The following is a 57,671-nucleotide window of genomic DNA, read 5'->3' on the forward strand; positions in this document are numbered from 1 at the left end:
AGGTGCTTATTTATATGAATTCGATTATGACAAGCACCATGACCAAGATTTTTTAATTAAGTGATCCGTTAGATGGATTTTAGTTGGTATTGATTTTCTTTTTATAATCTGTTATTCATTCTCCTATAGTTTTCACTTTATAAAATGTATGTGATTGTATTCATCTGTCATTTTCTTAGGAATTATATCATGTAGAAACGTGTACTGTCATTGTATATGTAGACCAGGTCCATGCATACCAGATGATAAATACCGTAGTCACAATCTCGATGGTTGCAAAAAACCAATAGTGATAACTAGCTCCCCCCATAAGTAATGTCCCAATCATAATCAAGGTTTTTATACTACCTGCAATAATATTGAGGAGCCTATTTACAATATATTTCAATATTCTTGAGAGGAGTACCATTGCCATAAAGATCTCCATGATGATACCTGCCATCAAAAGAGTAACCTGATTCATATGGATACCTGCTATTTCTCCAGTGAGTAATGCCTTTAGCATTGCCGCTGACATAAGGGACAAAACATCGCAATAGAGATAGTTTAAGGTTACAAATATCCAAAGCGTGGATAAAATGACTTTTCTATCAGGGATTACGGTTTCGGTTTTTTTCATAATATAAATAGCTTTAGTTGATATCGGATAATTTTTGTTGAAATGATATTTCTTTTCGTTGGATGAATAGATAAACTCCCAGAATGACGTACGAAATACTTTTTAGTCCGTACCAAACGGTAAATTGATAGTAAGCTCCTGATGGAACTCCACTGTCATCAGCGTAGATAAAAACATTCAAAAGGATACGAATAAGACCATAGCAGATTACCAAAACACTCCAGTATTTAACTGCTTTCTGAAGTTTTTTACCTGCTTTTAGATACCCATATAATAGAGGCAATAAGAGCAGCAGACCTATACCCAAAGGGTATATGACTCCTATAAAAATGTAGACTAACCCTTTTATTAAGAGTAATAGTATACTTAGTATTAATATAGATGTTGCTCTATTCAAATTTTTGATATCCTGAAAATGTATCATTGCAGTAAAGTTTTGAAAACGTTAAAAATGAAATATGAGGTATCCGATAGGTATTCAAAATTTACCGTATCATATGTATCTTTTGGGGTGTGGTAGTAAGGGGTAGAATCCCTCTTAACATACTCTTCAGAGATACCTAAAGCTTTGAATCCTTGATCAATGAATGATTTATGATCAGAAGAGCTCACTTTTGTACGATACACGGGGATTTTCAATTGTTGAGCAACACTATTGTATAATCTTTCTAACTCTGGTGCAGGTAATTCCAATTCTACACCTTTGTTGTTATCATTATCCCAGCCTACCATGTCAATGGTATGTACAGAGTGGATGTTTTTTTGAGTGGTTTTTAGCATTTTGGCATAAGCTCTGCTTCCTACTTCATTATCTTCTTCTTGATCAAAAAACACCAGCATGAAGTTAAATTTTCTGTTCTCCAGTTGTTTCAACTGTCTGGCAACCGATAAGCAAAGTGCTATACCTGTCGCATTATCAATAGCCCCTGGACTACCTCGTTCGGTATCATAATGAGAACCAAAGACAACATAGGTGTCACTTAGTATTGTTGCTGGTAAAACAGCAGCTACATTAATTCCTTGCATCGGTTCTAAGATTAGATCAAGAAAGGGGTTGCCATTGGTAGCCTTGTAATGATGGTTTTCTAATTTCCATCCTATTGCTGTTAGGGAATTGGATAAATATCCTGCGGTGATTTCTCGTTCTTCGGGAGATGCTCGCTGAGTTAGGAACATACCATTTGAGATTTCTGATTTTCCGCAGAGTTTTGCAATAACTTCCTTCTGGAAAGGAAGCATCTCCTCAAGAAATACGGGGTCTACCTGCGCTTCTAACTCAAATAAGGATAATAAGATAAAAGACGGTATAAGAAATAAGGTTGATTTCATTTTTTATTTGTTTTTTGAAGTTGGCTCATTAAACATAGCTGTTAAGTAGAATGCTTACTAAAATTTATGATCGTAGAGAGAAATCCTGGGATAGATAATTCATAGGTTAAGTTGAATAGCTATCGATCATTGATTTTGGAGTATCTGTCATTGTAAATGTCCTATCCATCATATCGATGTACATAACTTTTGTAAAAACAGTACCTTTAAGACATGCTTAGAATTTTTAGGAAATACACAACCTTTATAGCTGTTGCTTTATTGATTGCGGAGCTTTTCGGGATGTTACATTTCAAAAGAATGGAAGAATTGTCGGGATTAGAGATCCATGATAATTACTTTTATCTGTTCCAGTATCTATTTATTTTTACGTTCGGATATTTGGTGCTACGATGGCTCTTTAGGCTTTGGAAAGAGTACAGAAGCTTGAAAAATGACAAAAATGAGGCAGAATTGATGTTGTTAAAAAGCAGAGTAGATCCACATTTTTTCTTTAATACCCTCAATAATTTGTATGGCTTGGCGATAGAAAAGTCGGATAGAGCTCCAGAAGTCATTTTAAAACTTTCTGAAGTCATGCGGTACACCATTTATGAGGGAGAAAATGATTATGTTACCCTAAAGAATGAGATTGAATACCTGGAAACTTATCTGGAGATTCATAAGTTGAGGTACCAAAAAAAGGTAAGGATATCTTTTAAAATTCAGATTGATGACATAGAAATCAAAATAGCCCCATTAATGCTCATCATGCTATTAGAAAATGCTATAAAACATGGAGTAGAAAGCATGGTGGACAATGCATATATCGATATGGATCTTAAGGCTACAAAGAACACTGTGTTTTTCCAAATAATAAATAATTTTAAACCTGTAATACGTGGAGCAAAAGGGATTGGGTTGTCCAATCTGAAAAAACGACTTCAATTAATTTATCCAAAGAGACATGAATTACTCCTCAAAAAAGGAGAAGGTACTTATCAAGCAACACTGAAAATTCAAACTCTATGAAATATATCATTTTGGATGATGAACCCATTGCACATCGCATCATCGAGGGGTTTTCGGAAAAGTTGAAAACCCTGGAGAAGGTAGGGAATGCCTACAATGCCTTTGAAGCCATCCAAATGTTGCAAGAGCAAAAGGTTGATCTTTTGTTTTTGGATATGAATATGCCAGAGATTAATGGGTTTGAATTCCTGAAAACGCTACCAGAAACACCTCAAATCATAGTTACTTCTGCACATAAGGAATTTGCTTTAGAGGGGTACGAGTTTAATGTGGTAGACTATTTACTAAAACCTTTTTCTTTTGAAAGATTTATCAAGGCAGTCAACAAAGTAACGATGGTCAACAAGAACATATCACCCCTAGAGTATCATACTAAGCACCCATTTGTATATCTCAAATCAGGAGACAAGCAAATAAAAGTCTTTTTTAAGGATATATTGTTTATCGAAGCCTCAGGGAACTATTGTAAGGTGTTTTTGCAGGACGAAATGATTGTGATTTTGCAGAAGATCTCAACATTTGAAAAAGAATTACCCAAAGGATTTCTACGCATTCATAATTCGTTTATTATCGCCAAGGAAAAAGTAAAGGTAATAGAAGGCAATAGATTATATATTGAACATCATAAGATTCCAATCGGAACTACCTACAAGAGCAGGATAGGGGAGCTTTATAAATAAGCTAGTGGGTTTAAAATTAGAAGGCAAAGTATTGTCAGTTCAAAGAATGTGCTTCGATATATGCTTTGGGGCTCATGCCCACTTTCTTTTTAAACACTCGGGTAAAATATTGTGGATATTCAAAACCTAATTGATACGCCGTTTCAGATATAGATAAGTTGGGATTTAGCAACAGACTTTTTGCTTCTTCTACCAAAAATAAATTGATTTGATCAATCGCTGTTTTACCAGTTTCAGCCTTAATCGTATCACTCATATATCGATGACTTACGTTTAACTGTGCAGCCATCCAATCTACTGTTGGAATGCCTTCTTCTGCCAGTAGATTTTGTTCAAAATAAGCATTTAATATCTCCTTGAATTTTGTGATCAAAATCTTATTATTATCCGTTCTATCAAGAAATTGTCTTTTGTAAAATCGATCCGCATATTTTAATAAGGTATCCAGCTGTGAGATGATAATTTCTTTGCTAAATTCATCTTGATTATTGTGATATTCAATGGTAATGTTCTTAAAAATATCTTTTACAATCTGCTCTTCTTTTGGAGACAAATGAAGTGCTTCATTCACATGATAATTAAAGAAATTGTATTTTTTGATCTTTTGATATATATCCAAACTTTGAATGTAATCTTTATGAAACGCAATGTGATAACTCTCTGAGCTAAACACTAGATCCTTAAAACTTAATCTTTGATTGGGAGCCGTGAATAGAAGTGTGCCATTGCTACAATCATATTTTGTACGCCCATAGGTAATTTCACCCGAAATAATTTTTTTGAAGCCTATCGCATAAAAATCACAACAGAGTTCTATGGGTTCCTCAAACGAATGGGTATCACAGTTTTCTTCTTCCTCTTCTTCCTCTTCTTCCAGTTCAGTATGCAATACACTTAATAAAGGATTTTGTGGATCAGGTAATTCAAAGTGCTTATGATACTCGGTGATACTTTTGAAATTAAAACTCGGCATTGTTAATACATTATGGATTATTAAAATTACAACTTATTTTTGATAGCGATTCCACCATTTATTTTGAGAAGTACCTTCATCATCAATACCTGTTGATTCCCCTATTTCGGGAGTGACTAGTGTAAGACCTAATTCATCCGCTTTTTTGCTCACACGTTCTATGGGATCTGTCCAAGAATGTTGCGCCAATTTAAAAGCACCCCAATGAATGGGCATTATTCTTTTTGCTTTTACGTCCTTACCGGCTTGTGCAGTCTCTTCTGGAAACATATGAATCTCGGACCATAGTTCATTGTACTGCCCACATTCGATCATCGCAAAATCAAAAGGACCATACTTATCGCCAATTTCTTTAAAGTGTGACGCATAACCACTGTCTCCGCTAAAGAATATGTTCTCCTCATTGGATTGAATGATCCACGAACACCATAGGGTATGATCTCGATCCGATAACCCTCTTCCCGAAAAATGTTGTGCAGGGGTGCTTATAAAAGTCAGGTCTTCAAATGTAGTTTCTTGCCACCAATCTAATTCAACTATCTTTTCTTTTGGGACTCCCCATTCTTGCAAATGAATTCCCACTCCTAATGGGGTGAAAAACATGCTTACCTTATCTTTTAGCTTCAGTATAGACTCATAATCCAAATGGTCATAATGATCATGAGAAATGACTACGGCATCTATTTTGGGAAGCTTTTCAATTTCAATAGGCAATTCTTTATTGAATCGTTTTCCTCCCAATAGGGGGTGAGGAGCGGGAACTTCACTTAGCATGGGGTCGATTATAACATTCTTGCCATTCATCTGCAATAAAAAAGCAGAATGCCCAAACCAGATAAATCTTGTTTTTGAATGATAATTGGCAATGTTTAGTGAATCCACTTTTTGAACTTCGATTGGAGAATTTGGTTTGGTATTGGGAATGTTCTTAAACATGCCTCCTATAGCTTTCAACATATTTCCCATGCTCATTTCAGAGGTTACGCCTCCAATGTTTATGAATTTCCCTTCGTTATGGTTTTCAGATTTGGCATATTCTATTAATTGCTCTTTTGATATCTTTCCTCCAAATTGGGGACTGAAATTTACAAATAGGATACCAGTAATAACAAGTGCTCCAATAATACCTCCAATAGCTAATAACATTCTTCCTATGATTTTACGTATTCTTTTCATTATTCAGTTAAAATAGAAAATGATCTCCTTAAATAGTTTTATGCTGATCATTTGATTGCAAAGTTATATCAGATATAGGGTTGGCGACTTACACATTTTGGTAGAAGACTTATACTTTTTGGTTAGAGCCAGAAAAATCTACTATAAACGTGGAGGTATACTTTGTAGAGCTTTAGTAAATGACCAAAATTTAATATTCTGGTTTTTTTTGTCGTAGATGAAGGACAGAGAGAGGTCAATAAGACGTGATTATATTTTCTATATTTGGAAAAATAGTGATCGAGAACCGTAGGTATACGTTATAAGATATTCTATGAAGTTAAAATTTTTCACTCTATTTCTGATTTTACGAATTTTGAATTTTAGAGAAGGTTTTATATTAAAGGAACCTATAATAGAACAACTTTCAAGACTATAACACACTACGCTTTTATACCCTGAAAGAGTTTGATGAGTTTGGAGATTTAGAGGAAATCAAGCGATATTACAATCATCGAGGTTATCGTTATTGTATTTCTCCAGACGTTCATAGAACTACAAAACATTTTTTGTTACTCAATGCTATGAAAGAGGATAATTTTGAGCGTTTTGAAATGTATGTCAATAGGTTTAAGAGGTTTCTTGATGATCCTATTTTGGAAATATGGGCGATTAGATTTGGAAATTATTTTGCTAAGAATAACAGGGGCGAAGATGCTTTAAAAAGGTATCAGGCAGGACTAAAAAAGTTCCCTGAATCAGCGGTTATTCATAATGCATTGGGAGAGTTTTATGCAAACAAAGGAGACAAACCAAAAGCAATACTATATTACAAAAAGGCGATTGGCTATGCAGAAACAAATAAGGATTCAAATTTAGAGGAATATAAAACTAACTTAGGAAAACTGTAAACGCGTTCAAATTTCATTCAAATAAAAAAATATAGAGTTATTGAATAGGTGAGATGAAAAACTGTTTTTAGTTAGGCATTCAAAATTCTCTATTAGTGTATTACATATTTTTTTAGCACTTTCTTAAATTTACCGTGGTGTAGTAAACGTTGAATCTATCAAATACCAATATATCATCTATAGACAAATCTATTGTTGTCTTACCGTTCAAAAACCTGAGTGGTGATACTTCTTATGAGTATTTCTCTGATGGTATTACCGAAGAAATCATTAATGCTCTTACAAAGATTGATGGACTTAAAGTTACTGCACGTACTTCGTCATTTACATTTAAGAACAAACCAACAGACATTCGGATTATAGGTAACGAACTTGGCGTAACCAATGCGGTAGAAGGAAGTATCCGGATTGCGAAAGAGCGAATACGGATTTCTGCACAACTTACACGAACAGATACCGGTTTTCTGCTATGGTCTGAAAAGTTTGATAGAGAACTTAATGATGTTTTTGAACTTCAGGATGAAATTAGTCTTCTGATAGCTGATAAAATTCGAGAGAATTTTGGACATATCGAGATTGATGAAACCCTATCCACTGTTCGTACACAAAACCTTACGGCGTATCAACTCTATTTGAAAGGAAGATATTTTCAGCTCACCTGGAATTTACCAAATATTGAAAAGGCTATTGGTTTTTATCAAAAGGCTGCAGATTTTGATGCTTCTTATGCAGACCCCGTAATAGCTATTGGCTGGTGTTACGCCATCAATGCAAGTTGGGGACATATGGATAGAGATGATGGGCTTAAAAAGGCAAATGAATTCCTGGATAGGGGTTTAGCAATGAACCCTGAATCTTATACTGGGTATTTTGCTAGAGCAACAATACATTTTTGGGGGAATTGGCAGTTTGAAAAAGGGTATCACGATCTCCAAAGTTGTTTTAAAATAAATTCACATTTCTCTGAAGGTATGGAAGCCCTTGCAGAATTGTATACGGCAGCGGGTTTTTTTTACAGGGCTTTGGAACAGACTGAACGGATTCTAAAAATTAACCCATTATCCCCAAATCATTATTATACCCAAGGTAATATACATTATTTGCAAGGAGACTACGAAACTGCATTGAATAGCTTCGAAAATTCGCTAAAGCTTGACAATAGTTTTGCATTAAGCCGACATTTAAAGGTAGCATGTCTGTTGTTTTTAAAGCAAAAAGGAATAATGCTTACGTATGCCAAATCCTTTCTGAATGATGATTTTGTGACTATGATTAATGCCATTTATGAAGCAGTTCATCATCAAAAGATTCCAGAATACGATGAAGCGCTAGTGTCAGAAAATTTGAACTTGATGGTGTATTGGGATTTTTATTATTTGGTACATTGTCAAAAAACGGATCTTGCACTCGAACACTTCGAGAAAATGGTAGATGAGCGTATTGGACAAATCATTAATTTTCAATTTGATCCATTCCTAGAGCCTATACGAGGAACTAAAGTTTTCAAAGAATTAAGAGATTCAGTGTTCAAAGGAATCGAAGCCACAACCTTCTCTGTTGAAACCTCAAAAACGGATAACATCCCATCCTTTACCCAAAAAGAATCTGATGAATTTAAAAATGAATTAGACCAAGTTTTAATTGGTAAAGAGGCTTTTCTTTGGCCAGAATTATCGCTTCGCTCTTTGGCAGAAGAATTGGCCATCCACCCCAATCGATTATCAAAATTAATTAATGATGGTCTTCAAACAAATTTCACTGAACTAGTGAACGGTAAGCGTCTCGAGTATTTCAAAAAAATAGCCTTGTTACCAGAGAATAACCATTTGACCTTGTTGGGATTGGCCTACGAAAGCGGTTTTAACTCCAAAACCGTTTTTAATACATACTTTAAAAAAGTAGAAGGTATGACGCCCAAGCAGTGGTTGAAGAATAATGCCTAGTTGGGATGCTCGTACATAGTTTTAAAATCTCTTTTCTAGCATCTCAGTTGTAATCACAAGTATTTAATGCTACTTATTCAATTTTTTCGAGAATCGTAGTCAAAAAGTTCTGATTTTCATTTTATAGGTTCTGAATTTCATTTCAGAACGATTGTCTTTCCTTTCAAAATCATCTTTGTACCATCAAAAAATTATCCATCTACTTCGCAATAGCGCGGAGTAAAAAACGAACATTTATGACAACAAGGATTAAAATTATTTTAGGAACAACATTAGTAATACTGCTATCAGCTATTTCGTCGTGCTCCAGCGATGATGATCGAAGTAGTACCCCACCTCTAGCAACAAGAATTCAAACTCAAGAAGACCTAACAGAGTACTTCGAAAAAATTATAGAAACTCAGGAAATAGCTGGTTTTGCAGTGAGTATCGTACAAGGAAACAATATTGATTACAAGGCTTCTTTTGGGTTTGAGAATGTTGAAACGCAACGTCACTTCAACAACCAAACGGTTATTAATATTGCTTCTTTAAGCAAATCCTTTGTTGGTGCGGCCACCGCAAAAGCTATTGAGCAAGGGCACTTTACCTTAGATACACCAATAAATGATATACTACCTACTCGCATTGTCAATCTTGCAAATCCTGATGCGGTGATTCGAGTACGACATTTGGTAACACATACTTCAGGCATTGTAGATGATCAAAGTACGTATATCAAAGCCAATTATTTTGTATTGCCCAATCAGGATATGAGTACTACAGGTGCTATGATATTAACGGATGCTCTAGAACTTGAAGTAATGAATCCTGTTCCACTTGATGAATATTTGGCAGAATATTTTTTAGAAGATGGAGCACTATATGGTGATTCTAACTTCATCGCCATAGAACCGGGAGAAGTATGGTCGTATTCAAATGTAGCAACGGCACTTATGGGCTTCGTCATTGAATCAGCCACCAAAGAAGATTTTGCAACCTATGTGGCAACATATATTTTATCGCCCTTGCAGATGAATAATACCACATTTAACGTGACAGAAGTAAACCAACAGCAATGGGCCACTCCTTATCTGGATAAAAATACACCTCTTCCATTTTACGGAAATCACGGCTATCCCGAAGGCAGCATACATACTACTAATGATGATTTGGCAAACTACCTTTTGGATATGACCAATGGGATTAAGGGGCAATCAAATACATTATTCGAAACAGCTTTTTATGAATTACTATTTACTCCACAACTTGATGCGGGTATCGTACCAGATGATTTTGCCGAAAACCACGGTCTGTATTGGTACAAAAAAGGAAATAACTGGGTTCATGGAGGTAATAGTTTGGGCGTGTCCAGTCATATGGAAATAAAAACAGATGGCAATTTAGGGTTCTTTGTTATTGCAAATATGGATGCCACTTTTTCGGATAACACTTATAAATGGGAAGCTGTATTGCAGCTTATAAAAGAAGGTGTTCAGGAATATATACAGCATAAATAATCGGGTAAAATAGAATTAGGATGTTACAAAAAGTAAATAATAAACGTGTGTTGGTTGCAGGGGCAACAGGTTATTTAGGAAGTCATATAGCACAAATCATGATGACACAGGGATTAGCTGCAAGGCTGCTTACCCGAAAGAAAGAAAAATTAGCACAATATCAGTCTCCAGAGATAGAAATTGTGGAAGCCACAGTTACAGAACCCAATACACTTTCTGGAAGTTGTGCAGGAATTGATACAGTGATTTCTACCATAGGTATCACTCGTCAAAAAGATGGATTCACGTATATGGATGTAGATTACCAAGCCAATCTAAATTTACTGCGAGAAGCTCAAAGATCAGGTGTGCGAAAATTCATTTATGTATCCGCTATTAATGGTGACCAACATCGAGACCTTAAGATATTTGAAGCTAAAGAAGCCTTTGTGGATGAATTGAAAAAATCGGAGCTGGAGTATACCGTGATTAGACCCAACGGATTTTTCTCTGATATGAAAGACTTTCTGCAAATGGCGGGGAAGGGACGCGTATTTCTCTTCGGAAAAGGAGAGCAATTGATGAATCCCATTCACGGAGCAGATTTGGCAGAAATCATCTTGACAATGATTGACGAATCTGTTAATGAATGTTCAGTAGGAGGACCAGATGTACTTACGCAAAATGAGATTGCAGAATTGGCATTTGATGCCCATGATAAAGTACCTAATATTTGGCATTTGCCAGATTGGATAAGGCGTTTCTCTCTTTGGTCGGTCCGAAAATTTACTACTGTAGAGACTTATGGCCCGATTGAATTCTTTTTAACCCTGATGGCCAATGACAACGTGGCAATGCGCTATGGAAAGCGTAAGCTAAGAGATTTCTATTTCGCAGAAGCAAAAAATAATTAAAATTTAAAGTCATGATACATAAAATGTTAAGTAACAAATGCCCAAACTGTGGTAAAGGACATATTTATAACGAAAAGAACATTTACTTCAATTTTAGTAAACCTAGAATGAACAAAGAGTGTGAGCATTGCGGATTTGCATTCGAAAAGGAACCTGGGTTTTTCTTTGGAGCGATGTACGTAAGTTACGCTTTGGGAATTGCAGAAGCAATTACAGTATTTGTGATCGGAACTTTCTTTTTTGAAAACACTTTTGATCTACGAATCCTACCATGGATAGCCATCACTACTTTGTTGTTATCCTCTTTTAATATGCGGATTGCCCGAATAATCTGGATTTACATATTGAAAGACGTTTAAAAACAAAAATAAGTTCGGGATTTCATTTCAGAACGACTGACGCCTTTATCATTCGCATCTTTGAACAATCAGTTATCAATTACCAGCAGATATAAAAACTTCTAAAAATGAAAGCAGTAGTATATTCTAAATATGGTTCACCAGAAGTCCTAGAATTGAAGGAGTTGGAAAAACCCATACCAAGATCTAATGAAATTTTGGTGAAGGTACACGCTACTTCGGTTACTGCTGGTGATGTAAAGTTACGAGCCTCTGATTTTCCAGCAATGGTATGGTTACCCGCACGTTTGATTTTTGGATTGTTCCGTCCAAGGAAGCGGATCCTGGGTCACGAATGGTCGGGAGTGATTGAACAAGTAGGAAGTAAAGTATTAAAGTTTAAAGTAGGAGATGAGGTTTTTGGTACCACATCAATGCTAAAAACAGGAGCCTATGCTGAATATATGTGTATCCCTGAGCGTTGGAACCATGGTGTAGTAGCCAAAAAACCAAGGAACCTCTCTCACAAGGAAGCTGCTGTATTACCAATCGGCAGTATGACCGCTCTGTATTTACTAGAAAAAGCGAATATTAAAAGAAACCAGAAGGTACTCATTTACGGAGCTTCTGGTAGTGTGGGGAGCTATGCGGTGCAAATTGCCATTCATTTTGGAGCACAGGTTACGGGAGTGTGTAGCACCCAGAATGTAGAGATGGTTGAACAATTAGGAGCTGAAGCTGTAATCGATTACAAAAAACAGGATTATGTGAACCTATCCGAATGCTTCGATATTGTATTTGATACCGTAGGTAAAACTTCAAAGTCTGATGCTAAAAGAGTATTAAACAATGGAGGGAAGTTTGTTTCGACAAAAATGCTCACCAAAGAAAGCCCAGAACTGCTTTTAAAGATACGTCAACTAGGGGAAACTGGACAATTGAAACCATATATAGAGAAAGAATACCGTTTAGAAACTCTTCATGAGGCGCATCAATATGTGGATTCGGGGAGAAAACGAGGAAACGTATCAGTCATCATTCAAGATTAAAATCATCAATCGGCTTCTTAAGAAATGAAGCATCAAAAATGAACAAACATGAAGAAAGTACTTATCATCAACGGACACCCTGATAAAGAAAGTTTTAACTGGGCTTTGGCCGAAAGCTATAAAAAAGGCGCAATCTCGGGAAGCGCCAGGGTAGAAACCATAAACCTTTCAGAACTTCAGTTTGATCCGAACTTGAAATACGGGTACAGAGTTCCATATGCATTGGAGCCTGATATGAAAATGGCCATCAAAAAAATAAAAGAAGCCGAACATCTGGTTTGGGTTTTTCCGATGTGGTGGTATGGGATTCCTGCTTTACTGAAAGGCTTTATCGATCGTACTTTTTTACCAGGGATAACTTTCAAATATCAAAAGGGAAAATTGTTTCCAGATAAATTATTGAAGGGGAAAACGGCACGAATTATTGTAACCGCAGATACCGTGAGTTGGTACAATAGTTTGGTAATGAAAAACCCAGCCATTAATCAGTTTAAAAAAGGAGTTCTGGAGTTCTGTGGCGTAAAGCCGGTAAAAGTTACATATCTCGCTGCTGTCAAAGACTCGACAGAAAAACAACGTAATCATTGGCTTACCAAAGTAAATCAACTAGGAGCAAGAGTACAATGAAAATGAAATAACATATATACAAAATCACTTTTGGAACAAATCAAATTTCTGCTCAAACAAATGTTTTGAGATAGGTATCAGGAAATTTGTATCAGTATAAATTAAAAATAGAATGAAATGAAAAATATTTTAGCCTTTTCTGGCAGTAACAGCCAGGATTCCATTAACGAAAAACTAATTCACTCAGTAATCAAAAGATATCCCAATCATGATATCCGATTTATCGATCTTAAAAAATTTGAAACCCCCATCTATTCACCTCAAATACAGGCTACGGGAATTCCAAAGTCAATACAAGAGTTGTATGCTATTTTTCAAGAAAGTGAGGGTTTTATTATAGCCTCGCCAGAGCACAATGGTTTGCCATCTGCATTTTTGAAAAACACTTTGGATTGGCTCTCAGTGATCACTCAACGTTTCTTTGGAGAAAAACCAGTCTTGTTGTTAAGTACTTCTCCTGGCGCGACAGGTGCGCGAACCCACTTATCAATATTGGCAAAGTTAATTCCATTATGGGGAGGAGTTCTAAGTGCTACCTATTCTCTAGGCAGTTTTAATGAGGCTTTTGATACGAATCAAAATGTCATCAAAGATGCAACAGAGTTACAACATCTGGGTAAAGCGTTTTCCGCTCTTGTAGCATCAAACCCTAAACCGAAGAAAACCAATGCAGAAGTAGTGCAGGCCTATTTCAATGCTTTTCAACAAGGAGATTTAGAAGCTGTACTCAATGTTTTTCATCCAGATTGCTATATCGTGAGTGTAAAAGAAGAGGAGCGGCCCACAGAACAACTGCATGGTATTTATCGCACCCGAAAGGAAGCAAAACAATTTTTGAACAACATTGTTGCTCTTTTTGAAACCAAGTCATTTGTAGTAGAAACTGTTGTTGAAGCAGCCGATAATTTGGTGGTTGCCAAAGGTACCTTCTCGCATTTGGTGAAAAGCTCAGGGAAACTATTCAATAGCAATTGGGTACAACTTTGTGTGATTGAAGATGAAATGATAAAAGAATATCGTTTCTACGAGGATTCTGCTGCTCTTATTGAAGCTTCAACTATTGAATATGCTTAATGATGATACCAACGGCTATACAACATCAATTTGAATTTTGGAAACATATCGGTCAAGTGGGAGGATATTTCCATCAATATGATGGGTTTTCCAGTCTTTCCCCCAAAGATGCCACTTGGCCCTCTAAAATATTCGATCTTAAAGAACACCATATTGAAGCATTAAAACAAAGGATCACAAATCATCATCTCTCCAAATTCGTAGCAGTAGAGGAAAATGAAGCACTTGAAATGCTCTTGCGATCAAAGGGATTTACTCAGACATCTTCTGTAGCGGCAATGACGAAGAAAATTGATGAGAAGATTCAGCGTAGTGTCTATCCGGAAATTGAAAAAGTAACAGACACTTTGAGTACACGAACATTTGCAAAAATTGCGTCCGCAGCATTTGGTTACCACATTTATGAGAGTACTATCGCGCCGCTAATTAGCAGTGCAAAAGTTCAGTTATTCTTAGGGAAACATGAAAATAAATATGTAAGTTGTGGAATCGTATTTGTAGATGCTAATGGTGATTCGGGACTACATATGATTGGAGCTAAAAAGGAATACCGAGGATTGGGATTAGGCAAGAAAATGACCCAACATTTACATTCTGTAGCATTAAGAAACGAAAGTGATTATATTCATCTGGTAGCTTCAAAATTAGGAGCACCTATTTATCAGAAGCTTGGTTTTCAGAACCAGGGATATTTAAAGTCATACACCATTCAATAGAACAATTATGAAGTACATTTGTTTAATCCTGTTCAGCGTTATGATTCCTGCTAATGCACAAAATATAAATCAACTTTTATCTAGTAAATTAGACTCCATATCAGAAAATCCTGTACATAGCATTTCTGTGTATATAAAAAATCAGGATGGCGTACTTATAGATCAAGTGGCTGGACTGCGTGCAAAAGAAGGAGAGAAAGCATTATCAACAGATCAGTTTAGAATTGCCAGTAGTACAAAGTTGTTTGTATCAACTATTGTTTTGCAATTACAGGAAGAAGGAAAGCTTAGTCTTACAGATAAGGTATACCCATACCTGAAAGATATCGAGTATCTGAAGTTGGATGAATTTCATTATTATGACAACTTAGCTTTTGCTAAAGAAATAAGTATTGAACAGCTACTGTCTCACAAAAGTGGATTAGCAGATATTTTTAATGACAAACAGGAGGCTTTTTTTGAGCGTGTGATGCAAAATCCAGAACGGCAATACCAACCTAAAGATATAGTCGATTTGTATTTTGAATTTGGGTTACATAAGGAAACTAAATATAAACCTGATGAGGGTTGGCATTATTCTGATATGAACTATGTACTGCTAGGTTTATTAATAGAAAAATTGGAACAAAAGTCATTATCGCAATCCATTCGAGATCGTATTTTAAGTCCGCTGGATTTAAAAGATACTTACTTTGAGTATTATGAAAAAACCGAAACTAATAAGGCCAGATTACATCAGTATATAGGTAACATTGATTTTGATATGGTAAATACCTCTTTTGATTGGTCTGGAGGGGGGGTGGTGAGTACGCACCAAGATTTGGCTACTTTTATTGAAGCCCTTTTTAACAAAAAACTTATTTCTGAAACATCATTACAGAAAATGATTGCCGTACAGCCTACCATAAAAGACCACCTTCCATACGGGTTAGGAGTTTATAAGTCTGTATACAATAATCATACTTTCTTTGGGCATTATGGATTTTATGGTACGTATATTGGATATTGTCCAAGAACCAAAACTGTGCTTTCGTATTGCATATCACAGGCAACGCCTTCGTTTAATACCTATGAATTTGTGAATGCTATCGTTGAAAGTGTAAAATGATCACTTAAAAATCATAACCATTTTTGTTTCTCCTGTGGGAGACGAGCCTAAACATAAAAGTCTGCATTTTTACAGACTTTTATGTTTTTAAGTGGCCACGGCAGGGTTTAAAACCTCTTTTCCAAAGCTCTATATTTTAAACGATTTTGGAATAACTAAATTTACATTTTTCGTAATAATCAAAGAATGATGAATCTAAATCTTACTTCAACGCTTATTCTTATTGGCCTATTTCAAAGTGCGACAATGATATTTTTAATATTTAGAAATAGAAATTGGAAGTTAATTCAAAATAAACTACTGATTTCTTTACTGCTGGTCATCGGTTTATCTTTGTTACCAACTTTCTTTGGAAAATCTGGGCTTATCTTCGATTATAGCTACTTGCAATTTATTCCTTTACGTTTGGTTATTTTCGTTTTTCCCATTCTCTATCTTTATTTAAAATCTCTTTTCAATTTTACCTTTAGATTTAATAGAAAAAACAGTCTCCATTTGATAATACCCATGTCTTTTTGGTTGTACTACATTTTCATTTGGATAGGTACTCTATCAATTCCAGTCGAAGGAAAAGGTAATTGGATATTGGGTATGGGATATTTTCAGGTCAATTTTGCTCATAATATCGTTTTACTTTTTATGGCATGCAGTTACTCATTTTTATCTTTTCAAGAATTACGTGAAAAGAAAATACTAAATAGTAAACAAAAGCAGGTTCAATGGATTAAATATTTGCTCATATTCCTTTTTGTTGGAGTCATGTTTGAACTAATCTCTGCACTTTTAGGTAAAATCTACGGATATTGGAAAAGTTCACCTTTAGATATTTGGCTAGGTTTTTCACTGACTATGTTTGTTAAGATATACAATGCGATTTTACTCTACATTATTTCCTTAATGGGCTATTTGGCCTATTCAACTTTTAAAAAGAATAGAAAGGTAGTCGACAAGGATTTCATAGAGCGTAAATTGCAGAATATTTTAAGGACGATGAGAACTGAAAAACCCTATTTGAATTCAGATTTTTCGTTAGCAACATTTGCAAGACAATTAGAAACGAATCCAAGTACATTATCAAATTTACTCAACAATCACTTGAACACGACGTTTAATGATTTTACAAATAAGTATAGAATAGAAGAAGTAAAAGATAGACTTAAAACCGGAGCCCTCCACAACCTAACCTTAGAGTCTATTGCTAAAGATTCGGGGTTTAAATCTAAAACTACCTTTTATAGAGCATTTTATAAATTCAATACTCAAACCCCAAAGGAATATATCGCTCAGCTAGAAAATGAGAAAAAAGTTTCATAATATGATTTGAAACTTTCTGGTATACTATTCTTTTTTTTGAGAGGAAAGGAATGTTCATTTTTGCAAAAAAATGAATTCCATGGACCGTTTAAGAATTTTCTCCTTCATACTGACACTCACACTGAGTATTCAAATCTTCGCCCAAACTAAAAATGAAACTATTATCATTGATGACTTTTACCTTGACTTGGCTATCCGGCAATACATTGATAAACCTACTGGAAATATTACACGATTAGACTTAGAGTCATTACGTCGTTTTGTAGCAGTAGGTAGAAACATCAAAAACTTAAGAGGGCTTGAATATGCCAAGAATCTTACATACTTGCGACTGGACAACAACGAGGTGCAAAATCTTGAACCCATAAGTAAACTAACGAAACTTGAAGTGCTCAGTGTAAGTGGTAACGAGATAATCGATGTCTCACCTATTGGCAATCTTATCAACATAAACTCACTGTATTTAGATAGAAATAAAATCTCAAATATAGATAGTCTTTCTACTTTGGTCAATGTTAAAAATTTTACTGGAGATTTTAACCAAATCACAGATATTACGGCCATTAATAATTGGAAGAAATTAACGCATTTTAATATGGCTTTTAATCAGCTTAATGATCTATCGCCTTTTAAAACCCTATCAAAACTAGAAGGGATTTGGATTCCCGATAACAGAATAAGCGATCTCGCGCCAATTGCGCATCTTATTGATCTTGAGGTGCTCATTCTTGAGAAAAATCCAGTTTTAGACATTGAACCCATTTTAAATCTTAAAAAGTTGGTACAGCTCAATTTAACGGAAACCAAAGTAAGTGACTTTGGTATACTATCTAAATTGCCTAATGTTGGTGTACTGGTATTACGAAAAAATAACTTAGATGATATTCAATTTCTAGAGAATATGCAAAGTGTTGAATGGTTGGATATTAGGGATAATCAGATAACAGATATTTCGGTTTTGAATAGTTTACCAAATATCAAAAAATTATTCTTATCCAATAACCAAGTAAAATCAATAGAGTCACTTTCAAATATGAAAAGATTAAGATGGGTGCACATGGAAAACAACAAGATAGAAAACCTGTGGGCAATAAATGACTTAGCTAAGCTTACCGATGTAATGGCTTATGGAAATGATTTAGAGACTAGTAAACAATTATCTAAAACCAACAAAAAAGTTATTGCAAAACTAAAAGAACAAGGCACAGTTTTCCATGTGGCTTCTATAAAAATTACTTCCATCTATCAGCTTGAACCAAGTAAAAAAATGTAAGAACAACAAGTACTTACTTCCCAAAATGAATCAAGTATCGAAAACTATATATTCGATACTGTTACCAGTTGAGTACATGTTTAGTCATATTATAAAACAATAAAATCAATGAAAAGTTTAAAGTTCCTTCTTTTAATCGTTACCATTTATAGTCAAGCTCAAAATAAGACTATTTATGAATTTGAGAAATTGATACCAAAATGGCAGAAGGAACATAAAGTTCCTGCCGTTGCTGTTGGGCTTATAGAAAACGGAAAGGTGATTTATGCCAAAGCCTTTGGTGAGCAGCGAATTGGGATTCCTGCCACTGATCAGACCATTTTTACCGTGGCATCCCTCACAAAACCCATATTTACTATGGTAGCACTCAATCTTATAGAAAAGGGGGAGTTATCGTTGGAAGAACCTCTGTATAATTATCACATCGATCCGGATTTAACAGTAAATGAAAACCTCAAAAAGTTAAATGCTAGATATGTGTTAAGCCATCAATCTGGTTTTGTGAACTGGAGAAATATGAGTCCTTCAAAAAAGCTTGAATTTAATTTTGAGCCAGGGAGTCAATACCTGTATTCTGGGGAAGGTTTTGAATTCTTAAGAAAAGCACTTACCAATAAAACAGGAAAATCTTTAACGCAGTGGGCTGAAGAGGTTCTTTTTACCCCCCTTGGTCTCGAGAGTATCGCTTTCACCTGGAATCCCAACTGGGATTTAAATAAGGTTGCCTATCCTTACAATGTTCACATGGAAGAATATGAATATGTGCCCAGAACTGAATTAAATGCTGCAGCGGGTTTACAAACCACCATAAAAGATTATGCAGAGGTATGTGCATATGTATTGAAAGGTGGCGGTCTTTCTAAGTCCTTATTTGATCAGATGATAACTCCTCAAGTAAAAGTTAAGGAGAATCTCTACTATGGATTAGGCTGGGAAGTCATTCCCTCATTGTCGAATAATGAGATTGTAATAATGCACCCAGGAAATGAAAATGGTATTTCAACTATTGTAATTCTCTTACCAAAATCTAAAAAAGGGATAGTGGTTTTTACCAATGGAGACAGAGGGTTTGAAGTTTATCAGAAGGTTATCGAAGCCTACCTCGTCGAAGGAGAAGAGATTTTTGAAATAAAGAATAAAAAATTGATTCCTAAACCAAAATATACAGTTCCTTCAAAGGAAATAGAAAACTACCTGGGAACATTTCAGATAAAGGAAAATGTCACTTTTGATATCGTAAAAAAAGAAGGACAATTGAATTTGGCCATTCCAGGACAACCACTTTTTAAATTAGTAGCACAGTCCAAGACGATGTTTCAAATAGATGAAGAACTAAAAGTTGAATTCTCTGCCTCAGAGAAAGAAGGATTTACTTCTGTATATATCTACCAATTTGGAGTTAGGATCTATAAGGGTGAAAGATTGAACCCATAGTAGTTTTTGAATTTTTAATCTTAAGAGATCTGTCACAGATATAATAAGTTGAATTTTATTTTGTGAACGCGATATAGTCTAACCCTTTACCATTGTGACTTACCTCCGCAGGATTCTAGCTTTTTAGAAAATACAGAAATTTCATATGTTTTAAAACTTCTTTATAAAAATTATTGACAGTCAGTTTGACAGTAAATCATTCCATTTAACTTTCATAGGCAAAAATAGAAACAACATTCCGATTTTAAATGCAGACTAGTTGTTTTATGAAATTGGTTTGTTAGATTTGTTTATAGCTAAATCATAAATGGTATTTTTGAGTGAATGACCAGAGATGCCGATGTAAATAATCATTTTTCAAACAGAATATATTTTAGCACAATCAATGTTACCATAAATGATTCTCATTGCTATCTACTTCTTTAAATGATATTGGAGAGTATCTTAGTTAGGTGCGCCTACAGGAAGTAATCTAAGTATAAAAGCCAGGGGTGGCGTAACCGTTCCAAATGCTTCCACTTTTGGTAGAGACTATTAAAATTAAAAATATAAATTGTTTCATTCTCATCAAAACATCAATCATGAAAACAAATCTTTTAAACTTTGTAGTTATTATCTTTCTACTGTCATGTAAAAACAACCAAAACAATTACGCCTGTACTCCCTGCGATTTATCATGTGATACACTTAGTTTTTCTAAACCGGGAACTTGCCCAAAATGTAGTATGCCTTTGATTTTGAAAAAAGATTTAGAGAAACAGAACGAACAGGTGGTAAATGAGATAAATATCCATGAAGGCTCAGGGACTTTTATGATTGAAGGAGGTAAAAATAAAACAGATAAGCCTATAAAAGTCTATTATCATAAACCTAGAAATTTCAATGCAAACTCCAAAATATTGATGGTCATTCCAGGTGCAGGAAGAAATGGAGATAGTTATAGAGATGCCTGGGTTGAAGAATCTGAAAAATATAATGTTCTGATTCTTTCTCCTATGTATGCTGAAGAAAATTATCCTTTCGAGGATTATCATTTATGTGGTGTAATGGCGAATCTTAACTTAAGAAATAGCATTACCTATATAAAGAATACTAATAAGGTCAAACTTGAGGAAGATAAGTTTGAGTTTACTATAAATACAAATAAAAACGCGTGGATATTCAATGATTTTGATAGAATTTTTGATTTCGCAGTAAAAACGCTTCATTCAAATCAAACCCAATACGATGCCTTTGGTCATTCTGCAGGCGGGCAGATTTTACATCGATTGGCCATTCTTGCTTCTGCTTCCAAAGTGGATAGAATTTTAGCATCAAACTCCGGCTTTTATACGCTTCCTGATTTTGATAAGGCGCTACCATTTGGACTGAAAGATACACCTATAGATAAAAAAGATCTAAGACAATCTTTCAAAAGAAAACTGGTCCTGTTTACTGGTGAGCTCGATAATGAAAATGAAACGGGTGGAACTCTTCTTCGCTCTAACTCGGCAGATTTACAAGGACTCCACAGGCTGGAACGAGCTGAGTACTTCTATAAAACCTCCAAGGCCATAGCCGAAGAATTACAATATGATTTCAATTGGAAGTTAAAAATCATACCCAACGTTGGACATAACCATAGGAAAATGGGAGATGCTGCAGCGATTTATTTATATGAGAAAAAATGAAAATATATAATTAATTGGACCTACACATTTATTCTTGACTGAGCATGTAAATCGAACCTGGTTTTTACCAATACCTTAATAAACCTAAACAAGATTTTTAATAGTATAGGATAAATTTGAGCTAGACCACTTTCAGAAATATTATTTTCTAAATTGATTAGGTAAAGGTGAATTTACTTTTGTACTTTTATACCTTATGAGAAAACTACCTCACTTTTTATTACATACTGCGGAGTCGGTATAGTAGACAATATTCGAATTAGTTCTAATAATTCATTATTGTCATTCATTTACCTATGCAACGGTGTTTCAACTGTATTGCATCTAGGATACATTCCATTTTATATTAAAACAAGAATACTAATTGGTTATCCATAACCAATGTCCATATTTTAAGTTGGAACTTTTCCTTGCATTTCAGTACCGAAGCAAAAAGCAATTCACGTATAATAATTTAGACTTAAAATAGTGAAATATTTAATATATAAGGGTGGGCGACACCCTGAAATCATCCAGCTATTTTCCGACACATTTCCTTTTGAAGAATATCAAAAAGAAGGGAGTTTAATTGGAAAGCTTGCCAAAGATTTATTGGACCGCACGAGTGAGTCTGACTTAAAGGTTTTTTTATGTACGCATAGAAAATCAATAATAGGTTGTGTTATGTTTTCAAAATTGAGATTTCAGGAAAGTAATGCAGATGTTTGGCTGTTATCTCCAATAGCTGTTAAAAAGAGCTGGAGAAACAAAAGAATTGGTTCTAACCTTTTGAATTATGCTCATAGTTTTTTGAGGAATTCTGGGGCACAAATTATAGTTGCGTACAGCGAAATAGGGTTTTATCCTAAAGTTGGATATATGAATTTATCTGTCGAAACTATCCAAATACCATTAAAAGTTACTTGCCCCAACTGCTGGGTTGCAATTTCATTAAAAGATAGCAAAATAATACCTATTACAGGTAAATCATATTGCGTAGAAGCAATTAATGATCCCCGTTATTGGTAAAAATAAAATGGTGGCTTGGTAAAATGATTATCGAGTCACCAATATAATTTACAAAAAGAATGAAATGAAAAATATAAACTTAGAAGATTTAGGCTTCGAAGAAAAATTAGAAAAATATAAAATAGCTAATCAACTAGATTCCTTTTTGACAGGACGAGTAATTCAGCAACATAGACAAAGGTACATTGTGCTCACAGAACAGGGGGAGATGGAATCAGAATTATTAGGAAATCTAAGATACACTGTTCAGAATAGTTTGGATTTTCCCGCTGTTGGTGATTGGGTGGCATTAATGGAGTATGATAATAACAAAGGGCTTATACGAGCAGTATATCCAAGGGCATCTTTATTGGTAAGACAAGCTGTTGGGAGGAAAAGCGAAAAGCAAATAATTGCATCAAATGTAAATTTTGGGCTCATTGTGCAATCGTTAAACAGAGATTTTAGTATTAACAGACTTGAACGTTACTTAACAATTTGTAATTCAAGTGCTATAAAGCCAATAATTATTCTAAGTAAAGTGGACTTGGTTGACAAGGAAGAGAAGAGTAGAGTAATTTCTTTGGTAAAAAAAAGAATTAAAAATACTCCACTACTACTAGTAAGTAATTGTACTGGTGAAGGATTAAGTGATGTGAAAGCAATTCTTGAAAAAGGGAAAACGTATTGTCTTTTAGGTTCTTCTGGGGTCGGGAAATCAACACTCATAAATAGCATTACAGGTCAGTCTCTGATGAAAACAGATAAGATAAGTGATGGTATTGATAGAGGTAAGCATGTAACTACACATCGAGAACTCATCGTATTGAAAACAGGTGGAGTTCTAATTGACAATCCGGGCATGCGAGAAGTGGGAATTACAGATAACGGTATGGGATTGGAAAATACATTTGAGAAAATCATGAGCTTATCAAAGCATTGTAAGTTTAAGGATTGCAATCATATAAATACCAAGGGATGCGCTGTGCTAAAAGCAATTGATTCTGGTGAGTTGGATGAACATGTTTATGAAAATTATATGAAGCTTGAAAGAGAGCGAGAACATTACACCTCCACTACTTTCGAGAAAAGAAGAAAAGATAAAGCATTTGGAAAAATGGTTAAAAATGTTGTAAATCAGAAGAGAAAGAACATGTATTAGTACATACAATTGGATGAAATAAGGCGGTCAAACTGACTGCCTTATTTTTTATGTGACCATTTCAATACTCATCCCGCCTAATCCTAATCCCTTAGATTTCGATTCTCTTCATTCTAGGCAAAAATTTCCCCAGGGAAATCTTGAGCTCCCAGCAAAATACAAGTCGATAGGAGATCTTAAATAATATGTGTTTGTGGGTTGTTATTTATTCCAGGATGTGCCCACCAGAATGATTGAGTATGGTTCCGGTCATATATCCCGCAAGGTCCGATGCGGCAAGAACAACGACTTCTGCGGTTTCTGTAGTTGATGGCAAACGTTTTAAAGCGGTTTTTTGCTGTTCAATATATCCTTGCATTTCATCTCTGCTCATACCCATATTGGCACCCATGGTTTCAAAGGTATAGTCTATGGTTGGAGAATCGGGCATAGCTTCAGAACGCACCCCTATAACACGTACTCCTTCTGCACCCCATTCACTCGCAAGGCTTTTTACCAGACCTTCGGTGGCTGCATGAGAAGCCGTAAGTGCGGCACTCCAGGGAGAACCAACCTTTGCCAGAGTGGAAGTAATGAAAATGATAACACCACTATTCTGTCTGGACATTAATGGGAATGCTGCTTTTGCTGTTACAAATTGATTCGCGGTTGTAGTTTTTAATGGAATTAAAAATTGTTCTAAAGATACATCCAACGCAGGTTTTCCATGGTTATATGCTGCAGGGTTGGATGCGCTGAGATTGACAACAATATCTACAGATACATTTTCACGATCGAACCAAGAAAAATAGCCGTTGACTTCTTCTTCATTTAAGGTGTCCACTCTTCTTATTTCTCCTAAATCAGAAGATTCAATACCATCCACATTAATGTCTGATAGATAAATATTCGCACCACTTTCCTTAAAAGCTTTGGCCACTTGTCTCCCTAAAGCTCCTTTGGCTCCAAATATGAGTGCGTTCTTATTTTCTAATAATTGATTTTTCATTTTCGTATTTTGTTTTAATTATACTTCATGGCTTCATATCCAAATATTTTTCGCAATAGTCCCAATTGACCAATGGCATAGGATTCTCTGTCGATTAAAAAAGAAATAGTGTTCAAGAGATTTGATGCTCCCAACAATGGTGCGTCAAAGGGTTGAGGGGCTAAAAGCTCTTCTTCTGTTAATGCAAAAAGTTGATCTCTCAAAAGAGGTGTTATTCTGTTCCAGTCTTTCTGGATAGGAGCCAAATCTGGATAGGTAATGTGTTTTTGAATCGGTCTTTGGTCTTTAAACAATTCATGAAAAACGTCCTGTTCTTTTAGCCCAATGCTATTTCCCAATCGATATCGTACTGAAACAAGGTTACCCGCAAGCCATGCAATATGGTTGGTGTTTTGATTGATCCTTTTCTGCGCATCATCCGGTTTGATGTCTACCAAACAATTGACATATAGCTTGCTATGAAAATCATATTGTTCCAGTAAACGTGTGATTGATAGGTCTGTAACCATACTTTTAATTCTTGATTATTATTGTATCTTTGACTGGTTGCAAAAAACAACTAGACAAATATATGTAAAACTAATTGTTTTTTACAACTAGTTTTATAATAAAATTAGTGTATATGAAAAAATCTAGGTCATATTGCCCTATGAATCAGGCATTAGAGGTGTTTGGGGATAAGTGGACGTTGCTGATTATCCGCGATATTATGTTCGATGGGAAGCGTTATTTCAGGGAAATGTTGAGTTCTGACGAAAAAATAGCAAGCAATATTTTAACGGATAGATTAAATAAATTAGAAGAGTTTGGAATCTTGATGAAGACCAAAGATGCTCATCACAAGCAAAAAAATGTATACAGTTTAACCGAAAGAGGAATAGATTTAATGCCTGTTATGATTGAAATCGCAAACTGGAGTACTAAACACAGGGAAGTTTCTGAAAAGGATAGAATTCATGTGGGAGAACTTGTGGCTGGGGGAAAAAAATTACAGGATAAAATGCAAGGAGAACTCAGAGAAGAATTAGCCTCTGTTTCTAAGAAATAACACTAAAGCTTACAGCATGAAATCATCCAATCTTTTTATATTATTACTCTTATTTGTTTGTAGTAGTTGTCTTCAGAAGACTGGTAAAGAGGATACTAACTCTTCAAGAACGGATTTGAATCCTTCTAAAATCGAATCCAACGAAAAACCTAAAACTTCTAATCCTTGGTTAGAAGCTGTGAGGAGTAAAAATCCTAATGAAATAAGAGCTATTTATGCAGACAAGTCTGTCAAGGTTATTTCAGCAGATAGCATTATTTTTGGTGCAACAAGTATTGCAGATTATTATATCAACCAGTCAGCAGAAATCAATGAAAGCGAGTCGTTGTTTCTTATCGAAGCTAATAAGCATGAAGGGATTGATTACGAAATAGTCAGTTACAAAACCAAAGATTCAGAGGAGTATGTACAGGTGGTTGTTTGGAAATCCATTGAAGGAAAAAAAGTAAGAGAATTTGAATATGATGCCAAAAGAGATATTTCCATTCCTGATGGCTATATAGACCAAATATCCAAAGCAAGAAACCTATGGATACAACTTTGTAACGAACACAATGCAGAGCATCTTGTAAGCAAACTATACACCTCTAACGCTATTTATTTTAACCATAAACCTTTGGTTATAGGTACTGAGGCTATTTCTAAGGAGTATCGATATATGAATAGTGATACATACAATCTGACTCTAGAACCCTTAAAGACGGAAATGGTAACGGACAACATTGCTTTCGAGATTGGACAATGCAAAGGCAGTTATGGAGGAAAATATGTTATTGTCTGGCAAAAAGAAGCAGAAGGTAACTGGAAAGTTTTTATTGATTCAAATTTTTGAAGCCCAAATTGGTTTTTGGAGAATTAGGTTCTTATTCTAACAAAAGATGAAAAAAACGAACAAGGTATTTATAGCAACAAGTCTGGATGGGTATATCGCAGATAAAGATGGAGGGATAGATTGGTTACATGCTATTCCAAATCCTGATAATATCGATATGAGGTATAATGAATTTACCTCCCAAATTGATGCACTTGTTATGGGAAGAACAACTTTTGAAACTGTATGTGGATTTGACATTGATTGGCCTTACAGCAAAAAAGTATTTGTGTTGAGCAATAGTTTAACCTAGATACCGAAGGAATACATCGGTAAAATTGAACTTGTAAAAGGAGATCTAAAAAAGGTTTTAGAAAGTATTCACAAAAAGGGGTTTCATCACCTTTACATCGATGGAGGCAAAACCATTCAAAGCTTTTTGAATGAAGATTTGATTGATGAAATGATAATAACCATAATTCCCAGAATACTGGGAGATGGAATTCCATTGTTTGATAATATTAAAAAGCAATTGGATTTCGAATGTGTAGATTCTAAAATATTTTTAGGAAAGGTGGTTCAAAATCGATTTGTTAGAAAAGTATAAAGTAATAGTAAACATTGGATTATAATTTGATGAGACACAAAGAAATTGCAGAGAATATCATCCGATTAAAAAATGAAGATTTAAAACTTCGGGATAAGCTTATTAAAAGTGGTAAACTTTGGAATGGGTATAACGAAGAAATGGCCAAATTGCATAACAAAAACGCAAAAGAATTGGATGATATAATCGATGACATTGGTTTTCCCACAATTGATAAAGTGGGCAAAGAAGCCAATGAAGCCGCTTGGTTGATTATTCAACATTCTATAGGACAGCCTAGTTTTATGAAGAAGTGTGTTAAACTTTTAAAGAAGGCAGTTGATGAAAATCAGGCCAATCCAATAAACCTGGCCTATCTAACAGACCGAGTTGCTGTTTTTGAAGACAGCCCTCAACTTTACGGTACTCAATTTGACTGGGATGAATATGGAGCATTAAGTCCAAACCCTTACGATGATGAAATCAAGGTCAATCAAAGAAGAAAGTCAATTGGGTTGAATACGCTTGAAGAGCAGACCCAAATTATGAGAAATCGAGCCAAAACCGAAAATGAGGAACCACCACAAGATTTTTATAAGAGAAAAAGAGAAATGGACGAATGGAGAAAATCGGTTGGCTGGATAAAATAAACTTTTCTACTAGTTAGAACTTCCCCTGATGTAAATATGGACAAAGTCCTCTCTCATATTCTTATGTGTACTTTGGTTTTTAGATAATTTTTGGCTTCTTCTGAAAAATCAATTGTAGTTTTTTTTGATACCGCAAAATTTTATGATTTTTTATCTAAAATGAGAAGGTAGCCTATATATGAATATTGCAAATATCCTATAAAACTGTAAAAAACTATTTTGTAAAGGGTAAGAGAGCTATAGGTATTGAAACTAAACAAGCTTTATTTCGAACATTCCATGTATAGCTTGTGTCCAACTTCATAAATCTATAGAGTATCATTAACTAACATATGTTCTTCAATGCTTATAGAAAATAAAGGAATAAATTATATGAAAATGTACAACAAAACTTTTGAAAAGCTGAGTTATTAGTTCAATTATGAATTTGAAATAATAAAACCTGTATGACCACGGTAAAAATAGGAGAACTTATTTCTTCCAAGATTTCGCAGCGTGCAAGTAGGCACTTGATTCAGAATATCCCAAAATATAGGCGACGTCCTTTGTTTTAAGATGCTTCTCGTTTACCAAATAGTTTGACAGGTCTTTCTTTATTGTGTTCACAATACCCCGAAAAGACATGCCTTCTTCAGTTAATTTTCGTTGCATCGTTCTTTTACTATAGGGAAATTGTTGTTGAACCTGCTCAAAATTTGGAATTTCAGGAGAACACATATGAAGTGTTACATTTCGTATTTGTGAAGAAAAGACCTTATCCTCCTGCTTACCTTCACCTAGCATGGCAATAAATTTTGGCAATAAAAGTTCGATTTCTTTGACTTTGTTTTTATTTATTTCTGTTTTGATTACTTCAATAGGAAGTACTATGTGATATTTGTCACCGATGGTGACTTCTGTTTTCAACAAATCTATATAAGGACAGGAGTCTTTAAAAGGCAGTTTGATAACTGGGACTAAATTATCGGGCAACATCAACTTTAGTTCCCTATAGACAATGCTTAATACCATATCCAAAAGGTGTCTTTTTATCTGGGAATCCGATACTGAACTATTTAGTTGTATAATAAAACTTTCAGAATTTTCCGCGATAGAGGCGGTTACCAAAGGAAATTTATTGTCTAGAAAATTTTGAAGGATGTATACACCTTGAACAACACTGGAGGTATTAAGGGATATTTCGAGAACAAGCCCTAGAGCTCCCATATTCAGGTAGCATCCAAAGTTTAAACCGCAATAATCGTTTTTAGAGGTAGCAATAACTTTGTTGAAAACGGCCATATACTCTTCTCCATCAACTACCTCTTCAGGGTTTTCTAAGTCAATGTTCGGATTTATTAGAACTTCTTTTAAGGAGTTGTTGTCTAAGCCTTGGTAGGTTGCATATTCTAATAAATTATATAGATAAGGTGCAAAAATTTCCATTGGTCAAAGATAAGGTAAATTGGCGCAAAGTATCAATAATAACTATTCAGATGTAGATAATTTTACAGCATAAAATAAATGTCAAATTATGAATTCATTACAAAAATACTTAATAGTAAATGCTATTTTCTCTATACTAAATGGAGGGTTCACTATAATTTTTAGAAGTAAAATTGAGGAAATATTCAATGTAAAACAAAGTAGTTTTTTCTTTATTCTTGGCCTCCTTCTATTATTCTTTGCTTTAACTATTATAATAGAGGTTAAAAAACTGAGGGCACTACCAATCTTATGGATTATTATTCAGGATATGCTTTGGGTTATCGGTAGTATTGTTTTGCTTATATGGAATCCCTTTGACATCTCTAGCACCGGGAACATTATTATTGGTATAGTTGCGCTTATAGTACTTCAGTTGGGATTAGGTCAAGCAAGGGGATTAGCAAGAATTGATGAAGGAAACAAAATAGGACAAAAGATATTTAGATTTTCTCGAGTTGTGGAAGGTGATAAATCTAAAGTATGGAAAATTATTTCTGATGTTGAAAATTATCATAAAGTAGCCCCTAATATTGATGATTCCAAAATAATTTCAGGAGAAAAAAAAGGAATGGTACGTTCATGTTTTCACGGTAAAGATAGTTGGAAAGAAACATGTACACTTTGGGAAGATGAGCAACAATACTCGTTTGTTGTTAACACTGAAGCACCCGATTATCCATATCCGTTAAGAGCCTTAAAAGGAACTTGGATGGTTGATGAAATTTCACAAGATAAAAATGAAATTACTATGGTTTTTGAGTTTGAATATAAAAAGCCTATTCAAAATATTTTCGTTCATCCTTTGATGAAGTATAAGTTTACTAAAGTATGTGAAGAGTTATTAGATAACTGGCAAAAAAAGATTGAAAATTAGTAATTACAGAATAGGATGACTATGACTATAGACAGAAACAAAAATAATATTAGACCTTACATATTAGCCGATACAAATTGGAGACATCTGCAAGATGCAAGTTTTGAAATAGCGGTATTACCCTGGGGAGCAACTGAAGCTCATAACTATCATTTGCCTTATTCAACAGACGTGATTGAAGGAACAGCAATAGCAGAGCAATCCGCTAACATTGCTTGGAACAAAGGTGCTAAGGTTATTGTATTACCAACTATACCTTTTGGTGTAAATACGGGGCAATCTGATATTTATCTAGATATGAATTTAAATCCAAGTACTCAGTTTGCGATGTTGAAAGATATCCTCACCGTTTTGAATAGACATAATATAAAAAGATTCTTGCTTTTGAATAGCCATGGAGGAAATAATTGGAAGTCAATACTAAGGGAACTAGGTCTTTTATTCCCAGAAATGTTCTTGTGTGTAGTTGATTGGGTAGATATAGTAGATAGATATGAATATTTTGATGAACCCGGAAATCATGCCGATGAAATGGAAACAAGTCTAATGCTTCATCTTGCCCCAAATTTGGTTCTTGAAAAAAAAGAATGGGGAGATGGAGTTGAAAAAAAGAACAAAATAGCAGCATTCAATGAAGGTTGGGTATGGACAGAGAGACCTTGGTCGCAAGTTAGTAAAGATACGGGGGTTGGAAACCCTATAAAGTCGACTAAAGAAAAAGGAAAACGATTTTTAACAGGTATATGTAATCAGCTAGGTCATTTAATAATAGAAATTTCAAAAGCGGATATTAAAAATCTGTATGAATGATCTTGTGAATAGTATTTAAAAATAGTAAAAAAGCTTCGAGTAACAAATACAATAAATTTCAAGATCGTGAACAGAAAATTATTTATTAAAACAGGTTTAGTTAGTGGAATAGGATTTGGTTTGCTTCCCAATTTGACTATAGCTTCCAATCAGGATCAATCTGAACAAAAACCTTTGAGTATTAAAATAGTTAAAGAGTTTGTTATTGCTGGACACTTTGATTTAGAAAAGATCAAAAATATGCTTGAGGATTATCCCAATCTAATTTACTGTAGTTATGATTGGGGAAACGGAGATTTTGAGAAGGCTATAGAAGGTGCTGGTCATAAAGGCAACAAAGAGGTAGTCAAATACTTAATTGCAAAAGGAGCTCGAGTAAACATCTTTGTTCTTACTATGCTAGGAAAGACCAGACTCGTGAAATCAATATTGGATGAATATCCCAATTTGATTTTCTCAAAAGGTCCACATGGATTGTCTCTGCTCCATCATGCTGAAATTGGAGGTGAAGAGTCAAAAGAACTTTTTGAATATTTACAAATGAGAGGGTTGACCGAGAAACAATTTAAACTAAGATAGCTTGAAAATAAAGGGGGTAATATTTGATTTTAATGGTACGCTGGTCTTTGATACCCATTTGCATAATCAAGCTTGGGACTTTTTTCTAACAAAACATTCCCAGAAGCTGAGTGAAACTGAAAAGAATAGAAAAATACATGGTAAGAACAATGTTGAAATTTTATCCGAACTGTTTCAAAATGAATTGACAGCAGATGAAGTTGCTGGGTTAAGCAAAGACAAGGAAAACATCTACCAATCTCTTTTTTTAAAAGAAAAATTAGGTCTTGCACCTGGTGCTGAGGATTTCATAAAATTTTTGCTTCTCAATGAAATTTCTGACACCATCGCAACAGCTTCCGACCTTTATAATCTAGAATTCTATTTCCACCATTTAAGATTAGAAAGGTATTTTGAGAAATCAAAGGTTGTCTTTAGTGAAGGCACAATCAAGAGTAAGCCGAACCCTGAAATATTTTTAAAAGCTATGGATATCTTAAAAATCAACAAAGATCAAACGTTAATTTTTGAAGATTCCATTGCAGGAATTGTAGCTGCCGAGAATTCGGAAGCGAAAAAAATTGTTGTCGTAAAATCAATAAGTAATGAATTGATCCAACAGAGACATGAAGTAATAGAGGATTTTACACAGGTAAATAGAAGTCTTTTTAGATAATACTATATCCAATTAGTCAAAGTACATTACATGATGGACAGGGTTTTTAAAACATTTTTAATAAAAATGAATGAGGATAGATCTTAATAGTATTATTGGTTAAGTAGTTTTATTAAACCAGCTTAATTTTTTTACAACAACGACACAATAAATTTATAGATACTAATTTTTTTAAAAAATGAAATGAAAAATCAAATCAAAACAATCCTACTTTTATTAGTATTCGCATTGTCAGGGTGCAATTCAGACGATGACAGCGTTCTTCCTATTATCAACCTAACAAATGAGTTCATTGTAAATAGTACAACTACTTATTTAACCCCGAATGGATATTTTGAAGAATATATTTCCGAAGGAGAAGTTGTTTGGTATGGTCTAAAGTTTATTGATGGCGAATATGTTTTTATAGACCCGCCTTGTCCAAGTGCTGAAAATTTGAATCATGGAGTTTCAATTTGGCTTCGTTTAGATCATGATGATAAACTGGAGTCTGGTACTTACAACTATACTGATAATGATTCAGATTTGGGTATTATTGGTAACTCAGAGGTGTTTTTCGATTTCCGATATATCGAAGCCAACTGCCTTGGTGTTCCTGACACTAAGTTAAACATTGTGGATGGAGAATTGAACGTTAAAAAAACTATTCAAGGCTATTCAATATCCTATAATCTTACTTCGGAAAACGGTACAGAAATCACCGGCACTTATTTTGGTGAGTTAATAGAACGTACTGTGTCTGAATGGTAATAAATATCGAACAAATTTTATTAACACAAATACTTAAATTAAAACACATTCATCATGAAAAAAACAATCTTCATTGCAATTCTATTAGGTTCTATTTTAACAGCCAAAGCCCAAGACACACAAGCAAGTGGTTCACAAAATGCTAGCGTAGAAAAATCAGTCTTTGGTATTCAAGCAGGATTTGCTGGACTATGGGTTCACAATGAACTAAAACTAACCAATCAACTGGCCTTACGAACTGAAATAGGTTTTGATGCCTATGAAAATGACGACTACTATCCAGATGCAGGCTTTTTATTTTCTACAGTATTAACACTAGAGCCTAGATGGTATTATAATCTTAATAAGAGAGCGAGCCAATCAAAATCGATTGATGGCAACAGTGGTAATTTCTTTGCATTAAAATCTAGTTTACGTCTTGAAGATTTACTAATTGAATTTGGAGATGATGAAGATGTAAATATGGTAAACAATCTTTCTATTGTTCCAACTTGGGGGATAAGAAGGAACTTGGGAAAGCATTTTAATTACGAAGCGGGAGCAGGAATTGGCTATATACACTTTTTTGCCAAAGATGCAGAATTTGAAAAAGACAAAGGTGAGTTAGCTATAAATCTCCATTTAAGAATCGGCTACAGGTTTTGATAATGAAAAAATATCTTCAAATACAGATTTCAAGGTATAGTTTTATCACTATAGTGGGATTTGGGTTGTTATTTTCTATAGTAACAAACAGTCAGGAGCAAAAGGGAATAGAAACTCAGCTTCTTGCTGCCTTTACTGGATTAACTGTAAGTGACTTTGCTTACCCTAGAGTTTGGTGGAGTTCAGAACAACATGCAAATTTTAAATTTAGTTATAGAGTAAGGAAAAATGTTTTTTTGGAATGGCAAGGTGAGTACGATACTTATCTGATAGCGGATGTTTTTAAAACTCCGCTTCTAACAAAAATATATTTTGCAGATAGACTATATCTATATACAGGAATAGAACTAGAAATGGAACGTGACAAATTAAAGATAGATTTACCTCCACCCCAACTTAAGTTTAAAAATGGGTGGGGTTATGATATTAAAAGTAATTTTTCTTTAGAAGTTGAGCATGACCTTCATTTCAACAAATCTGTTTATGGAGCTTATGGAACTCCTAGCTTGTTATCTGTTCATGGTAAATTTAAATTTTAGAAGATGAAATGTATAAAGAAAATTGGATTAATATTTTAGAGAAAGGCGTTCTTATACTTTGTATTCTCTTATTTGCAATTCTTACTTCGTGTCAAAATGGTCAAAAGGATAAAGGAAGAATCTTAATTATTGTATCTAATACTGAATACATGGATGCTGCCAAAGAATATTTTGCTGGCAATAATTTATGGGAAGTAGCACCCCCATATCATGTTTTTATTTCTCATGGTTATGATGTTGATTTTGTATCTCCAACAGGAGATAAAGTTCCTTTTTCGATGAATCCCATTGGAATAAGTAGCTACACAATAAAATATGAAGGTTTTAATGATAAAGTAGAAAGCTCATTAAAACCAAGTGAAGTTGATTTTAAAAAATACAAAGCTGTATTTATTGGAGGTGGGTATGGCCCGTTGTTTGACGTAGCTAATAATGAAAACCTACTTTCACTAATAGCATCTATATATGAAAACAATGGAGTTGTGGGAGGTTGTGGCCATGGGCCAGGAGCCTTTGCAAATGTCAAATTGAGTAGTGATGAATATATGGTAAATGAAAAAAGAGTAACTGGTTTTCCAAACTCAACAGAGGTAACTAAAAATTGGGCTAAGCAAGGAACATTGTTACCTGCAACTGTAGAAGATGAGTTAAGAAAAAATGGTGCTATTTTTCAATCAAAAAGTGATTTGAATGACAAACATGATGTCGTAGTGGAAGAAAGAATTGTTTCAACTATGTTTTTACCATCTTCTGCTATTGTTGCCAAAGAGATGATTAGAATAATTGAAAACTAACTACTATCTGTATTAGGAAACAGATAACGCGATTTTTTATCTTTGTAAGACCAAAATACACATTACTATAGCCCAAAAATGTTGATACAATTTTTAGAACATATTAAAACATTTACTCAATTCGAGAAGGAGGACTTTGATAGAATTCAGGACTATTTCGATATTCAAATGTATCGCAAGAAGGATGTTATTCTTTCAGCAGGTTCTAAATGTAATTGTAATTATTATGTTTTAGAAGGTTGTCTTCATATGTACTTTACAGGAGAAAACGGAATACAAAGAACCGTACAATTTGCCATCGAAAATTGGTGGATGACCGATAATTTAGCCTTTAATAAAGGGGCGGTTACCGATTTTACTATTCAAGCTGTTGAGAACACCACGCTCCTTAGAATAAGTCGTGAAAATCAAGAGAAGCTTCTCAAAAATTTTCCTTCGCTGGAAACCTATTTCAGGAAAATCTATGAGATTTCATATGGTGCTTCATTAATGAAGATGAAATATGTATTCGATTATTCTAAAGAAGAAATTTACTATCATTTCACGGAACGCTTTCCACAGTTCACACAGCGTGTTCCACAATATTTAATAGCCTCTTACTTAGGACTTACTCCAGAATATGTAAGCGAGATAAGAGCAAAGAACCGTTCTTAAACCAGTTTAAGTTTTTAGCCTTGACCATTGAATAGTTTTGCTCAAAACAAAATTATTTATCGATGGAAAGAATACAAATTGATGTAGCAGAACCTACAGCTTACCAAGCCATGTTCGCACTAGAAGGGTATTTAGCCAAATCTAACTTAAGTGCTACCCAGAAAAATTTAATCAAGATAAGATCTTCCCAAATTAATGGATGTGCTTTTTGTATTGATATGCACATTAATGAAGCCTTAAAGGCAGGTGAAAACCCAAGACGTATTTATGTGTTAGATGGTTGGAGAAAAACAGACTGGTTCTCTGATGATGAAATCGCCCTACTAAAAATGACCGAAGAACTAACAATTTTAAGTAAAGATGGTTTAACAGAAGCTACCTATAAAGACGTATTACAGCATTTTGATGAGCAGACCTTTTCTCAAATAGTTATGGCCATAGTAACCATAAATGCCTGGAACAGAATTGCTATAAGTACAAACAAACCTTTGCTTCAGGATTAAAAGGCCTAAACCAACCACAATCAATGAAAGCATTACTAATAAACGGACATGAAAAAGTAAGCCATGCAAAAGGTGAGCTTAACCATGTCTTTTTTGCCGTAGCCCAAAATACCCTCGAAGTGTTAGGCTATGAAACCAAAAGTATAATTATAGACGAAGGTTATAATGTTGAGAAAGCGATACAAAACATTATTGCGTTACACCTAAATCCTATAGTAGATGAAGATATTCATGGTAATAAAGCCCATTGCTTATCAAAAGGCGTTATTATGGATGTTGTTGGTGCAAACTCCTTTCAGCTAGATAAAGATTTTTACAAAGTGTGATTAAACAATATCATAGAACCCAGTTCATAGATGAAATTACCAGAGCTATGGAAGAATTCAATCATAAAAAATACAAGACCCGAAATTCTTTATAATATGGGCTTTGACAAATTAGAACGTAAAAATGTTTTAGACAAACTCATTGAGTTTTAGTATCAATTCAAAAGAAATAATACCATGCTTAGAGACTACAAGGTAAATACAAAAACTAAATTGGCTACTCATTGGGCGTGCCTTATGTCCCTCTACATTTATGCTGATTATTTTGAACTGAAAATACCAGGTAAAATTGAGGAAGTGATGAAGCTAAAAACACCCGTTGGTGATGCCACACCAGAACTACTTGTGATTTTCTCTCTTATTCTGATAGTTCCCTCGTTAATGATTGTTCTTTCGGTCATTTTAAAGCCAAAAATCAATAAATGGCTCAATATAATTGTGGCACTACTGTGGGCTTCAATGTCCGTATTAATAGTCATTGGTGAAATTAATGATATCGGGGGGTGGTATTCTTTCTATTTACTATACCAATTTGCAGAACTATTTGTTTTTGGCTCAATTGTTTGGCACGCATGGCGTTGGGCAAAACATTAATCTTGATAACACACAAAGTTCCTAAATTTTAATTATCAATAAATCGATAAATTAATGTCGATATAATTCCTATTGTAAAAAAAGAAAGTACCAAGATTGATGTTGTACCATCATAATAAGTTCCAATAATAATAGACAAAGGAACAGCTACCAGTGTAGATATAGAGCCAATTATTGATGACCCCATACCTGCAATATGGCCAAAAGGAACCATCGCCAAAGAGGTTAAATTTCCAACCAAAATACCATAACTAAAGAGCAACAGGAACATAAATAATATGAATACCCAAAGTGAGAGTGGTTGCTCAAATCCTAAAATTATTACAGAAACAATACTACTACATATTATAGCAGATTTCACTAATAACTTCATTCCTAATTTCTCTACCAGTTTGGTATTGAAAACCAGAGCTAACCCTATACTAAAAGCTAAGAACCCGAAATAAAACGGATATTGATTTCCTAATTGATATTGAAACTCAAAAATCTCTTGAGACAGGTTTAAATAAGCTATAAATACTCCTGAAAACAAACCAGCTATTATTGTGTATCCAATAGATTTTTTGTTTCTAAATATTTCTAAGATTGCCTTTAATATGTGTTTTAAAGTGAAACTTTTTCTTTTCTCATTTGATAATGTCTCTTCTATCCTAAGGCCAAACAAGAAAAAAGCAATTAAACCGAAACAAAAGAATGTAACAAATAACATTCTCCAGGTTGATGCTTCTAAAATGAACTTTCCTAATATAGGAGATACCACGGGTACAATGATATTAATCGCTACAACAAGCGATATGGTTTTAGCCATTTTTTCGCCTACAAATTTATCTCTCGCAATAGCGATGCTTAAAACTCTTGGCGCACCTAGTCCAACACCTTGTATAATTTGGCCCGCAAGCAAACTATGAATATTCCATGACAAAAAAGAAAGTAAGCAACCTGTTAAGAATAGGAGATATCCTAAATAGATAATCTTCTTTCTACCAAAAGCATCTGCTAGTGCTCCATAAAAAAGTTGACTAATTCCTGTTCCCATATACAGCAAAGAAACACTTAGTTGAATTTGACTTTTATTGTCCAGTTTTAAGCTTTTGGAAATAGCGTCAAATGCAGGAAGCAACATATTAATGGTCAGGGTATAAGATGCCATTAACAATGCCAGTATAATGACAAACTCGGTGTGGTTTGATTTTTGAAAATTCATGAAGTCAAAGGTTCACTTTTGACTTCAAGAGCTTCTTAAACTGGCTTAAGAAATTAATTGATCATCCCAAAAGTGAGTATATGACCATCTAAGTCCATAATATCAAAATCTGTCATTCCATATTCCTGGTCATTCAAATCCCGATAAAAAGTAACATGCTTTGAAGTGTACTCTTCATGTAAAAGTTGAATATCATTAACAAACACATAAATATTGGTATGAATAAATTCGTCTTTTTCATACCCTTCTTTTAAGGTTAAATGAATTTCAATGTTTTCTCTTTTTACGATAGCGTAATCAATAGGCGTATTCCAAGAAAAGGTAACTTCAAATCCAAGTTTATTGGTATAGAATTCAATTGACCTATCGATATTAGATACGGGCAATACGCAAGATGCGTGCGAAAATAGTTTACTCATTTATAGCTTGGTTTTGGTCTGGGAACTTGAAGTGCTATTTTCCAATTGTAGTATTCGTTTTTTTAAGCAGCTTTACAAATAAATCATTAATTGGCGTTGCCACGCCACTTTGTTTGCCTCGTTTTGAAATGATTCCATTCTTGGCGCCTAGTTCTATTGATTTTCCATTAAGTCTATCCGTGAGCATTGAACTTGACTTCTCTGAAGGATAAGACAGCAATTTAGCAACCATTTCATCCATAAAATCGACTTCTATTTTAGCTCCGTCCGCTATAGCTACTTGCGTAGCTTCTTTTAAAGTTGTCTTATACAATTCTAGCAGTTCTTCATCTTGAAAAATCCAGCAAGTTTCACCACTTAAGCATAGAATCGCGCCAAGTGTAGCACTCTCACATACTTTTTTCCAACATGCCGTTTTAAAATCCAAAGTTTGTTTAACTGTAACTTCTCTACTTGGGAAAAGAATTTCAAAATCCCTAGCTAATTTGTTTTCAGGCACTGTTAAAATTGGTTTTCTCAATCTTTTATAGAAACCATCTTGCCTTTGCTGAGTGGGGCAATCGATGATACATTCTAAGATATTCTCTTCCTCTGTATATTCAAACAAAGGTTCTTTATGATATAAACCGTTTCTGATAGAAACCAGTTTAGTTTGCGGTCTCACCAATTTTAATAGTGTAGCGGTTGCATTATCGTATTGATGCTCTTTTAGGCATATTATCAACCAATCTAGTTTCTGATTGTAATTATTTATGTCATCTAACAGAATTTCACTTTCTATATCATTATAGTGCACCCGGATAGTATCTTTCGGTGTTCGATTGTAGAAATGTAAGTCGAGCGATGTGTTTTCTTTTAACAGACAGGAAATAGTGCTACCGATGGCACCAATTCCAAGTATACCGATATGTATTTTTCCATTGCTCATATTTGAAATTACTTTAACATACCGTAGTAAATCAAGTCAATTAATTCTCCAGAAGTTGTTTTATAATCTATTCTTATAACACCCTCTTTCTCAAATCCACACTTTTCTGCAATAATCTGCATCGCTTTATTAGATTCATGCGTTCTTAAAAATATTTTTTTGAATCTAAGTTTCTCGAAGCAATATTTTACAAAATATTTCATAGCTTTTGAAGTTATGCCCTTACCTGTAAAATCTTTATCGGTATAGCATCCCATTTCTGTTTTAGGTATTGACCAGTCTATATTTTTTAAATCGAAAAAACCAATAAAATCCTGTGTTTCACTATTCACCAGTACAAAAGGAAAATAGGTTTTTGCCTCTCTTCTTTTTATCATTTCAGCTAAGAAAACTTCGGTGTCTTCCTTACTTTTTGTTCTTGACGTGGTTCCTGTGAAAAAATCTTCCAGTCGCTTTCTATTCCGTTCTACCAAATCAAAATAAAGGGCTAAGTCGCTATTTTCAATAGGTCTAATTATATAATTCTCGAATTTTATCATACCTATTGTTGCCAGCTTTGTAAGCGGTCAAGATATAAATAAGATTCCACGAATTCTCTATGCTCTTTTGATGTCATTTTTTCAACTAGATTCAAAGCAGAAATGTAACTAGCTAGATTCCCATTAGATGAACTGAACTTACCATCTTCAACAAAAGTGGTATGAGCATCATCTTGAACCAATAAGTCTGGATAATCCTTTTGAAGCTGCTCTCCACCACCTATATAAGTAACTATTTTTTTGCCTTTTGCTATACCAGAAACGCCTACTAATTTAGCTCCTGCACAGTTGCTTACAGTATATTTAGTTTCTTTGTTTTTTTTCCGAATGAACTCTATTAAATTCTTATCCCTTACCTGAGAATACATATCGTACGCACTTGGTATAAAAAGTGCTTCTAACTCTGGACATTCATCAAAAGTGTAATCGGCTATCAAGGTTAAACCTTCTTCGGCTACAATCGGATTTTTATGCCCTGCTACGGTAATAACATTAAAAAGCTGTTCTTTATCTTTTGTTGGTTTAGAGAAAACATCCGCGGTCGCCGTAACTTCAGTTATGAGTACTCCATCATAAATTAAAAGTCCAATCGTAGGTAGGTCTTTATTGAAAGGTTTTATGTGTTTTGCTACTGCCTCAACTTTAGCCTCTTTGGGAACTAAAGATTCTTCTTTTTGTTTCTTTGAGTTACAACTAAACACCAGGATTGTTGTAAAAATTAATAATGATGATATGGATTTCATGGCTTTAAATTTTAATAATATGCCACAAAAATATTATCCAAAAAAAGGGAAAGAATTAAACTGGTTTAAGAAAGCAAATTTTCTTTAGGCTTTAAATTATCTTGGATATAATATTAAACGGGAATTTTTACTCTGGTTGAATTGAGAAAGAATCATTTGCACTATTCAATTCGTCTTAATAATACGTTTTACCTAATCTTTTCAAACTTTTTACTATTAGGATAATGTAGGTAATGCATTCTAGTTTAAATAGAATAAAAAAAAGTAAAGCTAGCTATTATAGGTTTTCAATTAGAATGAAACTTATATGTATAGTTCTGGCCTTGGCAGATTAATAAATAAACCTATTCCAAGATAACGCTTCCTTTTCGTTATTTTTTCATTTTAAAAATTAACGGTCTAGTTTAAGGATAGCAAGGATTTTTGCGAACTAACTTTTCGATTAAACACAGTATTTTTTAATTCTTTTTCCTAACGAATTTAGTATTTCCGAATGAGATTGTCTCACTTTATCCCTATCCAACGTTCCTCCTAAAATTATCATTTCTTTGTTCAAAAAACGCTGCCCAAGCCTATCATCAATCATAACGTTTCTCATACTTTCTGCAATTCCAATTTCATGCAAAAAATCATTTGGATGACCTGCAGTACATAATGCTAATCCGTATTTCAAGATTTTCATTCTCTTAATATTATTTGTGGTTTTAGAACCATAAGCATAGCCAACTGAATAAACTCTATCAAACCAACCTTTTAATTTTGAAGGGCAATCACTCCACCAGACAGGGTAAAGAAAAATTAGACAATCTGCTTTTTCTATTTTTATGTGTTCCTCTTTTACGTCTTTGGGAATTGGTAAACCCAAATTAGCAAAGCCTTCTCTTTCGTATTCTTCTTCTGTCATATCGGTTTTGAAGTTCATTGAGTATAAATCCGAAATTTCGTACTCTAATTCCTCATCATCCAAATGGGATTTCAATTGTTTTAATATTTGAAATGTATATGATTTTTTGCTTGGATGGCAATAGATAATCTGTATTTTCATATTAAACTTTAATTAAAGTTGATTTCCCTTTACTGAAACTTTTGCGAATCCACACCTTAGTTTGTTTACCAATAATCAGCCCTTCCAAGATTGAACCCCCTTTATATTTTTCAATAATTGTTTTATCACTTTGGGAATAATGAAAAACCGTTTCGTTTGATGATAATACGCTTTTATTTTCGGTAGTCACAATTTTTTTATTATCTAAGTTCATTTTTCGTTCGTTTTTAATTGGCTACAATTTCTAATAAATGTAAAAAAGTCTATGGCTTATTTTGTTTTAAGACAAAGAAATAAATCCAAACAATGAAAAAGACTTGTAGTGGTATCCTAAACCATAAATACTCCAAAACTGGGCCATTTGTTAATCCTGTTTTATAATCCACATGGTCAATTGCAGCCTTAATATTGCTTGGTGGTACCAAAATTAAAAATAGGATAAATAACCATCCTGAGTAAACCTTGTATTTTGTAATTAGTAAACCGATAGCAAATAAGATTTCCAGAACTCCTGTTACTATAACCATACCCCGTTTAAACGGAATAAAGTCAGGAATCATAGCTGCCATTTCACTGATGAAAATGAAATATCCTATTGCTGTGAAAATTAACATGATGAACATTGCAATTCTTCCCTACACTTGGTAGTCAATCCTTTTCTTGAGAAATCTTAAGATGATAACACAAATGATAAAAGATGTAATGAGAACAATTAGTGGTTTCATTAAGAATACTTTTTGCAATAATAAGATTTAGTATTCCATGAAAATATTAAACTGGTTTAAGAAGTTACAATCCATGAATTTTTACATTTTCACCGATGAAAAAACTTAAATTATCTTAAATAATTAACTATGAGTGAATCAACATTAGAAGCATCATTCAAGGAATATGTTTATAGGATTAATAAAGTCATTGATTATATTCGACTAAATATCGAAAAGGATATTTGTTTGGGAGAATTAGCTGATGTATCTAACTTTTCAAAATTTCACTTTCATAGAATTTTCAGGGCAATGACTGGGGTTACGCCCAATGATTTTATTGTCAAAATGAAATTAGGTAGAGCCGAATACATTTTAAACAATAACTCAGAAGCAACTATTTCCAACATCGCGTATTTAAGTGGCTTTTCAAGTTCATCAACGTTTTCTAAAAGTTTTAAAAAGGAATATTTCGTGAGCCCTTCGAAGTGGAGGGAACAAAGGCAAAATAGCAAGATTGAACATGTTTTAAAAAAAAAGGCAAGTCATATTGCACCCATATTTAATACATCAAAAACGATAAATATGGAATTAACTACAAAGAAAAAAATTGAAATTATAGAGTTAGATGATCTTCCAGTGATTTATGTTAGAAACCTATCTATTCATGTTCATGACTCTGAGGGTTTTTCAAAAATGTTTGATACTTTAATGAAATGGGCTACCCCAAAAGGACTATTGAATTTCCCTGCAACAAAAGCTTTAACTGTTTATAGAAGTATGCCAGATGATAATGGTCTTTTGCAAGCAGATGCATGCTTATCTGTACCTGAAGAAATTAATGGTGAAGGTGTTATTGGAAAGACTATCATTAAGGGTGGAAAATATGCGGTACTCCATAAGGAAGGGACATTGGATGAGTGTTTTAAGGCTTGGAATTACTTATACAAAGAATGGTTTCCTAAAAGCAGTTACCAACCTGATGACAGAGGTGTTTTTTTAAACCACTTAAATGATGCGAAGGCACATCCCAAAGGAATGCACATTTTTGATATGTGTATTTCTATTAAATCCTTATAGAAATTTTTTAATCGAGAAACCCAAGCTTTTAAAGTTTGGGTTTTTATTTGGAATAAAATCAAAATTTACTTCCACTTCCTTTCATTTTAAGCTTCTCGTAGTTTTTTAATTCATTTATCGAGACCCCTCCATCACACTTTTTTGTAAGCACAAACTACAACACTATTATCTTAAACCAGTTTAATTTTTTTAAATACATTTTGGAATATTTTGCTCAATCAGTTGACCATTCGTTTGACTTAAATACAAAAGCTTTATAAAATTTTCTTTTAGAGAAAAAAAGTATATGATCTCTATATGAATCCATATGAGTGAATGAAAAAATAGTATGATAAACAAATTGAAAAATTTAGATGAAATCAACCTATCGAGATTAAAACATATAAAATTTGAATTTAATTCAGGAGAGCATATTGCTATTTTAATTGACCATGAGGGGTATGAAATTTTAAAGGGTTATGGCGATTCTCAAATGGTAGCTTTAAACGACCTGCACGAGAACTTGATTTAGATTCTGCTTAAAAATTTAACATAAAAGAGCATCATTAGTAGGATGAAAGGATATTTAAAAGCGAAAAGAATATTATCAATTTGTATCGTATTTCTAATTGCATGTGGTCAAAAAGAGGACACTTCATCTCAAAAAGAAAATAGACTAATATTGGAAATAGATTCAATTGTTAACCAAGGTGTGAAAAGTGGTTTTGAAGGAACCGTTTTGGTCGCGAATAAAAACGGTATTCTACTGAAGAAAAGCTGTGCTAATTATAGAGATAGTGTTGAAACAGCGTTTTGGATTGGTTCGATTTCTAAACAATTTACGGCAACAGCTATTCTTAAACTACAGGAGAGCAAATTATTGTCCACGAAAGATAAAATCTCGAAGTTTTTAAAGTGTGTACCTGAAGACAAAGAAAGTATAACCATTCACCATTTATTGACCCATACCTCAGGGTTACCCAATAATTATTGCGTTGATGGAATTATAGAAAGAGAGAAAGCAACTAATATTATTTTGTCTGCTTCCTTAAAACATGAGGTAGGCCAAAGATTTAGTTATTCTGCTGAAGGATATAACCTCTTAGCTATAATCGTAGAATTGGTTTCCGGAGAAGTATATGAAAGTTACTTATCTAAAAACATATTGATTCCTACACAAATGAATGGAACTGGTTTTTGGGGGCTTAATAGTAGTAACTCCATTGAAATAGCCGATTTTAAAAGTAAGGAGCTAATGAAATCATTTCCTAAAACAATTTACTATAATCAAAAGTGTATTCAGAATTATGGCTACAAAGGCGCCACTGGCGTTTATAGTACTGTAGATGATATGTATAAATGGCTTAATGCTGTCAATAACAATGAGGTGCTTACAGAACAAAGTATCAATCAACAATTCAAGCCCTATTCAACAGCTAGAGGCGATACTATTAATGGTACGTATTATGGATACGGATGGTTTATCCAACACAAGGATGGAAAAATAAAGGAAATCAGACATGGAGGTGCCGAAGATGGAGCTGTCGGTCATAATGCAATGATTAGATACTACGACAACGGCAATTTAATTATAGTATTTTCTAATGTAGGTGAGTATAACGGTGAAGGCAAATTCCATGGTGTTGAATGGAGTACTGTCCTAAGTATTCAGATTCGAGAAATTATCGAAGCAAATAATAACCTTATGCAATGAATGGGTGGCTATAAAGAAATCTTAAAAACCCTTGATAGTTCACTCGAAGCTATTAAATCCAAATCTAATTATCGTCCAAAAACAACGAAACCTTGCAAAATCTATGATTTGAAAGGTTTTTTATTCGTTTGGATTTTACTCCTAGTGACCTCAGCAGATTACCTCCGGTTTTCCTTTGAGCTTTGTAGTCTAAATGAAAAGTCACAAACCATAGATTTGTACTTTTTTGTTCATATTTCGATTCTTGAACGAGTTCAAATCTTATACAAACAAAAAAGCTCACCATTTGGTGAGCTTTTCATTCTTAAGTGACCTCGGCAGGATTCAAACCTGCAACCTCTTGAGCCGTAATCAAGTGCACTATTCAGTTATGCTACGAGGCCTTTTTTTAATTATTGCGGGTGCAAATATAGGTGTTTTTTATCCTCATAACAAAATATAATCTTAATTTTTCTATAAAGAAAAGCTACCTGATTTGATTCTAAGGAAGATACCTTCAAAAATCATGGATTAGACAGCTGTTTTTATCCTATAGATTTGCCAATCTTAGCTCAAGGCAAGGATTGTTTTTAGGGGTATTAATTATTTTTTGCCTGCTTTTTTTAAATTTCATTATTTTGGGCCAATGGATGTAAAAGAATTTGTTAGAGATATTCCCGACTTTCCGAAACCTGGAATTTTATTTAAAGATATCACCCCGTTATTAGCGAATCATAAAGCTTTGGTGTATTGTGCAGATCAACTAGCTGCATTTTGCCCGGCGGATACTACTGTGGATAAAGTAATCGGTATCGAAGCGAGAGGTTTTATTATAGGAACTATGATTGCTGAACGTTTAGGAGCCGGTTTTGTACCGGTGCGCAAAAAAGGGAAGCTGCCTTACAAAGTAAAATCAAAAAGCTATGGGTTAGAATATGGTGAAGATACCTTAGAAATGCACGAGGATGCTATACAACCGGGAGAGCGTGTTTTGATTCATGACGATGTATTGGCAACTGGAGGTACAGCAGCTGCAGTGTGTCAATTAGTCAAAGAAGCCGGAGGGATTATTGTACAATGCAATTTTATAATGGAGTTGGATTTTCTGAAAGGAAGAGAGAAACTAGAATCCGATATTGTAGCTTTATTACAATACTAAAAAACCTCCACCAGATCGGTGAAGGTTTTTCGTCAAACTCAATATAAAGAAGTACTACCTAATTTTTGGTAGTTGCGATTATTGCCCCATCTTTTGCTTTTTCTCCGTAAACACTAATAGCAGTTTGCGGTTTTAGAAAATCAACTTCCGCTAGTTGGTCATCTTTTGCCAAAGTATCCAACGTTTCAAAATCAGCTTCTTTTCCATCAATGATGATTAGCTTTTCGATATTTGGATCGTCTACAAATCTGAATTTTGGACCAAATGTGGCATTGATATTAGGAATTTGTTGGCCATTGAAAAAGAAGTTTCCATCTTCGTCTTGGTTAAAAGAAAATGATTGTTTCATCATGTCTTTAAACTTTTTCATATCAAAACCTCGCCCATTAAAAAATAAAGAGTCCTTCTCTTCGTCAAAATCAAAATTAAAAGCAAAGTTTTGTTGTTTCAGTATACTATCTACTGCTACCTTTGGGAAGGTGAATCTATACTGATTACCAAACGAGGCGATATCAAAAGATCCCGGCTGATTGATATATAAACTGTCATTTTTGAAACCCAGTTCTATTTTAGAAATAGGTTCTGAAGAAGATGAAGAATACTGGCTTTTTGAATTTCCCTTTTTTAAGGTAATGTTTAGAGTAGTAATCTCATTCTGATCATTATATGCCACTTTTTTAATGATTAATTCGATACCATTCTCGGCAAAAAAGGTTTTTAAATCTTCTAATTCTTGTTCAGTGGTATTTTTGCTGATAACCGCAGTAACTTCATCTTGTACTGCTTCGGTGATATCGATCAGTTTGTGATTTGTAGAAAATGCTGACAAGGATAGTATACCCAGTATACCCATTCCTAAAATGATCCACTTTTTCATATGATTGTTTTTTGGTTTTTTTGATTGTGAAATACTCAATTGCTACTTTAAATACGAGAAGAGAAAGTAGCTGTTGCAGAAAAATGAGTGCACTAAGCTAAAAGCCTTAGAATTTTTGGTTATTTGATAGGTAATCGCCTTAATAGTTTATTGAATCACTCTGGATATCAATGAAATTAATTTAAGCGTCCAACGCCCTTTTGGTAACATAAAGTCTCCAGCCAAAAATAGCGAGCTGAAGTTTAGAGGCTTTGCTAAGGTCTAATCTCCTTTTGGTAAAGCTAGGTAGAATTAGTTTGTTGATTTTGGCTAGGATGGCGAATAGTTGATTTTTCATGTTGTAAAATTACAAAAAACTCACCTTTAGGAGATGAGTTTTTTGATTGGAATTATAAGATAATTTATTTATGCTCTATCAGTTAGCCAAAGATAAAATGGATACTAGATTACTTGTTTTTGGTAATGATTTCAACCACGCCATTCTTTGCTTCTACACCAAATTTCTTTTTGGCTTTTTCACCTTTATACACATTCACTTCTTCAATATCATCTGAGTCTAAGTTTTTCATTTCTGAGGCCTCCACTTTTTTACCATCGATAAAAAATAATGGCTCTTTGCCGCCGGTATTAGTTGTAAATGCAAAGGTTTTTTTATCTTTGGTGTGTATTTTAAAAATATTATCATCATCATCTCCGTGAATCTCTTCGGTAATAATGTTGCCGTTTTTGTCCTTTTTGGTAATTATTTTTGTTTTACCACTAGTTACTATAGAAATATTGTGCTCCCCATCAGAGTCTTCATCCTCGTCATAATCGATTTCTACAATTTTTTTCTTACTCTTTTTTGAGGTCCAAACATGAATGTTGCCATTCTCGGATTGGCTGATATTGATTTTTTTGGTTTTACTGTTATACGTAATCGTAATCGGATTGATTGGAGCATCATTTTCTATAGCATAATTGGCATTGCTTTTTTCTGAAGACATTTTCATTTCGATTCTTAGAATCTCTCCATCACCATTGCGTTTGATGTTAGAAAAACTGATTTTAACAGAATACTCATCTTCCAATGTTTTTTTGATACTTTCCAGATCCTGTTTAGAAGAGCTTTTATTAATAATAAATTTCACCGTTTTACTATCCTCAGACACAAAATAGGTATATGAACTATTTGTTGCTGAAGTGGTTTTTTCTTTGATTATGGTAGTCGTATTAAAACTCCATAGAAAAATACTGAGCAGAGGCAGGATCGCAAAAGTTTTTAATAAATTCTGTTTGTTTGAATCTTTTTTGTTTAACATAACTATTCGTTTTTTGATTAATGATTGATAAAAATTGTTGACAATGGCAACCGTATTATTTGATGATACTTTGATTAAAGTAAGTTGATATTCTTTTTTGCAGGATAAATTGTTGGAAGCTTCCCGATCTGCGATAAATTCTAGATTTTGCTCCAGGCTTTTTTTATACCACCAAGCTAACGGATTTGCCCATTGAAAAATGACAAAAAGATGGCCGATTAGGGTGTCCAGCGTATGTAGTTGATGCGCATGTATCTTTTCATGAGTGATAATCATCTCTAGCTCTTCCTGAGTATGTAAAGAGGGATTATAGACAATGGTATTCAAAAAGGAAAAAGGGGCAATGTCTTTTTGGACTTTAATAAGCTTGAATTTCCCTTCCTTTTGTATAGGTTGTTTATGTATCAAACGACGTAGGGATAGGACCTGAATTAGAAAACGGATCATCATCAGGAATACTCCAACACCATATATAGTAATCCCAACAAACCACCAATTTACAGAAGTATCTTGGGTTGGTGTGAGGTTGGTCGGTTGTATAATAGATCCTGTAGCAAGTGTAGGTTCTATATAAGTGACGGTAGTAAATTCAACAAAGGGTAACAAAAGTGAAGCGATAATCCCAGACAATAGGAAATGGCGATTGACTGAGAAAAACGTGTCTTTACGAAGTAAAACAAAATATACTCCATAAAATAAGGAGAGTAGAAAACCTACTTTAAGGGTGTAAAAGATAAAAGCTTCCATATCATTATTTTTTTTGTTCGATAACTTCTAAAATCTCTCTAAGTTCTTCGGCAGTAATTTTTTCTTCCTTGGCAAAAAAGGAAACCAAATTTTTATAAGAGTCATTAAAATATTCTTTCATGGCTTTGCTTACAAAACGACTACGATATTCTTCTTTGGTAATCACAGGAAAATATTGATGTGTTTTACCAAAAGCCTTGTGACCGACATAACCTTTATCTTGCAGATTTCGTATAATAGTAGATACGGTGTTGTAATGTGCAGATGTCCCTAGTTCTGCCTGTACCTCTTTGGCAAATGCCTTTTCAAGTTTCCAAAGGGCTTTCATGATTTCTTCTTCCTTCGTTGTAAGTTTTTCCATGATAAAATTTGTTATTGGTCAAATATATAACTATAATTTTAGTTACGAAACTATTTTTTTAGTTATTTAACGAATTTTATAGTTTTCAACTAAAAATGGACCTTCAGGGTTTCATAAAAAGTAGATCTAGAATTACCTTATCCGTTTCTTATTATCTATATTCGCATCCAAATAATAAACAATGTTTTTAAGTATACTCTATGTATTGATAGGACTTGTTCTTCTTGTAGTAGGAGGGGAGTTTCTGGTACGGTCTTCGGTTGCGTTATCTTTTCGGTTAAAGCTATCAAAAATGGTTATCGGGCTTACCGTTGTCTCCTTTGCTACTTCGGCTCCGGAGTTATTGGTTAGTGTTCAGGCGGCATTAGATGGTTTATCCGATATATCATTGGGTAATGTGATTGGATCGAATATAGCAAACATTGGATTGGTATTAGGAATCACGGCTATTATTGGACCTCTTGCGATCGATAGGGATTTTTACAAATTCAATTGGCCGGTAATGGTCTTATTATCGTTTGGGTTGTATCTGGTGTTAAAGAATGATGGAGTTTTGACGCAACTAGAAGGATTGTTGTTTTTTGCGTCCTTATTAATTTATCTCTTTTTATTGATCAGGAGGTCAAGAAAATTTGCGGATGCTACCCTTGAAGAAGTTGACGATTCTTTGGAGAAAACTTCAGGGTTTAAAATTGTAGTTTGGTTACTGATTGGAGGTGCAGCGCTATATTTTGGGTCAGAATTGTTGGTAAAAGGTGCAGAAGATATTGCATTGAGTATGGGAGTGAGTGAAGGGGTAATTGCAGTTACGCTAATTGCAGTGGGGACTAGTGTTCCCGAATTGGCGGCTTCGGTTATTGCTGCGTTAAAACAAGAAAAGGCGATTTCTTTAGGAAACCTGATTGGATCTAATATTTTCAATATTGCTTCGGTATTGGGAATCACGGCGATGATTCAACCTATCGCAGTAAAGGATGAAAGTTTAATGGGAGTTAATATCTACTGGATGTTAGGTTTTGCTTTGATTTTACTGCCGCTGGCATTTGTACCTAAAAAAATGACGCTAACCCGCCCAAAAGGTCTTTTGATATTTGTAGCCTATTGTATTTTTATTGCTTTGGTATTTATAAAATAAAATCTGGTTTTCTAAAAGAAGACCTTTAACAATAACAAAAAACCTCTAAGAATTTTCTTAGAGGTTTTTTGCGTTTAACTAACTAACAGATTGGTTAGTTCATGTATGATTAAGCTAATAATGCTTCTACGTCAGCAGTTTTAACTGTTTTTACAATTCTAGCAGCAATCTTGTATGGGTCTCCATTAGAAGCAGGACGACGATCTTCTAACCATCCTTTCCATCCTTTTTCTACAGTGATGATAGGAATTCTAATCGATGCACCTCTATCAGATACTCCATAAGAGAATTCATGAATAGACTGAGTTTCGTGATCTCCCGTTAATCTTTGATCATTGAACTCACCATAAACTTCAATGTGCTCTTTAGTAACAGGTCTGAAAGCTTCACAAATCGTTTCGTATACTTCTTTAGAACCACAAGTTCTTAATACTTCGTTAGAGAAGTTAGCGTGCATACCAGAACCATTCCAATCACCTTTAATTGGTTTTGGGTGATATTCAATATAGTATCCATACTTTTCAGTAAGACGATCTAATAAATAACGAGCTACCCAAATCTCATCTCCAGCTTTTTTAGCTCCTTTAGAGAATAATTGGAATTCCCACTGTCCACTAGCAACCTCTTGGTTGATTCCTTCAAAGTTAAGTCCAGCATCAATACAAAGGTCTGCATGCTCCTCAACAAAATCTCTGCCGTGTGTGTTTTTACCACCTACAGAACAGTAGTACATTCCTTGAGGACCAGGATAACCACCAACAGGAAATCCTAAAGGTAGTTGAGTGTTTTTGTCCATGATAAAGTATTCTTGCTCAAAACCAAACCAGAAATCGTTATCATTATCATCAATTGTTGCTCTTGCATTAGATTCGTGTGGCGTACCGTCAGCATTCAAAACTTCTGTCATTACTAGGTATCCATTTCTTCTTGTTGGATCTGGATAGATAGCTACTGGCTTTAATAAACAGTCAGAAGATCCACCTTCTGCTTGTTTTGTAGAACTACCATCAAATGACCATACTGGACAATCTTCAAGCTTCCCGCTAAAGTTTTCTTCAATCTTTGTTTTACTTCTTAGATTAGCAGTTGGCTTATATCCATCCAACCAAATGTATTCTAATTTAGACTTGCTCATAATTAACACTTTATAAATTGAACTCTTAAGTCGCCAAAATTAATCTAACTTTTTGTATAACCAAAAAAAATAGGGGTGATATAATTAAATTTATTCATATTTTTATTAACACCCTACTTTTTTAGGGGGTATTTTAAATTTAATTCATTTTTTGAATTACTTATTTTTCATTTTAGCAATAGAAAGTTGTTTTATATTTGTACCAAAATTTACACCAATATGTCTACACTTAGATTTCAAGCTTTAAAAGAATCGATGCTACATCGTTCTTTGAAGGTTACAGAAAACGAACGCAGATCCGTATTGTTTGGCGAAAACGTATTTAACCAAACAACCATGTTACAGAGTTTAACCAAAGATGCTTATAACAGTGTTATGGATGCGATCGAGAATGGTTCTAAAATCGATCGTAGAATAGCTGATCAGATCGCTTCTTCTATGAAAGACTGGGCTTTGGCCAAAGGGGTTACTCATTATACACATTGGTTTCAACCACTTACCGGAGCCACCGCAGAAAAGCATGATGCTTTTTTTGAGCCTCTTGATAATGGACAGGCTATAGAGAAATTTGGAGGAGGGCAATTGGTACAGCAAGAACCCGATGCTTCTTCTTTTCCGCATGGCGGGATTCGAAACACTTTTGAAGCTAGGGGATATACAGCTTGGGATCCAACCTCTCCTGCATTTATCTATGATACTACTTTATGCATTCCAACGGTCTTTGTCGCATATACAGGAGAAGCTTTAGATTATAAAACTCCTTTACTAAGGGCATTACAATCCGTGGATCATGCAGCAACCGCTGTAGCCAAGTATTTTGATAAAAACGTAAAAAAAGTAAATGCTTCTTTGGGATGGGAGCAGGAGTATTTTTTGATTGATTCGGCTCTTGCAGCATCAAGACCGGATATCGTAATGACAGGTAGAACTCTTTTGGGACACTCATCTGCAAAAGGACAACAATTAGACGATCATTATTTTGGAAGTATTCCTACCCGTGCCTTAAATTTCATGAAGGATCTGGAAGTAGAATGCATGTTGTTAGGGATTCCTGTAAAAACCAGACACAACGAAGTAGCGCCAAATCAATTTGAAGTAGCTCCGGTATACGAAGAGACTAATTTGGCGGTAGATCATAATTCATTATTAATGGACATTATGAGTAAAGTGGCTGCAAGACATAATCTTAAAGTTTTGCTGCACGAGAAACCATTTGCAGGAGTAAATGGATCCGGGAAACATAATAATTGGTCATTAAGCACAAATACAGGTGTTAATCTGTTAAGCCCGGGTAAAACTCCTATGAGTAACCTTCAGTTTTTGACGTTCTTTATTAATACCATAAAAGCTATCAATGATAATGAAGAACTAATGCGAGCAGGAATAGCATCAGCCAGTAATGATCATAGGTTAGGAGCTAATGAGGCTCCTCCAGCGATTATGTCTGTATTTATAGGAGAGCAATTGACGGCTGTCCTAAAAGAACTGGAAGGGGTTACCGATGGTAAACTATCACCTCAAGAAAAAACAGATCTTAAGTTGAATGTGGTAGGTAAAATACCTGAGATTTTGTTAGACAATACAGATCGAAATAGAACATCTCCCTTTGCGTTTACAGGAAATAAATTTGAATTTAGAGCGGTAGGATCTAAGGCAAATTGTGCAAATCCAATGACGATCCTAAATACTATTGTAGCGAAGCAGCTAGCAGATTTCAAAATTGAGGTAGATAGATTAATTGATAAGAAAGGGTTAAAAAAAGATGAAGCTGTCTTTAATGTGTTGAGAGAGTATATCAAGAAATCAAAAGATATTCTTTTTGAAGGAAATGGTTATAGTGAAGAATGGGAAAAAGAAGCAAAAAAACGAGGTTTAAGTAATAATAAAACTACACCTGAAGCTCTTAAAGCCAAGATTTCAAAAGAAAATATCGCCCTCTTTGAGAAAATGGGTGTGATGAATGAGATTGAGGCAAAAGCGAGATATGAGATAGAAATCGAAGAATATGTAATGCGAATTCAGATTGAAGGTAGAGTGCTGGGTGATATTGCTAGAAATCATGTGATTCCTACAGGAATTCGATACCAAAATATGTTGATCAATAATGTAACAGGGTTGAAAGAACTGTATGGAAAAGACTTTAAGAACTATGCCAAAGAGCAGATGGAAATTATAGAAGAGATTTCTGAGTACATCGGTAAAATCAACACAAAAGTGAATGAGATGACTGCAGAGAGAAGGAAAGCTAATAAGATTGAAGATCTAGAGAAAAAAGCTTCTGATTACTGTAATAAAGTAAAGCCACTGTTTGATCAGATCCGATACAATTGTGATAAATTGGAGTTATTGGTAGATGATGAGTTGTGGCCGCTAACGAAATACCGTGAACTCCTGTTTACCAGGTAAGTAAGAATTAACTTACATCTTGGTTTTGTGTTAAAACGGTCAGTAAAGTAAATCTGGGAAAAGTCATTGAAACTTTGGTTTTTATGACTTTTTTTTATGCATTTCGTCGAAATGTTATAGAATCCATAAAAATAGCCTTAATATTTTTCTAAATTTGTCAATGTCGAAATGTACTGCATTTTTACGCTATCCCAACAAATCTCCCCAAGAATACCAGTGCTTTTAACATTATGTAGAAGGATTAGAATTTTCTAATCTTTTTTGTTCTTATGCATTATTGTACTTGTAAACTCATTAATCATTTTAATTATATTACGTATGAAAACAGCAATTCTTAGTCTAGCAACTTTATTAAGCTCAGCGGTAATGGTTGCCCAGTCGAATACCAGTAACGTAAGTCAAACAGGAGAAGAAAATTTGGCAAACATTACTCAGGTAGGAGATTCTAACTCTTCAATTACTTTACAAGAAGGTGTAGGGAACAATGCCGAAGCAATTCAGGGTAGTGATGCATTTAGCTCTACTCTTGGAGTTGTAGAACAAACTCAAATTGGTGATGGAAACCAAGCATTGGCTCAGCACGAAGAGCTTTTGAATGAGATTTATCAAGAGCAAATCGGAAACGGTAACTCGGCAACAGCTACTCAAAATTTAGCATTTACAGGTGGGGCTAACTTGGCAAATCAACTTCAAGAAGGAGATGGTAACCAAGCAGTAATCTCTCAAGAAGGAGCCTTTAACACGGCATTCCAGGTGCAATTCGGAGAGGAAAATAGCGCAACGTCAACTCAAGAAGGAGGTTTCAATGTTAGTGACATCAACCAAAGTGGAATCCTTAATGAAGCAACTATCGCTCAAATCGGAGACGGGAACTCTTCTCAGCAAAGTCAAGTTGGAGATTCAAACTTAGGTACTGGTGAGCAGTGGGGACCAGACAATGTATTATTACAAGATCAAGATGGTGGTGGTAACACTGCAATCTCTATCCAAGGTAGTAGCTCTTTCGAATCAAGAGGAGGAGAAGTTCAGCAAATCCAGATAGGAGACGAAAACTTTGCGTTTGCTAACCAAGAAGAAGATAACAACAGAGCGCTTCAAGGACAGTTAGGAGAATCAAATAGTGCAACTATCTCTCAAAACTTAGGATCTTTTGGTGGAGATAACTTCGCTATCCAACAACAATTAGGAAACAGAAACGTTGCTGATGCTTCTCAAAACGGAACTGCAAATGCTTCTGATCAATTACAAAGTGGAGACGAAAATACTGCTTCTGTAACACAATCAGGAGACAATAACGTAGCGATCCAAAACCAAGACGGATTTGGAAACAACGCTGTAGCAGAGCAAGGTAGTTTCTTCTTTGATTCTAGAGGAGGGGTAATCAACCAAACTCAGTCTGGAGAAGGAAACGACGCATTCGCAAGACACGAAGAGGATAACAATACTATCGTTCAGAACCAAACAGGAGCTGGAAACAGTGCTTCTGCAACTCAAAACATCTTAACTTTTGGTGGAGAAAACGTAACTGACCAATTCCAGTTCGGAAGCGGAAACGTAGCAGAATCTTCTCAAGAAGCTGGTTTAGGAGAAGCTGGTGAAGGAAACTTAGTAATCCACTTCCAGTTCGGTGATGAGAACATCGCTATCTCTGACCAAAACGGTGCAACAAATACAAGTGATATCTTCCAATTTGGAAACGGTAACTTAGCTAACGATACTCAAACTGGATTAGGAAACAACACTTTCGTAACTCAATTAGGAGATCTTAACGCAAGTACAATCATCCAAACAGGAGCAGGTAACTCTGCGGTTGTTACGCAAAACGGACTATAATAGAAAAGTCACTATAATTTTATACCTTAGAGGAGTTATGCTTAAATTAGCATAACTCTTCTGTGGGTATTTAATGCTATAAAGAAATGAAGACAAATATTCTTTTAACGTTTGTTGCTTTTTTGTGTTTAGGGACATCTTTGACATTTGCTCAAGAAGCAGAAGAGGAAGAGGTTCTGGTTACAGATCAAGACAAGTTTATAACGTTATCCCAAATAAATGCGATTACTCCGCAAGCGAGCTCTTCGGTTGCTAACGGGACGAACGCAGTGTTTATTCAGCAAATTGGGACAGATAACGTGGTGCTTGCAAATATCGCAGCCGAGTCTTCTGATATTAAAATTTTCCAACAAGGAAATGAAAATAGTGTAGCTATAGAAGAAACCGCTAGAGAAATCGAAAAACAAATCACACAATTAGGAAATAATAATTCTGTGGTTGATTTTTCCTTTAATCCAGATACAGCAACCAACCTTGAACTCGTTCAGGACGGTAACAATCTTATTTTTGAGCGTTTTGGTACGAATGAACTGTCTAAAAACTTGAAGTTTAGAATGACAGGAGATGCCAGAACTATTGTAATCAGAAGTTTCTAAAAAATATAGAGCAATCGATTAGCTATGAAACCATTGGTGCTTTTGTTGTTTATGATGACTTTTCAGGTTTCTGTAGGTCAATTTACGAACACCGATGTAGTAGCAAAGATTAAACCTAAAGAAGTAGATGGGGCTGTTTCTCTTACAGGAACAGCCACCAATACTTCTGAAGTGTATAAGAGTTTGAGTTACACGATGACTGTCTTCAGAACAGATGATCAAAATAACTTAACCAAAAATAGTCAGCAAGGAAGATTTACATTGGAAGCCAATGAAGTTAAAGATTTATCAGTTACAACCGTAAATGCGGATGACACAGATAAAATTGTAGTGTTGTTGTTGATTTATGAAGAAGAAAAAATCATTGGAAAAGATCGTGTGGCATTCAATGAAAAAATTGAAAAAAAGCCGGAACCTGTAGAAGAATCTTCTGATGATGGGATAGAACTCAAAGGAATTGTCATCGAAGAAACCAAAACAAAACCAGGAAGAGACTTCTATGAATTCTTTTATAATTCGTACACTTTAAATCAAATCAATGGTAGTAAGATAGTGGGGGTTTACGAAACTTTAAGTTTTGGTAGAACCACTATACTAAGGGTAAAGATCGAAGACAATGTAATCCATCAGTTTATTAGCAAGCCGGATTTAGAATATTTAGAACAAATGTCAAAAGTGGCAATTAGGAAAGTGTTTAAATATTTTAAGGACCTCAAAAAGCAAAAAAAGGAGATCTTTCAGTATTAATA

General features: G+C 34.4%; 65 protein-coding genes and 1 tRNA gene (1 of these 66 running past the window's edge). 44 read left to right on the plus strand and 22 right to left on the minus strand.

The genetic code is table 11. From position 1 onward, the window contains the following. On the plus strand, positions 1–64 hold the 3' portion of the coding sequence (locus BUE24_RS14710; protein ID WP_073317630.1) for an NUDIX hydrolase. Its footprint begins 635 nt before the window's first position; only the last 64 of its 699 coding nucleotides appear in the window; its start codon lies beyond the left edge, outside the window; the stop codon is at positions 62–64. A gap of 123 nt (positions 65–187) precedes the next feature. Here the strand turns inward: BUE24_RS14710 and BUE24_RS14715 are convergent, their stop codons facing one another. From BUE24_RS14715 to BUE24_RS14725, 3 genes are read right to left on the minus strand one after another with little or no spacing between them, the layout of a single operon-like run. After that, positions 188–619 (minus strand): DUF6326 family protein, encoded by a 432-nt coding sequence (locus tag BUE24_RS14715; RefSeq protein WP_073317070.1) that lies wholly within the window; start codon positions 617–619, stop codon positions 188–190. A 13-nt stretch (positions 620–632) separates the two neighbouring features. Then, positions 633–1,043: a hypothetical protein gene (locus BUE24_RS14720; RefSeq protein WP_073317073.1), complete on the minus strand. Its 411-nt coding sequence runs from the start codon at positions 1,041–1,043 to the stop codon at positions 633–635. Next, positions 1,040–1,948, minus strand: coding sequence for a M28 family metallopeptidase (locus tag BUE24_RS14725; protein WP_073317076.1), 909 nt, complete (start codon positions 1,946–1,948; stop codon positions 1,040–1,042). Before BUE24_RS14725 ends, BUE24_RS14720 begins: the two co-directional genes overlap by 4 nt. Positions 1,949–2,161: 213 nt before the next feature. Between BUE24_RS14725 and BUE24_RS14730 the strand changes: the two genes are divergently transcribed. Next, positions 2,162–2,959, plus strand: a complete 798-nt coding sequence (locus tag BUE24_RS14730; protein WP_073317079.1) for a sensor histidine kinase — start codon at positions 2,162–2,164, stop codon at positions 2,957–2,959. Then, a complete protein-coding gene (locus tag BUE24_RS14735; RefSeq protein ID WP_073317082.1) occupies positions 2,956–3,639 on the plus strand; it encodes a LytR/AlgR family response regulator transcription factor in 684 nt (227 codons plus the stop codon). Before BUE24_RS14730 ends, BUE24_RS14735 begins: the two co-directional genes overlap by 4 nt. 34 nt (positions 3,640–3,673) lie before the next feature. Here BUE24_RS14735 and BUE24_RS14740 read toward each other — a convergent pair whose 3' ends face one another. Both BUE24_RS14740 and BUE24_RS14745 read right to left on the minus strand, forming a co-directional pair. Then, a complete protein-coding gene (locus BUE24_RS14740; protein ID WP_073317085.1) occupies positions 3,674–4,612 on the minus strand; it encodes a helix-turn-helix domain-containing protein in 939 nt (312 codons plus the stop codon). A 33-nt stretch (positions 4,613–4,645) separates the two neighbouring features. Then, positions 4,646–5,788 (minus strand): MBL fold metallo-hydrolase, encoded by a 1,143-nt coding sequence (locus tag BUE24_RS14745; protein ID WP_244548157.1) that lies wholly within the window; start codon positions 5,786–5,788, stop codon positions 4,646–4,648. Positions 5,789–6,351: 563 nt separating this feature from the next. Between BUE24_RS14745 and BUE24_RS14750 the strand changes: the two genes are divergently transcribed. The 16 genes from BUE24_RS14750 (at position 6,352) to rsgA (ending at position 23,765) form a co-directional block, all read left to right on the plus strand. Beyond that, entirely contained in the window at positions 6,352–6,678 is a 327-nt protein-coding gene (locus BUE24_RS14750) for a tetratricopeptide repeat protein (RefSeq protein WP_073317090.1), read from the plus strand. A gap of 149 nt (positions 6,679–6,827) precedes the next feature. Next, complete coding sequence (locus BUE24_RS14755) at positions 6,828–8,621, plus strand: helix-turn-helix domain-containing protein (RefSeq protein WP_084549569.1); 1,794 nt, start codon at positions 6,828–6,830, stop codon at positions 8,619–8,621. Positions 8,622–8,857: 236 nt separating this feature from the next. Next, complete coding sequence (locus tag BUE24_RS14760; RefSeq protein ID WP_073317093.1) at positions 8,858–10,120, plus strand: serine hydrolase domain-containing protein; 1,263 nt, start codon at positions 8,858–8,860, stop codon at positions 10,118–10,120. A gap of 20 nt (positions 10,121–10,140) precedes the next feature. Then, on the plus strand, positions 10,141–11,013 hold the full coding sequence (locus BUE24_RS14765) for an SDR family oxidoreductase (RefSeq protein WP_073317096.1): 873 nt from the start codon (positions 10,141–10,143) through the stop codon (positions 11,011–11,013). A gap of 11 nt (positions 11,014–11,024) precedes the next feature. Beyond that, a complete protein-coding gene (locus BUE24_RS14770; RefSeq protein WP_073317099.1) occupies positions 11,025–11,372 on the plus strand; it encodes a DUF983 domain-containing protein in 348 nt (115 codons plus the stop codon). A 107-nt stretch (positions 11,373–11,479) separates the two neighbouring features. Next, positions 11,480–12,400: an NAD(P)-dependent alcohol dehydrogenase gene (locus tag BUE24_RS14775; RefSeq protein WP_073317102.1), complete on the plus strand. Its 921-nt coding sequence runs from the start codon at positions 11,480–11,482 to the stop codon at positions 12,398–12,400. 48 nt (positions 12,401–12,448) lie between these two features. Continuing rightward, positions 12,449–13,027: an NAD(P)H-dependent oxidoreductase gene (locus BUE24_RS14780; protein ID WP_073317105.1), complete on the plus strand. Its 579-nt coding sequence runs from the start codon at positions 12,449–12,451 to the stop codon at positions 13,025–13,027. 117 nt (positions 13,028–13,144) lie between these two features. Continuing rightward, positions 13,145–14,101, plus strand: a complete 957-nt coding sequence (locus BUE24_RS14785; protein WP_073317108.1) for an NAD(P)H-dependent oxidoreductase — start codon at positions 13,145–13,147, stop codon at positions 14,099–14,101. Further along, a complete protein-coding gene (locus BUE24_RS14790; RefSeq protein ID WP_073317111.1) occupies positions 14,101–14,817 on the plus strand; it encodes a GNAT family N-acetyltransferase in 717 nt (238 codons plus the stop codon). Before BUE24_RS14785 ends, BUE24_RS14790 begins: the two co-directional genes overlap by 1 nt. Positions 14,818–14,824: 7 nt before the next feature. Beyond that, positions 14,825–15,925, plus strand: coding sequence for a serine hydrolase domain-containing protein (locus BUE24_RS14795; protein ID WP_073317114.1), 1,101 nt, complete (start codon positions 14,825–14,827; stop codon positions 15,923–15,925). Positions 15,926–16,111: 186 nt separating this feature from the next. Continuing rightward, positions 16,112–17,239, plus strand: coding sequence for a helix-turn-helix domain-containing protein (locus BUE24_RS14800; RefSeq protein WP_084549571.1), 1,128 nt, complete (start codon positions 16,112–16,114; stop codon positions 17,237–17,239). Positions 17,240–17,318: 79 nt separating this feature from the next. Then, positions 17,319–18,512: a leucine-rich repeat domain-containing protein gene (locus tag BUE24_RS14805; RefSeq protein WP_073317120.1), complete on the plus strand. Its 1,194-nt coding sequence runs from the start codon at positions 17,319–17,321 to the stop codon at positions 18,510–18,512. A gap of 108 nt (positions 18,513–18,620) precedes the next feature. Then, the gene (locus BUE24_RS14810) at positions 18,621–19,946 is read left to right on the plus strand and encodes a serine hydrolase domain-containing protein (protein ID WP_073317123.1); all 1,326 of its coding nucleotides are present in this window, start codon (positions 18,621–18,623) and stop codon (positions 19,944–19,946) included. Between the two features lie 581 nt (positions 19,947–20,527). Further along, positions 20,528–21,616, plus strand: coding sequence for a hypothetical protein (locus BUE24_RS14815; protein ID WP_211483320.1), 1,089 nt, complete (start codon positions 20,528–20,530; stop codon positions 21,614–21,616). A 468-nt stretch (positions 21,617–22,084) separates the two neighbouring features. After that, a complete protein-coding gene (locus BUE24_RS14820) occupies positions 22,085–22,624 on the plus strand; it encodes a GNAT family N-acetyltransferase (RefSeq protein ID WP_073317129.1) in 540 nt (179 codons plus the stop codon). Positions 22,625–22,688: 64 nt separating this feature from the next. Then, positions 22,689–23,765, plus strand: coding sequence for a ribosome small subunit-dependent GTPase A (rsgA, locus tag BUE24_RS14825; RefSeq protein ID WP_244548158.1), 1,077 nt, complete (start codon positions 22,689–22,691; stop codon positions 23,763–23,765). Positions 23,766–23,970: 205 nt separating this feature from the next. Here the strand turns inward: rsgA and BUE24_RS14830 are convergent, their stop codons facing one another. Together BUE24_RS14830 and BUE24_RS14835 are read right to left on the minus strand one after the other, a co-directional pair. Beyond that, the gene (locus tag BUE24_RS14830; protein ID WP_073317132.1) at positions 23,971–24,753 is read right to left on the minus strand and encodes an SDR family NAD(P)-dependent oxidoreductase; all 783 of its coding nucleotides are present in this window, start codon (positions 24,751–24,753) and stop codon (positions 23,971–23,973) included. Between the two features lie 14 nt (positions 24,754–24,767). Beyond that, complete coding sequence (locus BUE24_RS14835; protein WP_073317135.1) at positions 24,768–25,262, minus strand: hypothetical protein; 495 nt, start codon at positions 25,260–25,262, stop codon at positions 24,768–24,770. A gap of 113 nt (positions 25,263–25,375) precedes the next feature. Here BUE24_RS14835 and BUE24_RS14840 point away from each other — a divergent pair, with 113 nt between their 5' ends. From BUE24_RS14840 to BUE24_RS14855, 5 genes are read left to right on the plus strand one after another with little or no spacing between them, the layout of a single operon-like run. Continuing rightward, positions 25,376–25,801, plus strand: a complete 426-nt coding sequence (locus BUE24_RS14840; protein WP_073317138.1) for a winged helix-turn-helix transcriptional regulator — start codon at positions 25,376–25,378, stop codon at positions 25,799–25,801. Between the two features lie 16 nt (positions 25,802–25,817). After that, positions 25,818–26,633 carry a YybH family protein gene (locus BUE24_RS14845; RefSeq protein ID WP_073317141.1) on the plus strand — a complete coding sequence of 272 codons (816 nt, stop codon included), beginning with the start codon at positions 25,818–25,820 and terminating at the stop codon, positions 26,631–26,633. Between the two features lie 46 nt (positions 26,634–26,679). Beyond that, on the plus strand, positions 26,680–26,925 hold the full coding sequence (locus tag BUE24_RS24160) for a dihydrofolate reductase family protein (RefSeq protein WP_211483321.1): 246 nt from the start codon (positions 26,680–26,682) through the stop codon (positions 26,923–26,925). A 15-nt stretch (positions 26,926–26,940) separates the two neighbouring features. Further along, positions 26,941–27,219, plus strand: a complete 279-nt coding sequence (locus BUE24_RS24450; RefSeq protein ID WP_425290166.1) for a dihydrofolate reductase family protein — start codon at positions 26,941–26,943, stop codon at positions 27,217–27,219. A gap of 29 nt (positions 27,220–27,248) precedes the next feature. Further along, positions 27,249–27,848: a DUF6624 domain-containing protein gene (locus BUE24_RS14855; RefSeq protein ID WP_073317144.1), complete on the plus strand. Its 600-nt coding sequence runs from the start codon at positions 27,249–27,251 to the stop codon at positions 27,846–27,848. 471 nt (positions 27,849–28,319) lie between these two features. Here BUE24_RS14855 and BUE24_RS14860 read toward each other — a convergent pair whose 3' ends face one another. Continuing rightward, positions 28,320–29,273 carry an AraC family transcriptional regulator ligand-binding domain-containing protein gene (locus BUE24_RS14860; protein ID WP_073317147.1) on the minus strand — a complete coding sequence of 318 codons (954 nt, stop codon included), beginning with the start codon at positions 29,271–29,273 and terminating at the stop codon, positions 28,320–28,322. Positions 29,274–29,361: 88 nt separating this feature from the next. Between BUE24_RS14860 and BUE24_RS14865 the strand changes: the two genes are divergently transcribed. From BUE24_RS14865 to BUE24_RS14920, 12 genes are all read left to right on the plus strand, one after another. Next, the gene (locus BUE24_RS14865) at positions 29,362–30,189 is read left to right on the plus strand and encodes a type II toxin-antitoxin system RatA family toxin (protein ID WP_073317150.1); all 828 of its coding nucleotides are present in this window, start codon (positions 29,362–29,364) and stop codon (positions 30,187–30,189) included. A gap of 21 nt (positions 30,190–30,210) precedes the next feature. Beyond that, complete coding sequence (locus BUE24_RS14870; protein WP_211483322.1) at positions 30,211–30,999, plus strand: creatininase family protein; 789 nt, start codon at positions 30,211–30,213, stop codon at positions 30,997–30,999. A 66-nt stretch (positions 31,000–31,065) separates the two neighbouring features. After that, positions 31,066–31,578, plus strand: coding sequence for an ankyrin repeat domain-containing protein (locus BUE24_RS14875; RefSeq protein ID WP_084549576.1), 513 nt, complete (start codon positions 31,066–31,068; stop codon positions 31,576–31,578). Position 31,579: 1 nt separating this feature from the next. Then, complete coding sequence (locus BUE24_RS14880) at positions 31,580–32,233, plus strand: HAD family hydrolase (protein ID WP_073317153.1); 654 nt, start codon at positions 31,580–31,582, stop codon at positions 32,231–32,233. Between the two features lie 183 nt (positions 32,234–32,416). Further along, a complete protein-coding gene (locus BUE24_RS14885; RefSeq protein ID WP_073317156.1) occupies positions 32,417–32,983 on the plus strand; it encodes a hypothetical protein in 567 nt (188 codons plus the stop codon). A gap of 54 nt (positions 32,984–33,037) precedes the next feature. Further along, positions 33,038–33,628, plus strand: coding sequence for a hypothetical protein (locus tag BUE24_RS14890; RefSeq protein ID WP_073317159.1), 591 nt, complete (start codon positions 33,038–33,040; stop codon positions 33,626–33,628). A 2-nt stretch (positions 33,629–33,630) separates the two neighbouring features. After that, the gene (locus BUE24_RS14895; RefSeq protein WP_073317162.1) at positions 33,631–34,167 is read left to right on the plus strand and encodes a hypothetical protein; all 537 of its coding nucleotides are present in this window, start codon (positions 33,631–33,633) and stop codon (positions 34,165–34,167) included. 8 nt (positions 34,168–34,175) lie between these two features. Continuing rightward, the gene (locus tag BUE24_RS14900; protein ID WP_073317164.1) at positions 34,176–34,961 is read left to right on the plus strand and encodes a type 1 glutamine amidotransferase domain-containing protein; all 786 of its coding nucleotides are present in this window, start codon (positions 34,176–34,178) and stop codon (positions 34,959–34,961) included. Between the two features lie 78 nt (positions 34,962–35,039). Next, positions 35,040–35,615 carry a Crp/Fnr family transcriptional regulator gene (locus tag BUE24_RS14905; RefSeq protein ID WP_073317167.1) on the plus strand — a complete coding sequence of 192 codons (576 nt, stop codon included), beginning with the start codon at positions 35,040–35,042 and terminating at the stop codon, positions 35,613–35,615. Positions 35,616–35,677: 62 nt separating this feature from the next. Next, positions 35,678–36,118 (plus strand): carboxymuconolactone decarboxylase family protein, encoded by a 441-nt coding sequence (locus BUE24_RS14910; RefSeq protein ID WP_073317170.1) that lies wholly within the window; start codon positions 35,678–35,680, stop codon positions 36,116–36,118. Positions 36,119–36,141: 23 nt separating this feature from the next. After that, positions 36,142–36,444, plus strand: coding sequence for a hypothetical protein (locus tag BUE24_RS14915; RefSeq protein WP_073317173.1), 303 nt, complete (start codon positions 36,142–36,144; stop codon positions 36,442–36,444). Between the two features lie 177 nt (positions 36,445–36,621). Then, the gene (locus BUE24_RS14920; protein WP_073317175.1) at positions 36,622–37,038 is read left to right on the plus strand and encodes a DUF6326 family protein; all 417 of its coding nucleotides are present in this window, start codon (positions 36,622–36,624) and stop codon (positions 37,036–37,038) included. 28 nt (positions 37,039–37,066) lie between these two features. On the opposite strand, the gene BUE24_RS14925 is transcribed toward BUE24_RS14920, so the two are convergent. From BUE24_RS14925 to BUE24_RS14960, 8 genes are all read right to left on the minus strand, one after another. After that, a complete protein-coding gene (locus tag BUE24_RS14925) occupies positions 37,067–38,242 on the minus strand; it encodes a multidrug effflux MFS transporter (RefSeq protein WP_073317178.1) in 1,176 nt (391 codons plus the stop codon). A 53-nt stretch (positions 38,243–38,295) separates the two neighbouring features. Further along, on the minus strand, positions 38,296–38,661 hold the full coding sequence (locus BUE24_RS14930; protein ID WP_073317181.1) for a glyoxalase superfamily protein: 366 nt from the start codon (positions 38,659–38,661) through the stop codon (positions 38,296–38,298). A gap of 34 nt (positions 38,662–38,695) precedes the next feature. After that, a complete protein-coding gene (locus tag BUE24_RS14935; protein ID WP_073317184.1) occupies positions 38,696–39,589 on the minus strand; it encodes a 2-dehydropantoate 2-reductase N-terminal domain-containing protein in 894 nt (297 codons plus the stop codon). A gap of 8 nt (positions 39,590–39,597) precedes the next feature. Then, on the minus strand, positions 39,598–40,128 hold the full coding sequence (locus BUE24_RS14940) for a GNAT family N-acetyltransferase (RefSeq protein WP_084549577.1): 531 nt from the start codon (positions 40,126–40,128) through the stop codon (positions 39,598–39,600). Positions 40,129–40,130: 2 nt separating this feature from the next. Further along, positions 40,131–40,871 (minus strand): DJ-1/PfpI family protein, encoded by a 741-nt coding sequence (locus tag BUE24_RS14945; protein WP_073317187.1) that lies wholly within the window; start codon positions 40,869–40,871, stop codon positions 40,131–40,133. A 442-nt stretch (positions 40,872–41,313) separates the two neighbouring features. Then, the gene (locus BUE24_RS14950) at positions 41,314–41,916 is read right to left on the minus strand and encodes an NAD(P)H-dependent oxidoreductase (RefSeq protein ID WP_073317190.1); all 603 of its coding nucleotides are present in this window, start codon (positions 41,914–41,916) and stop codon (positions 41,314–41,316) included. Position 41,917: 1 nt separating this feature from the next. Beyond that, the gene (locus BUE24_RS14955) at positions 41,918–42,130 is read right to left on the minus strand and encodes an avidin-fold protein (protein WP_073317194.1); all 213 of its coding nucleotides are present in this window, start codon (positions 42,128–42,130) and stop codon (positions 41,918–41,920) included. 49 nt (positions 42,131–42,179) lie between these two features. After that, positions 42,180–42,530, minus strand: coding sequence for a DoxX family protein (locus BUE24_RS14960; RefSeq protein WP_244548159.1), 351 nt, complete (start codon positions 42,528–42,530; stop codon positions 42,180–42,182). Positions 42,531–42,770: 240 nt separating this feature from the next. On the opposite strand from BUE24_RS14960, the gene BUE24_RS14965 reads away from it, so the two are divergent. Together BUE24_RS14965 and BUE24_RS14975 are read left to right on the plus strand one after the other, a co-directional pair. After that, positions 42,771–43,700 (plus strand): AraC family transcriptional regulator, encoded by a 930-nt coding sequence (locus BUE24_RS14965; RefSeq protein ID WP_073317196.1) that lies wholly within the window; start codon positions 42,771–42,773, stop codon positions 43,698–43,700. 553 nt (positions 43,701–44,253) lie between these two features. After that, complete coding sequence (locus tag BUE24_RS14975; RefSeq protein ID WP_073317202.1) at positions 44,254–45,393, plus strand: serine hydrolase domain-containing protein; 1,140 nt, start codon at positions 44,254–44,256, stop codon at positions 45,391–45,393. Positions 45,394–45,702: 309 nt separating this feature from the next. Here the strand turns inward: BUE24_RS14975 and BUE24_RS14985 are convergent. Next, positions 45,703–45,776 (minus strand) — tRNA-Arg (locus tag BUE24_RS14985). Positions 45,777–46,018: 242 nt separating this feature from the next. Between BUE24_RS14985 and BUE24_RS14990 the strand changes: the two genes are divergently transcribed. After that, positions 46,019–46,531, plus strand: a complete 513-nt coding sequence (locus tag BUE24_RS14990) for an adenine phosphoribosyltransferase (RefSeq protein WP_073317646.1) — start codon at positions 46,019–46,021, stop codon at positions 46,529–46,531. 58 nt (positions 46,532–46,589) lie between these two features. Here BUE24_RS14990 and BUE24_RS14995 read toward each other — a convergent pair whose 3' ends face one another. From BUE24_RS14995 to BUE24_RS15010, 4 genes are all read right to left on the minus strand, one after another. Continuing rightward, positions 46,590–47,408 (minus strand): hypothetical protein, encoded by an 819-nt coding sequence (locus BUE24_RS14995; RefSeq protein ID WP_073317207.1) that lies wholly within the window; start codon positions 47,406–47,408, stop codon positions 46,590–46,592. Between the two features lie 181 nt (positions 47,409–47,589). After that, entirely contained in the window at positions 47,590–47,745 is a 156-nt protein-coding gene (locus BUE24_RS15000; RefSeq protein ID WP_073317209.1) for an SsrA-binding protein, read from the minus strand. 109 nt (positions 47,746–47,854) lie between these two features. Next, positions 47,855–49,456: a M56 family metallopeptidase gene (locus BUE24_RS15005; RefSeq protein WP_073317212.1), complete on the minus strand. Its 1,602-nt coding sequence runs from the start codon at positions 49,454–49,456 to the stop codon at positions 47,855–47,857. 4 nt (positions 49,457–49,460) lie between these two features. Then, the gene (locus tag BUE24_RS15010; protein ID WP_073317215.1) at positions 49,461–49,817 is read right to left on the minus strand and encodes a BlaI/MecI/CopY family transcriptional regulator; all 357 of its coding nucleotides are present in this window, start codon (positions 49,815–49,817) and stop codon (positions 49,461–49,463) included. Positions 49,818–49,998: 181 nt separating this feature from the next. On the opposite strand from BUE24_RS15010, the gene BUE24_RS15015 reads away from it, so the two are divergent. Then, positions 49,999–50,952 (plus strand): calcium/sodium antiporter, encoded by a 954-nt coding sequence (locus BUE24_RS15015; RefSeq protein WP_073317218.1) that lies wholly within the window; start codon positions 49,999–50,001, stop codon positions 50,950–50,952. A gap of 109 nt (positions 50,953–51,061) precedes the next feature. Here the strand turns inward: BUE24_RS15015 and BUE24_RS15020 are convergent, their stop codons facing one another. After that, positions 51,062–52,087: a glutamine synthetase beta-grasp domain-containing protein gene (locus BUE24_RS15020; RefSeq protein ID WP_073317221.1), complete on the minus strand. Its 1,026-nt coding sequence runs from the start codon at positions 52,085–52,087 to the stop codon at positions 51,062–51,064. A gap of 219 nt (positions 52,088–52,306) precedes the next feature. Here BUE24_RS15020 and BUE24_RS15025 point away from each other — a divergent pair, with 219 nt between their 5' ends. The 4 genes from BUE24_RS15025 (at position 52,307) to BUE24_RS15040 (ending at position 57,669) form a co-directional block, all read left to right on the plus strand. Beyond that, positions 52,307–54,493, plus strand: a complete 2,187-nt coding sequence (locus tag BUE24_RS15025; RefSeq protein ID WP_073317224.1) for a glutamine synthetase III family protein — start codon at positions 52,307–52,309, stop codon at positions 54,491–54,493. Positions 54,494–54,811: 318 nt separating this feature from the next. Next, positions 54,812–56,326, plus strand: a complete 1,515-nt coding sequence (locus tag BUE24_RS15030; protein ID WP_073317227.1) for a hypothetical protein — start codon at positions 54,812–54,814, stop codon at positions 56,324–56,326. An 86-nt stretch (positions 56,327–56,412) separates the two neighbouring features. Continuing rightward, the gene (locus BUE24_RS15035; RefSeq protein ID WP_073317229.1) at positions 56,413–56,922 is read left to right on the plus strand and encodes a hypothetical protein; all 510 of its coding nucleotides are present in this window, start codon (positions 56,413–56,415) and stop codon (positions 56,920–56,922) included. Between the two features lie 24 nt (positions 56,923–56,946). Further along, positions 56,947–57,669, plus strand: coding sequence for a CsgE family curli-type amyloid fiber assembly protein (locus BUE24_RS15040; protein WP_073317232.1), 723 nt, complete (start codon positions 56,947–56,949; stop codon positions 57,667–57,669). Positions 57,670–57,671: the final 2 nt, after the last annotated feature.

The organism is Aquimarina spongiae, assembly GCF_900141785.1.
Taxonomy (GTDB): Bacteria; Bacteroidota; Bacteroidia; order Flavobacteriales; family Flavobacteriaceae; genus Aquimarina; species Aquimarina spongiae.

Bases quoted from the DNA above. Each gene is read 5' to 3' on its own strand.
- BUE24_RS14960 (WP_244548159.1), bottom strand. From the start codon at position 42,530: ATGTTAATTTTCACAGCAATAGGATATTTCATTTTCATCAGTGAAATG.
- BUE24_RS14800 (WP_084549571.1), top strand. From the start codon at position 16,112: ATGATGAATCTAAATCTTACTTCAACGCTTATTCTTATTGGCCTATTT.
- BUE24_RS15000 (WP_073317209.1), bottom strand. From the start codon at position 47,745: ATGAAAAATCAACTATTCGCCATCCTAGCCAAAATCAACAAACTAATT.
- BUE24_RS14795 (WP_073317114.1), top strand. From the start codon at position 14,825: ATGAAGTACATTTGTTTAATCCTGTTCAGCGTTATGATTCCTGCTAAT.
- BUE24_RS14745 (WP_244548157.1), bottom strand. From the start codon at position 5,788: ATGAAAAGAATACGTAAAATCATAGGAAGAATGTTATTAGCTATTGGA.
- BUE24_RS14855 (WP_073317144.1), top strand. From the start codon at position 27,249: ATGAGACACAAAGAAATTGCAGAGAATATCATCCGATTAAAAAATGAA.
- BUE24_RS14840 (WP_073317138.1), top strand. From the start codon at position 25,376: ATGAAAAAATCTAGGTCATATTGCCCTATGAATCAGGCATTAGAGGTG.
- BUE24_RS14990 (WP_073317646.1), top strand. From the start codon at position 46,019: ATGGATGTAAAAGAATTTGTTAGAGATATTCCCGACTTTCCGAAACCT.
- BUE24_RS14870 (WP_211483322.1), top strand. From the start codon at position 30,211: ATGACTATAGACAGAAACAAAAATAATATTAGACCTTACATATTAGCC.
- BUE24_RS14885 (WP_073317156.1), top strand. From the start codon at position 32,417: ATGAAAAATCAAATCAAAACAATCCTACTTTTATTAGTATTCGCATTG.
- BUE24_RS14965 (WP_073317196.1), top strand. From the start codon at position 42,771: ATGAGTGAATCAACATTAGAAGCATCATTCAAGGAATATGTTTATAGG.
- BUE24_RS14895 (WP_073317162.1), top strand. From the start codon at position 33,631: ATGAAAAAATATCTTCAAATACAGATTTCAAGGTATAGTTTTATCACT.
- BUE24_RS24160 (WP_211483321.1), top strand. From the start codon at position 26,680: ATGAAAAAAACGAACAAGGTATTTATAGCAACAAGTCTGGATGGGTAT.
- BUE24_RS14975 (WP_073317202.1), top strand. From the start codon at position 44,254: ATGAAAGGATATTTAAAAGCGAAAAGAATATTATCAATTTGTATCGTA.
- BUE24_RS14775 (WP_073317102.1), top strand. From the start codon at position 11,480: ATGAAAGCAGTAGTATATTCTAAATATGGTTCACCAGAAGTCCTAGAA.
- BUE24_RS14935 (WP_073317184.1), bottom strand. From the start codon at position 39,589: ATGAGCAATGGAAAAATACATATCGGTATACTTGGAATTGGTGCCATC.
- BUE24_RS14860 (WP_073317147.1), bottom strand. From the start codon at position 29,273: ATGGAAATTTTTGCACCTTATCTATATAATTTATTAGAATATGCAACC.
- BUE24_RS14845 (WP_073317141.1), top strand. From the start codon at position 25,818: ATGAAATCATCCAATCTTTTTATATTATTACTCTTATTTGTTTGTAGT.
- BUE24_RS15040 (WP_073317232.1), top strand. From the start codon at position 56,947: ATGAAACCATTGGTGCTTTTGTTGTTTATGATGACTTTTCAGGTTTCT.
- BUE24_RS14865 (WP_073317150.1), top strand. From the start codon at position 29,362: ATGAATTCATTACAAAAATACTTAATAGTAAATGCTATTTTCTCTATA.
- BUE24_RS14760 (WP_073317093.1), top strand. From the start codon at position 8,858: ATGACAACAAGGATTAAAATTATTTTAGGAACAACATTAGTAATACTG.
- BUE24_RS14995 (WP_073317207.1), bottom strand. From the start codon at position 47,408: ATGAAAAAGTGGATCATTTTAGGAATGGGTATACTGGGTATACTATCC.
- BUE24_RS14815 (WP_211483320.1), top strand. From the start codon at position 20,528: ATGAAAACAAATCTTTTAAACTTTGTAGTTATTATCTTTCTACTGTCA.
- BUE24_RS15005 (WP_073317212.1), bottom strand. From the start codon at position 49,456: ATGGAAGCTTTTATCTTTTACACCCTTAAAGTAGGTTTTCTACTCTCC.
- BUE24_RS14785 (WP_073317108.1), top strand. From the start codon at position 13,145: ATGAAAAATATTTTAGCCTTTTCTGGCAGTAACAGCCAGGATTCCATT.
- BUE24_RS15020 (WP_073317221.1), bottom strand. From the start codon at position 52,087: ATGAGCAAGTCTAAATTAGAATACATTTGGTTGGATGGATATAAGCCA.
- BUE24_RS14730 (WP_073317079.1), top strand. From the start codon at position 2,162: ATGCTTAGAATTTTTAGGAAATACACAACCTTTATAGCTGTTGCTTTA.
- BUE24_RS15010 (WP_073317215.1), bottom strand. From the start codon at position 49,817: ATGGAAAAACTTACAACGAAGGAAGAAGAAATCATGAAAGCCCTTTGG.
- BUE24_RS14720 (WP_073317073.1), bottom strand. From the start codon at position 1,043: ATGATACATTTTCAGGATATCAAAAATTTGAATAGAGCAACATCTATA.
- BUE24_RS14810 (WP_073317123.1), top strand. From the start codon at position 18,621: ATGAAAAGTTTAAAGTTCCTTCTTTTAATCGTTACCATTTATAGTCAA.
- BUE24_RS14930 (WP_073317181.1), bottom strand. From the start codon at position 38,661: ATGAGTAAACTATTTTCGCACGCATCTTGCGTATTGCCCGTATCTAAT.
- BUE24_RS14835 (WP_073317135.1), bottom strand. From the start codon at position 25,262: ATGGTTACAGACCTATCAATCACACGTTTACTGGAACAATATGATTTT.
- BUE24_RS14765 (WP_073317096.1), top strand. From the start codon at position 10,141: ATGTTACAAAAAGTAAATAATAAACGTGTGTTGGTTGCAGGGGCAACA.
- BUE24_RS14790 (WP_073317111.1), top strand. From the start codon at position 14,101: ATGATGATACCAACGGCTATACAACATCAATTTGAATTTTGGAAACAT.
- BUE24_RS14805 (WP_073317120.1), top strand. From the start codon at position 17,319: ATGGACCGTTTAAGAATTTTCTCCTTCATACTGACACTCACACTGAGT.
- BUE24_RS14925 (WP_073317178.1), bottom strand. From the start codon at position 38,242: ATGAATTTTCAAAAATCAAACCACACCGAGTTTGTCATTATACTGGCA.
- BUE24_RS14910 (WP_073317170.1), top strand. From the start codon at position 35,678: ATGGAAAGAATACAAATTGATGTAGCAGAACCTACAGCTTACCAAGCC.
- BUE24_RS14750 (WP_073317090.1), top strand. From the start codon at position 6,352: ATGAAAGAGGATAATTTTGAGCGTTTTGAAATGTATGTCAATAGGTTT.
- BUE24_RS15035 (WP_073317229.1), top strand. From the start codon at position 56,413: ATGAAGACAAATATTCTTTTAACGTTTGTTGCTTTTTTGTGTTTAGGG.
- BUE24_RS14915 (WP_073317173.1), top strand. From the start codon at position 36,142: ATGAAAGCATTACTAATAAACGGACATGAAAAAGTAAGCCATGCAAAA.
- BUE24_RS14830 (WP_073317132.1), bottom strand. From the start codon at position 24,753: ATGAAAAATCAATTATTAGAAAATAAGAACGCACTCATATTTGGAGCC.
- BUE24_RS14740 (WP_073317085.1), bottom strand. From the start codon at position 4,612: ATGCCGAGTTTTAATTTCAAAAGTATCACCGAGTATCATAAGCACTTT.
- BUE24_RS14780 (WP_073317105.1), top strand. From the start codon at position 12,449: ATGAAGAAAGTACTTATCATCAACGGACACCCTGATAAAGAAAGTTTT.
- BUE24_RS14920 (WP_073317175.1), top strand. From the start codon at position 36,622: ATGCTTAGAGACTACAAGGTAAATACAAAAACTAAATTGGCTACTCAT.
- BUE24_RS14940 (WP_084549577.1), bottom strand. From the start codon at position 40,128: ATGATAAAATTCGAGAATTATATAATTAGACCTATTGAAAATAGCGAC.
- BUE24_RS14905 (WP_073317167.1), top strand. From the start codon at position 35,040: ATGTTGATACAATTTTTAGAACATATTAAAACATTTACTCAATTCGAG.
- BUE24_RS14950 (WP_073317190.1), bottom strand. From the start codon at position 41,916: ATGAAAATACAGATTATCTATTGCCATCCAAGCAAAAAATCATATACA.
- BUE24_RS15015 (WP_073317218.1), top strand. From the start codon at position 49,999: ATGTTTTTAAGTATACTCTATGTATTGATAGGACTTGTTCTTCTTGTA.
- BUE24_RS14945 (WP_073317187.1), bottom strand. From the start codon at position 40,871: ATGAAATCCATATCATCATTATTAATTTTTACAACAATCCTGGTGTTT.
- BUE24_RS14770 (WP_073317099.1), top strand. From the start codon at position 11,025: ATGATACATAAAATGTTAAGTAACAAATGCCCAAACTGTGGTAAAGGA.
- BUE24_RS14725 (WP_073317076.1), bottom strand. From the start codon at position 1,948: ATGAAATCAACCTTATTTCTTATACCGTCTTTTATCTTATTATCCTTA.
- BUE24_RS14890 (WP_073317159.1), top strand. From the start codon at position 33,038: ATGAAAAAAACAATCTTCATTGCAATTCTATTAGGTTCTATTTTAACA.
- BUE24_RS14735 (WP_073317082.1), top strand. From the start codon at position 2,956: ATGAAATATATCATTTTGGATGATGAACCCATTGCACATCGCATCATC.
- BUE24_RS15030 (WP_073317227.1), top strand. From the start codon at position 54,812: ATGAAAACAGCAATTCTTAGTCTAGCAACTTTATTAAGCTCAGCGGTA.
- rsgA (WP_244548158.1), top strand. From the start codon at position 22,689: ATGAAAAATATAAACTTAGAAGATTTAGGCTTCGAAGAAAAATTAGAA.
- BUE24_RS14900 (WP_073317164.1), top strand. From the start codon at position 34,176: ATGTATAAAGAAAATTGGATTAATATTTTAGAGAAAGGCGTTCTTATA.
- BUE24_RS14715 (WP_073317070.1), bottom strand. From the start codon at position 619: ATGAAAAAAACCGAAACCGTAATCCCTGATAGAAAAGTCATTTTATCC.
- BUE24_RS14955 (WP_073317194.1), bottom strand. From the start codon at position 42,130: ATGAACTTAGATAATAAAAAAATTGTGACTACCGAAAATAAAAGCGTA.
- BUE24_RS15025 (WP_073317224.1), top strand. From the start codon at position 52,307: ATGTCTACACTTAGATTTCAAGCTTTAAAAGAATCGATGCTACATCGT.